Here is a 57,671-nt window from a genome sequence, read left to right as displayed (position 1 = left end):
GCGATCACGATCCCGGCGGCGCCCGCGAGGCCCTGCAGCAGCCGGAAGGCGACGAGGAGTTCGACGGTGGGCGCGAGGGCGCAGACGGCGGTGGCGAGGATGTAGACGAGCAGTCCGGCGATCAGCGGGCGCCGGCGGCCCCACTTGTCGCTCATCGGGCCGACGACCAGCTGCCCGAGCGCCATGCCGGCGAGGCACGCGGTGAGCGTCAGCTGCACGGTGGCGGCGGACGCGTGCAGCGCGTCGGTGACCTCCGGGAGCGCCGGGAGGTACATGTCCATGGACAGCGGCGGTACGGCGGTGAGGCCGCCGAGGACGAGCGTGACCAGCAGCCCGACGGAGCGGCGGGCGGCCGGCGGCGGTACCGGCGGCACCGCCGCGGCGGTCGCGCTCTCCTCGGTCACCGTCGTGCCCGGTACGGGCGCCCTCGTGCCGTCCTGGTCCCGCTCGGGCATGTGCCCCTCCCTGTCCGTGTGATCCGCCACCTATGCTCTCAGCTCGTACGGGTGCTCTCGTACAGGTGGTCGAAGCGGTGGGCGTACGTCCACCGCCGTCGGGGCCGTCGGGGTCGTCGGCGGCACGGAGCGAGGGGTCGGGCATGGCTGTCGGGGTGACGGGGGAACGCGTGCGGTGGGGTGTGCTGGCGACCGGTGGGATCGCCGCGGCGTTCACCGCGGACCTGATCGATCTGCCGGACGCCGAGGTAGTGGCGGTGGCGTCGCGCACCGAGGAGTCGGCGAAGGGGTTCGCGGAGCGGTTCGGGATCCCGCGGGCGTACGGCGACTGGGAGTCCCTGGCGGCGGACGAGGAGGTGGACGTCGTGTACGTGGCGACTCCGCACTCGGCGCACCGGGCGGCGGCCGGGCTGTGCCTGGAGGCGGGGCGCAACGTGCTGTGCGAGAAGGCGTTCACGCTGAACGCGCGCGAGGCCCAGGAGCTGGTCGACCTCGCGAAGGAGCGCGGGAGCTTCCTGATGGAGGCCATGTGGATGTACTGCAACCCGCTGGTCCGGCAGCTGAAGGCGCTGGTCGACGACGGGGCGATCGGCGAGGTCCGCACGGTGCAGGCCGACTTCGGCCTCTCGGGGCCGTTCCCTCCCACCCACCGGCTGCGCGACCCGGCGCAGGGCGGGGGCGCGCTGCTGGACCTGGGGGTGTACCCGGTGTCGTTCGCGCACCTGCTGCTCGGTGAGCCCGCCCAGGTGACGGCGAGAGCGGTGCTCTCCGAGGAGGGCGTGGACCTCCAGACCGGCATGCTGCTCTCGTACGGGAGCGGCGCGCTCGCCTCGCTGCACTGCTCCCTGGTGGGCGGCACGTCGACCTCCGCGTCGGTCACCGGTTCCGAGGGCCGTATCGACATCCCGTACGGCTTCTTCCACTCGGACCGCTTCGTCCTGCACCGCGACGGCCGTGACCCGCAGGAGTACACGGCCGACGCGACCGACGGCACCCGCGCGAGCCTCAAGCACGAGGCGGTGGAGGTGATGCGCTGCCTGCGGTCCGGCGAGACGGAGTCCCCACTGGTCCCCCTGGACGGCACCCTGGCGGTCATGCGCACCCTGGACGCGGTGAGAGCGGAAGTGGGCGTCACCTACCCGAACGAGACCGTCTAGAGGGGCCGGGCCCCTTCAGGGGCGCGGGGAACGGCACAGTCTTTTGCCTTTCGCCCTTCAGCGGCGCGAGGAACGGCGCAGTCTTTATGTCCTTCGCCCTTCAGGGGCGCGGGGAACTGCGCAGTCTTTTGCCTTTCGCCCTTCAGGGGCGCGGGGAACTGCGCGACCAGCCACCACACCCCCGCGGCCGACAACGAACACGCACCCCACCCCCACCCCCACCGCAGACCGGGCGGAGCCCTACGCCGGCTTCAGCCCCTGATCACCCACCTCGGTGACGAACGACGCCGCGGTGGTGATCGGCGCCCCCGGCGTCGTCACCGCCGGCACCGTCTTGAAGTCGGCCCGCGCGATCTCCCGCCCGAGCGACACGGTCGTGTACCCCCGCCGTCCGTTGTAGAACTTCAGGTGCGGATTGGCGGCCATGTACGTCTCCCAGTTGGCCGGCTTCTCCGTCCCGTCCCGCCCGCTGGTGACGGAGGTCGTCACGATCTCCGTCCCCAGTGTCCGGGACGAGGGGTCGTCGAAGTCGTCCTTGATGTCGAAGGCGTACGCGACATGGACGTCCCCGGTGAACACCATCAGGTTCTCGATCCCGGCCGCCTCGGCACCCGCCAGCACCCGCGCCCGCGAGGCCCGGTAGCCGTCCCACGCGTCCATCGACATCCTGGAGGGCGGGTTCAGGTCGAACTTGCGCTGGGAGAAGATGACCTGCTGCGGGACGACGTTCCACAGCGCCTGCGAGTCGTGCCAGCCGTCGATCAGCCACCGCTCCTGCGCCGAGCCGGTGATGGTGCGCGCCGGATCGTCCGACTCGGGACCGGGGACGTCCGCCCCGTCGCCGTACGCCTGGTCCGAGCGGTACTGCCGGGTGTCGAGGATGTCGAACTGCGCGAGCCGGCCCCAGTCGAGCCGGCGGTACAGCCGCATGTCGGCGCCCTCGGGCCGCTGCGGGCGGCGCAGCGGCAGGTTCTCCCAGTAGGCCCGGTACCCGGCGGCGCGGCGCAGCAGGAACTCCTCCGGCGGTACGGAGTTCTCGGGGATGCCGTCCGCGTAGTTGTTCTCGATCTCGTGGTCGTCCCAGGTGACCACGAAGGGGTGGGCGGCGTGCGCGGCCTGCAGGTCGGGGTCCGTCTTGTAGAGGGAGTACCGCAGGCGGTAGTCCTCCAGCGTGATCGTCTCGTGGTTGAAGAGGTCGGGCAGCACGCGGTCGGTGTAGTTGCGGGCGCCGCCCACGGAGTCGACCGCGTACTCGTAGAGGTAGTCGCCGACGTGGAAGACCACGTCGACGTCGTCCTCGGCGAGGTGGCCGTACGCGGTGAAGTACCCGTCGTGGTAGGCCTGGCAGGAGACCGCGGCCAGCCGCAGCTCGTCGACGTGCGCGCGGGACGACGGGGCGGTGCGGGTACGGCCGGTCTCGCTGATCCAGCTGCCGGTCCTGAAGCGGTAGTAGAAGACCCGGTCGGGGTCGAGGTGTCCGACCTCGACGCGCACGGAGTGGTGGAACTCGGGGTGGGCGATGGCCGCCCCGCGTCTGACGACGTGCTTGAACCGTTCGTCGTGGGCCAGTTCCCAACGTACGAAGACGCGTTCCGGCGGCAGCCCCGAGTCGGCCTGGTACGGGGCGGGGGCGAGCTTGGTCCACAGCAGCACGGAGGCGGCCTGCGGGTCACCGGAGGCGACGCCGAGCGTGAACGGGTTCTCGGTGATCTTCGCCGCGTCGAACTCGGCGGCACCGGCCACCCCCGCGGTCGGCAGGTTGGTGGCGAACGCGAGCGCGGCGGCGGCGCCGCTGACGGTGAGGAAGCGGCGGCGGCCGAGGTGACGGGCGGCGGCGCGGAGTTCGGGGGCGTGCTGCGAAGGTTGCTGATGGCCTGCGAGTGACATCTGGCCCTCCCCTGACGGTTGTTGTACGAGGTATTGGAGTGGCCAGGGTCAACGGTGGACTGTCGGGTACACAACACCCAGATGTCGGACGTATGAGTTCCACATCGCGGATACGGCGGATTGCCGACCCCCTCCCGTACGCTGCGGGGCCATGGACGCCAACGCAACGAAGATCGCCGTCGTGACGGGCGCGGGTTCGGGAATCGGTCGTGCCGTGGCCGTGGAACTGCTGCGCACCGGCTGGTCGGTGGTGCTGGCCGGGCGCCGCTCCGAGCGGCTTGAGGAGACGGCGGCGCTCGCGCGGGCGGGTCTCGCCGAAGGCCCGCCCCGGGACGCGGACGGGCCGGCCGGGAAAGACGGCACGTCGTTGTGCGTGCGCGCCGACGTCTCGCGGCCCGAGGAGGTGGCCGCGCTCTTCGCGGCCGCGCGGGAACGGTTCGGGTGGCTGGACCTGCTCTTCAACAACGCGGGCACGTTCGGGCCCGGCGGCGTGCCGTTCGAGGAACTGCCGTACGACGCCTGGCGGCACGTGGTCGGCACGAATCTCGACGGGGCGTTCCTGTGCGCGCAGGCGGCCTACCGGCAGATGAAGGAGCAGGACCCGCAGGGCGGGAGGATCATCAACAATGGCTCGATCTCGGCGCACACGCCCCGGCCGCACTCGGCGGCGTACACGGCGACCAAGCACGCGCTGACCGGCCTCACGAAGTCGCTGTCGCTGGACGGGCGGCCGTACCGGATCGCCTGCGGGCAGATCGACATCGGGAACGCGGCCACCGACATGACGGAGCGGATGCGGTCGGGGGTGCTGCAGGCGAACGGGGAGGTGGCGGTGGAGCCGGTGATGGACGTGGCGGACGTGGCGCGGACCGTGCGGCACATGGCGGAGCTGCCGTTGGAGGCGAACGTGCAGTTCGCGACGGTGCTGGCCAGCGGTATGCCGTTCGTGGGCCGGGGATGACCCCCACCGGCGGGGCGCTGCGACAGCACCGGCGGTACCGACGGCACCGAAAGCACTGGGAACACCGGAAGCACCCGGGACCGCGATCCGCGATCTGCACAAGTGGAAGTAGTTGGTCCGGTTCATTCCGGGCGCTGGGAGGCATATGATCGCCTCTTCTCCACCAGAACTTCACACTTGGAACACTGGTCTTCCGTGCCACATCCAGGGGGAGGGCGGCAGCCGTTCCGGTGCCGGTCGGGAGGGGGTTCCGCGCCACGCGGGATCACGGTCCGGCGCCCGGAACGGCTGCCCATGAACGGCCCGCTCAGAGAATTCCGATGTCCGGGCCCGCATTCTCAGCTCTCGCACATTCCCTGCTCAGGGTTCCTCAAAGGTTCGTCCATAGCTTGTGGCAGCGCCCACAGCGGGCGCCAAGAACCTTAGGGAACGGGATGTTTGGCATCTATCTCAAGCGCGAGCTGAGCCGGCGCAAGAAGTCGGCTCTGGTCATCGCCATGGGTCTGGCGCTCGGAATCGCGCTGGTCATCACCGTCAACTCGGTGTCGGCCGGCATGGCACAGGCGCAGGACAAGGTCCTGCAGTCGTTGTACGGCCTCGGCACCGACATGACGGTCACCAAGGCCAGGGAGGCGCCCTCCGGGAGCGGCAACCAGTCGGGCAGACCGACCTTCGAATTCGACGCCGGTTCCGACGACGACGAGAAGCAGAGCTCGGACCGCGTGACGGCACAGGGCGGTCAGACGCTCGCGTCCTCCCTCGTCCGGAAGGTCACCGCGCAGAAGGACGTGGCGAGCGCGGTGGGCGCGCTGACCCTGAACGTCACGAAGGTCGACGGCAGTTTCACCCAGGGCAAGGCCAGGACCGACACCTCCTCGCAGGGCTCGCAGGACCAGGGCGGCGGCCCCGGCGGTACGGGCGGCGGCGGTTCGACCGGCCAGCCCCAGGTGCAGGGCGGCGGCGCCTCCTTCGACGTGAACTCGTACTCCGTCTCGGGTGTCGACGTCACGGACCAGGAGCTGGGTCCGCTCGCCACCACGAAGATCAGCAAGGGCAGGACGTTCACGGCCGCGCAGACCGACGCGAAGGTCGCGGTGCTCAGCACGTCGTACGCCAAGGAGAACAAGTACACCGTCGGCGAGAGCGTCAAGATCTCCGGTACCGAGTACAAGGTCATCGGGATCGCGACGCCGGACAGCAGCGACTCCACCACCGACGTCTACCTGCCGCTCAAGCAGGCCCAGACACTCGGTGACGCCAAGAACAAGATCTCCACGATCTATGTGAAGGCGTCCGACTCGCAGCGGATCGACGCGGTCAAGTCGGCCATCCAGAAGAACATCCCGGGCACGACGGTGACGACCTCGGCCGATCTCGCGGACACCGTCTCCGGTTCGCTGTCGACGGCCTCCGACCTCGCGACGAGTGTCGGCAAGTGGCTCTCGATCGCGGTGCTGGCCGCCGCGTTCCTCGTCGCCGCGCTGCTCACCTCGTCGGCGGTCAGCCGCCGGGTGCGGGAATTCGGCACGCTGAAGGCGCTCGGCTGGCCGAGCCGCAAGGTCACCCGGCAGGTCGTCGGCGAGTCGGTCGTGAACGGCCTGCTCGGCGGAGCACTCGGCATCGCCCTCGGGCTGACGGCGGCGTACGCGGTCACGGCCGTCAGCCCGACCCTCACGGCCGAGCTCGGCGCCACGGGCGGCCAGGGCGGCGGACCCGGTGGCGGCGGACCGGGCGGGGGCGGCCGCGGCGGGCAGGGCGCGTCGAGCACCCTCGACATCGCCCTGTCCGCGCCGGTCTCCGTCACCACCATCGCGCTCGCCGTGGGCCTCGCGGTCGCGGGCGGCCTGATCGCCGGCGCCATGGGCGGCTGGCGCGCCTCCCGGATGCGCCCGGCCGACGCGCTGCGCAGCGTGTCGTAACCCACCACCCCCGACACCACGGCACGCCAACACCACGGCTCGGTACGGAGAAGACCTATGTACAAGCTCACCGGCGTCACCAAGCACTACACGAGAGGCAAGGAGACCGTGGAGGCGCTGCGCGGCGTCGACCTCACCATCGAGGACGGCGACCAGCTCGTCATCCAGGGCCCCACCGGCGGCGGCAAGTCGACGCTGCTGCAGATGATCGGCGGCCTGGACCGTCCGTCCTCCGGCAGCGTCGAACTGGACGGCGTGGACCTCGCGTCCATCGGCGAGGCCCGGCTGACCCGGCTGCGCGCGGAAAAGATCGGCATCATCTTCCAGTCGTTCAACCTCATCCCGACGCTCACCGCGCAGGAGAACGTCGAGACCGCCCTCGTACCGCTCGGGGTCAGGCCGGCCGAGCGGCGCGCGAAGGCCGCCGGGGCGCTGGGCTCGGTCGGTCTCGGCGACCGCCTCACCCATGCGCCCGGTGAGCTGTCCGGCGGTCAGCAGCAGCGGGTCGCGATCGCCCGCGCGCTGGTCAAGAACCCGAAGGTGCTGCTCGCCGACGAACCCACCGGCAACCTCGACGAGGGCACCCGCGACGACATCATGGCCCTGCTCGAAGGGCTGTGGCGCGAGCACGGGCTGACGTTCGTCATGGTCACGCACGACTCGTCGATCGCCCGGCGCGCACCCCGGGTCGCGACGATCGAGGAGGGCCGCATCTCCCTGACCGCACAGGAACCGGTGCCCGCGGGGTGACGGAGCCGCCCGCCACCCGATTGGCGGCGCGGACGAGGGCTCGGTCGGTCCTTCGGTGCGACGGTGGGCGGGTGCGTACGGGCCGGCAGGGACCGTACGGGTGCGGACAGCGAGGAGCGACGGGACCGTGACAGCTTTCGACCGACGTGATCTGGGACTGCTGCTGCTCCGCCTCGGTACGGGCGGAGTCCTGGCGGCCCACGGGGCGCAGAAGCTCTTCGGCTGGTTCGGCGGCGGCGGGCTCGCCGGGACCGGCGAGTTCATGGAGTCGATCGGGTACGCACCCGGGAGGGCGAGTGCCGCCGCCGCGGGCCTGGCGGAGGCGGGCGGCGGCGCGCTCCTCGCGCTGGGCCTGGCGACCCCGGCGGCGGGGGCGGCGGCGGCCGGGGCGATGGCGGGCGCTTCCGCGGTCCACGCGCCGAACGGCTTCTTCGCGCAGAGCGGCGGGTACGAGCACGCGGCGTACCTGGGACTCGCGGCGGCGGGCCTGGCCGTCACGGGCCCCGGCCGGATCTCCCTCGACCACGTCTTCGGCCACAGGTTCGACCGCGGCTGGATGGTGCCGGCCGCGCTCGCCGGAACGGCCGCGGCGACCGTGGCGGTGGTGGGGGCGCGGTACGCGCGGGTGCGCCGGCAGCAGGAGGACGCGCAGGAGCAGCTGTTCGACGAGGAGGGCGCGAGGTACAACTCGTAGCCGTCGGGCAGTCTGGATCCCATGAGCGCCGACGATCTCGACGATTTCTGGGAGTCCATCGAGCACCTCCAGGACTGGCTGGCACGGTCCCAGCCGGCCCGCCCGCCGCGGGAGACGCTGCTCCTGCGGATGCTGAAGCTCTCGGAGGAGGTCGGTGAGGTCGCCGAGGCCGTCATCGGCGCCACCGGCCAGAACCCGCGCAAGGGCACGTCGCACACCTGGGACGACGTACGGTCCGAGCTCTGCGACGTGATCATCACGGCCGCGGTCGCCCTGCGCACCCTCTCGCCGGACGCCCGCGAGGTCTTCTCCGCGCACCTGGCACGCGTGACGGACCGCTCCACCGGGCCCGGACCCGGACCGGCTCCCGCGAGCGGGACCGGACAGCCGGGATCGCCCAGGTGAACGCACACAGCACGCCGGAGAAGACACCCGATGGGCATCACGTCGTCATCAAGGGGCGGAAGTGGCGGGCCACCGACCCGTCCCTCCCCGAGGACGTCTCGGCCCGGCTGCGGCAGCACCTCATGGCGGCGCGCCGCGCGGTGCGCTCGGCGACCACCGCCGGCGACGAGCGGGCCGAGCGCGCCGCCCGCGCCCGCGTACAGCACGCGAAGGTCGCGCTCGGGGAACGCGGCACACCGTGGTGGGAGCAGTCGCCGGCCCAGCGCCGGGAGCGCTGGGAACACCACCTCGCCGAACTCGACGCCGACCCACCGGCCCGGAGGGCGACCGGAAAGGACGGCTGAGCCGGGACCTAGGCGGGCGTGCGCGTGAACCGGAGCGTCGACGTGACCGTCGTCAGCCCCCGCAGCATGCCCAGCTGGTTCCAGCCCAGGCCGAACTGGTCCCGGTCCACGGTGAACTCCGCGGTCAGCGTGACCCCGTCGGCGCTCGACTCGGTGAGCGTGGCGGTGGCGGACTGCGGCCGGCTGACACCGCGGACGGTCAGCTCACCGCTGATCGCGACGGTGTCGTCCTGGCGGAGCGCGGCGTCGTGGACGGCGAAGACGACGGTCGGGTGCCGCTCGGCATCGAAGAAGTCGGGACCGCGCAGGTGTGTGTCGCGCTTGGTGTTCTTGGTGTCCAGCGACGCGGCGCCCAGGGTGACGGTGCCGCTCGCGCCGCCGTCGGGCCGGACCTCGCCCTGACCCGTGACATCGCCGAAAACGCCCTTCACGGTGACCAGGCCCCACATCGTCCTGTGCTTGATCGCGACGGTGGAGCGGGCGGTGTCGAGCTGCCACAGGCCGGTTTTCACAGCGACGGTCATGGGATTTCTCCTGAAGGTGCGGTCGGACGGATCAGTAATCCAAATTTGGATGACCATGGGACGACCACACGCTAGCGGGTCATCCAAAAATGAACAACCGGTAGACTGGGGCATCATGACCGCCTCTTCCGCCTCCTCTGCGTCATCCGCCGCCTCCGGCTCCCCCACCCCCGCCGAGCAGCCCGAGGACGGTCTGCTGCCGGTGGAACTGCGGTCCTGGATGCGGTTGCTGGCGGCGGCGGGGACGATCGAGCAGCAGCTGCGCTCACGCGTCAAGGACGCCATGGGGGTCTCGCACGACGAGTTCCTGGTGCTGTGCCTGCTGGCCGACCAGCCCGGCGCCAGCCTGCGGATGACCCGGATCGCGGAGCTGCTGGGCCGCCCGAAGACACGGCTGACCTATCAGGTGGCCTGCCTGCAGCACGCGGGCCTGGTCACCAGGAACTCGGCGTGCGGCGACCGGCGCGGCATAGAGGTGGCGCTCACGGAGAAGGCCCGCCGGCTGCTGAGCGAGTCCACGGGCCCGCTGGCCGACGCCGTCTCACAGGCCATCGCCCGGACGGCGTGCGCCCAGCGGTTCACCCAGCTCCACGATCTGCTGCCGGCGGCCCCGGACACCGACGATCACGGCGCCGGCCACCGCGACGGCCACAGCGGCAGCGGTAGCTAGGCCGACGGGCGCGCCGGCAGCCGTACCGACGGCCGGGCCGGTCGGACTCCCGGCCACCGGCCCGGTGACCTAACCAGCGCCGCAGACGGTCCCGTTGAGGGAGAAGGCGGCGGGCGCCGAGCTGTTCCCGGTGTGGTTCGCCTGGTACCCGATGGTGACGCTCGCGTTCGGCGCGATCGTGGCGTTGTACGCGGCACCGGTGGCCGTCACCGCGCCGCTCGCCGGGGCGTACGTGGCGCCCCACCCGTTGGTGACGGTCTGCCCGGACGGCAGGGTGAAGTCCAGCCGCCAGCCCTCGACGCGGGTGGTGCCGGTGTTGGTGATCGTCACGGAGCCGGTCAGACCCGTGTTCCAGGCGCTGGTGGTGGCGGTCACCCTGCAGCCGCCCGGCTGGGGCTGGGGCGCGGGACCGGAGGCGTCCAGACCGAAGAACGTGAGGGCGCGGGCCGCCATGCCGCCGGCGTACAGGTTGTGGCCGACGCCCTGGAGGCTGATCGCCTCGACGGGGGCCCGGTCACCGGTGGCCCCGTAGCGGGTACGGGTCCAGCCGGACTGGGGCGAGTCGGTGGCGGCCGGGGTCCGGCCGACGCCCAGCACGTCGGTCCACTGGTCGATCTCCTCCCCGAAGTTGGGGTAGCGCAGCACGTCGTCCTCGGTGCCGTGCCACACCTGCATGCGTGGCCGCGGTCCGGAGTAGCCGGGGTAGGCGTTGCGCACCAGGGCGCCCCACTCCTGCGGGGTGCGCAGCACGGTTCCGCCGCTGCACGCGCTGTTCCACTCGGAGCCGTCGGTGGTGGCGAAGCAGCCGAACGGCACGCCCGAGAACGCGGCGCCCGCCGCGAACACGTCGGGGTAGTCGCCCAGCAGGACGTTCGTCATCATGGCGCCGGAGGAGATGCCGGTGGCGAAGACGCGGCCGGTGTCGGCCGCGTACGTACGGACCACCCAGTCGACCATCGACCTGATGCCGACCGGATCGCTGCCCCCGCCTCGCGTGAGCGCCTGCGGCGAGGAGACGTCGAAGCACTTGCTGGCGCGGGTGACCGACGGGTAGACGACGAACCCGTAGCGGTCGGCCAGCGAGGCCCACTCGGTGCCGGAGTACATGGCGGGCCCGGACCCCGTGCAGTAGTGGACGGCCACCACGACCGCGGGGTGCGCGGTGACGCTGTCCGGTACGTAGAGGTACATCTGCAGGTCGCTGGGGTTGCTGCCGAAGCCGGTGACCTCGGTGAGCGCGGCGGCCGAAGCCTCCGGCGCCCGCGGGGCCGGCTCGCGGGCGACGGCCCCGGGTGCGCCGAGGAGCAGGGTGGCGAGCAGGGACGCCAGCACCCCGAACACTCCGAGGAACACGGCAGGCCCCGTACGCGACCGCCTCAGCCCTCCCTTCCGCTTCACCCCTCCCCTGCGCCTCACCTGTCGCTCCCGTCCCGTCTGTCCCCTCGCGGTACTGCTGCCGGTGGCGGACATGTCCGTTCCTTCCCTCTCATGGCTGTGGGCGACACCGTGCCGTGCGACGGGACCGGCGGTAGGGCATGGCATGGAATCGAATCGAGTGGCATGCGCATGACTGTGACGCTGTCGTCCTGCCATGGAAGCGCTCCCACGGTCACGGGATGGAGACCGAAACCGGCCAGCGGGAACGAAAGCTTTCGCGCAACGGCGAGCCGCGGCCATTGCACGGCCCGCACACCACACATTAAGTTACCGGCAAGTAGCCTTTCCGACGAGGAGTCACCATGCCGATGCTCGACCGCCAGGACGACCTCTTCGTGCTCGACCTGGGAGACGGCGAGAACCGCTTCCACCCCGACTGGCTCGCGGCCGTCGGTGCCGCGCTGGACGAGGTCGAGAAGGCGGAGGGTCCGCGCGCCCTGGTGACCACCGCCACCGGCAAGTTCTACTCCAACGGACTGGACCTGGACTGGCTGTTCGCCCACGGCGACCAGTACGAGGACTACGTCGTCAGCGTGCACGAGCTGTTCGCGCGCCTGCTCTCCCTGCCCCTGGTCACCGTGGCCGCCCTGCAGGGGCACACCTTCGCGGCCGGCGCGATGTTCTCCCTGGCGCACGACTTCCGGGTGATGCGCGCCGACCGCGGTTTCTGGTGCCTGCCGGAGGCCGACATCGACATCCCGTTCACCCCGGGCATGTCCGCGCTGATCCGGTCCCGGCTGACCCCGCGCACGGCGCACGAGGCGATGGTCACGGCTCGCCGCTACGGAGGCGACGACGCCCTGGCCGCCGGGCTCGTCGACCGCACGGCGGCCGAGGACTCCGTACGCGCGACGGCGGTGGAGCTCGCCCGGGCCCAGGCGGCGAAGGCGGGTCCCACGCTGGGCACCATCAAGTCCCGCATGTACGCGCCGGTGCTGGCCACCCTGCGCGACCGGGACAACCCGATGGGCTGACCCCTGCGGCGGGTCGAGGCGCGGAAGAACCCGAGCCCGCGTCCAGGTCCGGGCTCAGGCCCGGGCCCGGGCCTGAGCCCGCGTTCGAGCCTGAGCCCGCGTTCGAGCCCGGGCCCGCGTTCGAGTCCACGCCCATGGCCGCCGGAAAAACGTTCCTGTCGGTAGCCGCGCGGCTACCCGGCCGCCTCGCCGGGGGCGGGCGGGACTGCTGCTGCGGGCGGTCTGTGCCGCCGCTCACACCTGCACCGGCGACCCTTGCCGCCACCCTTCGGGCTGTCGATTCTGCCGCCAACGGGGTTCTGGGCCTTGGGGGGCTGCCATGACATGTCCGAAGTGCCGGTCGTCGAACGTGCGGCGACTGCGCGGCTACTGGGAGGACCTTCCCGTGAGATCGCCGAACCGGCGCCGGTTCGCACCGCCGCACGAGCCGAGTGTGCAGCCGGTCGTGGCGCTGCTCGCCGTGATCGTCGGCATCGCGGCGACCGTGTCGGGCGAGACACAGGCCGGCCCGGCCATCACGGCGGCCGGGCTGGTGTGGGCCGCGGTGCTGCAACGGCGGGTGGCGACGTACCAGCGGTCGCTGGCCGAGTACGACCTGTCCGAGATCTGCCTGGCGGAGTACTACGTGTTCGTATAGCCGACGGCAGTGGGCGCCCCCGATCCGGACCACGGACCGGGGGCGCCCTTCTGTCGCGGGCACCCGTGCGCCGAGGAGCCATCACCCCGCCGCACAAACCCTTCGAAACATTCGAAGCTCCGATCCCCTCCTTCTGATCTACCCCGGTCGGACGGCGACCGCATGGCAATCCCGATCCCGCAAAGGTGCCCACCACCAGCAAAAAGACCCTCCATCCACACCCCCATCCATGACGAATGTTTCGTAATCATGAACGAAACTATTGACGCTTGTCGGGTCCCGGTCAACACTGTTCGACCAAACCCACCCCGTGGAAGACGGAGGGAACCCGCACATGAACCTCACCCCCGCACAGCCGAACCGCAGGCAGGCCTGCGCCCTGCTGCTGGGTGCAGCGACCGCGCTGGCCCTGCCCGGCACGGCCCATGCCGACACGGTCGTCACCACGAACCAGACCGGCACGAACAACGGTTACTACTACTCGTTCTGGACCGACGCCCAGGGCACGGTCTCCATGAACCTGGGCTCCGGCGGCACCTACGGCACCACCTGGCGGAACACCGGGAACTTCGTCGCCGGCAAGGGCTGGAGCAACGGCAGCCGCAGGACCGTGACCTACTCGGGCGCCTTCAACCCGTCCGGCAACGCCTACCTGACCCTCTACGGGTGGACGGCCGGCCCGCTCGTGGAGTACTACATCGTCGACAACTGGGGCACCTTCCGGCCCACGGGAACGTACAAGGGCACGGTGACCAGCGACGGCGGCACGTACGACATCTACCGGACGACCCGGTACAACGCCCCGTCCGTCGAGGGCACGAAGACCTTCGACCAGTACTGGAGCGTCCGGCAGTCGAGGAGGACCGGCGGCAGCATCACCACCGGCAACCACTTCGACGCCTGGGCCCGGGCGGGAATGCCCCTCGGCACCTTCAAGTACTACATGATCCTCGCGACGGAGGGTTACCAGAGCAGCGGCAACTCCAGCATCACGGTGGCGTCATGAGGGCCCGGGCACGCCTCGCCCCACGCCGTCCGGCGACGCTGCTGGCCGCCGTGGCACTGACCGCCGCGGGCACGCTCGCGGCCGGCGCCGCTCCGGCACAGGCCGCCGCCGGCACCGCCGCCGCCTGCAACGGCTATGTCGGGCTCACCTTCGACGACGGCCCGTCCGGCAGCACACCGGCCCTGCTCGACGCGCTCAAGCGGAACGGGCTGCGGGCCACGATGTTCAACCAGGGCCAGTACGCGGCCGCCAACGCGTCCAAGGTACGGGCCCAGGTCGACGCCGGCATGTGGGTCGGCAACCACAGCTACACCCATCCCCACCTGACCCAGCTCGGCCAGTCGCAGATCGACTCGGAGATCTCCCGGACCCAGCAGGCGATCGCGGCCGGGGGCGGCGGTACGCCGAAACTGTTCCGGCCGCCGTACGGCGAGACCAACGCGACGGTGAAGGCGGTCGCGGCCAAATACGGTCTGACCGAGATCATCTGGGACGTGGACTCGCAGGACTGGAACGGCGTCGGCACGGACGCCATCGTGCAGGCCGCCGGACGGCTCGGCAACGGACAGGTCATCCTCATGCACGACTGGCCCGCCAACACGCTGGCCGCGATCCCGCGCATCGCGCAGAACCTGACCGCCCGGGGCCTGTGCGCCGGCCGGATCTCCCCGCAGACGGGCCGCGCGGTGGCCCCCTGACGCACCGGCCCGACACCACCCGCTCCATCCGCACCACTCGCACCACCCGCACGGCCTGTTCACGACCTGTTCACGGCGACGGCCGACTTCGCCTCGGCCGTCGCCCGGGACACCCGCCGGACCGGTCGACCGGAGGTCAACGGGTCACCGGATCGCCGATTCGCCCGCCCGGCCCCGCCCGCAGCCGCTAATCTCTCCGATCACCTGAAGTGAACGGGGGATTACCGATGGTGAATTCCGACCGGGTGCCGGACTGCTCCGGAGGCCATCGCGGCCTGCCGGTGACCGGCGCCGGGGTCCATCTCCAGGATCAGCTGGAGATCCTCGTCGAGGACTACCGTACGAACGTCGATCCGCCGATGCCGGCCTTCGTCCTGCACGCGCAGGACGGCGCCGACGACGACGCGGTGGCCGGGCTGGTCCGGCAGTTGTACGAGGGTCAGCAGGCGCACGGCACGCGGTGCGCGGTGGCGCAGGACACCTACGACGGCGGCACGGAGGTCCGCCGGGCCGCGGCCATGGTGCGCGCACTGAGCGAGCCGAAGAAGTGGGACGGCCCGAAGGCGCTCTACCGGCGGTACGCGTTCCCGCGGCTGCGGCTGGTGCACGCCATCGACGACGCGGTCGCGGAACTCGGCGACAACTGGCCCGCCACACCCGCTCCCGGCAGCCCCGAAGCCGGGCAGGACCAGCGGCAGCGGCTGCTCGACCAGCTGGCCCGGCAGCGCTGGCGTCCCAGGCGCCGCGGGCGCTGGAGCCCGGGCCTGCACCTGTCCGACATGGCGCACATCCTGCCGGCGAGCATCGTGGCCGGGCTCGCCGCGCTCCTCGCCCGTACCGACTGGTACATGGCGGTGGGCGCGGGCCTCGCCCTGCTCGTCCTGCTGACGGTCTTCAGCTCCGTCCTGCCGGGGCGGGCACCGATCTTCCTGTGGCTGCGCCGGGAGAGCCGCTGGTTCCTGACCACGACCTTCCTGCGGGCGGCGGACCAGGCGGACCCGACCGAGGTCTCCCTGCTGCGCCCGGTGCGGTCCTGGCGGGCCATCGCGGCCCGGGCGTACGACGTGGCCGAGGCGCTCCAGTCGGGCGGCGACTTCCATCTCCAGTTGTGCGTACTGGCGCTGCGGGAGGACCTGCGCGACAACCACCGCCGCTGGAGCTGGGACCTGCGCGGCTTCAAACGGCCCCGCCCGCCCATGCTCTTCCTGCCGCGCGCGGACGTCCACAACGGCGGCATCGAGCTGATCCGGGCGGTCAGCGACGTACGCAGCCGCCGCAGCGAACTCGATCCCCTGGTCGTCGTCGCCTCGGTGCGCGCCGAGGACGTGCCGCTCATCGAGCGCGGCGCGGTCCGTGAGACACCCGCCCAAACACCCCCGCGGCACCGGTTCAGCGACCAGCTGCGCACCCTGTACCGGGAGTGGGCCCGCAACCTGCGCGTCCGGCAGTCGCCCAGCGGCGAACGGGTCGTGCTGCCCTGGGTGATGAAGGTCCCGCTGCCGCACGACCAGCTCGCGCCCGTCGAGGACCGCCACCGGCACCTGCGGGCGTCCACCCGGCCGTCCCCCGCCCGTCTGGTGTGGTCCCTGCACACCCTGGTCCTGGTGCTCGCCGTCCTGGCCGCCGGCACCGTCATGCGGGCCCACACCCTGCACGAGCGGTACTGCTCGGCGACGGTACTGACCGCCAACCGGGACGCCCGGCGCCATACGGAGCCGGACGGCAGCACGGAGTGCATCGGCGTCGCGACGGGCGACATCCGCTTCGCCGACTGGCTGCCCGGGGCCGACCGGAGCGACGATCTCAAACCGCTCGTCGGACGGAGCGAGACCCCGTGGACCGTGGAGCAACTGGAGGACCTCATCGCCGAGCAGAACGCGGACGTCCTCGCCCACCACGCCGACAACCACGTCACCGTGATCTACGCCGGTCCGCTCAGCCACGACCCCGACGGCTCCTCGCTCGTGAAGGGCGCCCAGGAACTCGCGGGCGTGTACCTGGCACAGGCCGTCATCAACAAGGACTCCAGCGTCAGGCTCCGCGTGCTGGTCGCCAACGGCGGCCTCGACCTGGGCCGACAGGCCAAGATGGCGGAAGCCATCGCCTCGTACGCCGCGCACGACCCGACCGTGGTGGGGGTCGTGGGTGTCGGCCGTGACCTGAGGTCGAGTCGGGAGACCGCCCGCATCCTCATGGCGGCCGGCCTGCCGATCGTCTCCGGCACCAACTCCGCCACCTATCTGCCCCGGGAGTACGCCAACTGGTTCAGCCTGGCCGCCCCGGACCAGTGGCAGGTACGACAACTGGGCCTGATCGCCGCCCAGTTGCGCACACCGGGTAAACGGCAGCACGCGCTGGTGCTGGCACGGGACACCACGGAGACCCCGGACATGTACACCCAGGAGCAGGCGCGCTACGGCCAGGACATGCTCAAGGACCACGGTTTCACCGTGCCGCCGAAGCCGCGCCTCTACACACGCGACGGCGGCAGGCCCGAGCTGCGCCGGCATGCCCGTCAGATCTGCCAGGACGGCACCGTCCCGTCCGTGATCTACTTCGCCGGCCGGGTCGAGGACCTCGATCCCCTCATGACCCAGCTGAGCCGCGAGCCCGGTTGCTCGGCGAAGCCCATCGCCATCCTCACCGGCGACGACCTCTCCAAGGCCGACTTCCTCCACGGGCGCAACAGGATCGCGCCCGAGGTCACCCTGTACCACGCGGCACTGGCCGAACTGGAGAAGGCGGCCGTCCAGACGGACTTCTACGCGGACGCCGCCCGGCACCTGCCGGGTGTCACGGGACAGAACCTGGGCCCCGGCACCCCCGCCCTGGCCAGCGGCCAGACCGCGCTGGCACACGACGCGACGCAGACTCTCCACGATGCGGCCAGCCGGGACGACAAGCCCCAGAGCCGCGCCCTGACCTGGGTGAACCTGCGTACCGTCCGGATCCCCGACATGGCCACCGGCACGATCGACCTCACCACGGCCCCGCCCTACGGCGACCGGACCGGCCACAGCATCGTCCTCAAGAAGGTCCGCCGCGACGCCGGCGGCACCGCCGAAACCCACGTACTGTGCAGCCGCCTAGCGGGGGACACGACCCCCCTCACACAGAGGGAGTGCGACATCAAGGACCCCGGGTAAGGGAGATCACGACGCGTACCGCTCCCTCACGAAGCCCCGCCGCGGGCTTTCCGCTCCGCCGTGGACGTCCCGCTCCGCCGTGGACATCCCGCTCCGCCGTGAACATCCGTACGGCCTATCCGGTGTGAGGCGTGCGCACCGCGACCCGGCCGCCCTTGGCGTCCCCACCACGTCCTTCGAGCAGCTCGCGCAGTGTGCCGGCGTCCGTATGGCCGAGGGCGTCGAGTATCCGCAGTGCCTCGTCCCAGGCCTGGCGCGCTTCCCGGGGCGAGGTGGCGGCGAGCGCCTCTCCCCGGTGGATGAGGGTGTCGGCGGTCAGCGAGGCGTCGTTGAGGGCGCGGTAGTGGGCGAGCGCCCGGTCGAAGGCCTCCAGTGCCTCGTCGGGCCGGCCGAGGCGGTGGTGCGCGACGCCCATGGTGTCCCAGGCCGCCGCCTCGATGTTCCTGTTGCCGGACCTCGCGGCGATGCGGACCGCGCGGTGGCAGTCCCCCAGCGCCTCCTCGTACTCGTGCAGGAGGAGGCGGGTCCAGGCGACCTCGTTCGTGACGCTCGCGATGCCGACGTAGGCCCGCGTGCTCGTGTACAGGGCGCAGGCGATCTTGTACTGCGCCAGGGCCTCGCGGTGGTCCTGCCGGGTGTTCGCCAGGAACGCCAGGTAACGGTGTGTCAGCGCGGTGTAGGGGACGTCTCCCATCGCGGTGAACAGTTCCAGCGCCTTCTCCAGGTGCCAGGCACCCCGGACGTGGTCGTTCGTCCGGACGTGGGCGAAGCCGAGGACGCGGTGCATGTGGGCCTCGCCCTGCGTCTCGCCGAGCCGCTGGGCGCCGGCGAGTGCCGCGGTGTGGAGTTCGATCTCCTCGCGGCGTCCGCGCCGGTCGAGGACGAGTTCGAGGGTCGCGGCCATGCGCCAGGCGTGCGCTCCCGTTCCGTGACCGCTGTCCCGGGTGATGACCGCCTCCAGTGCCGGCATCTCCCGGGCCAGCCACTTCGCCGCTCCGTCCGTGCCGGTGAACTCGACGACCTGCGTACCGGCCGCCGCCGGGGGCAGCGTGAGCGGTTCCCGGTGCGTGTACAGACGGGTGGCCGCGCCGCGCGCGCTGTGCAGGTAGTGGTCGAAGAGCCGGCGGCGGGCGTCCTCGCGTGCGTCGGGGGCGTCTTCGGCCAGGGAGAGCTCCTGGGCGAAGGTCCGCAGCAGTTCGTGGGAGCTGTAGAGGCCGGGCGCGGGTTCGCTCCACAGGCTGGCCCGGGTGAGCTCGCACAGCACGGGGCCCGTCTCCCTGGCCGTCCGTCCCGTGAGGCTGGCGACCGCCTGTGGCGAGACGCCGTGGGGCGGGCACATCCACAGCAGCCGGAAGGCCCCGGCCGCCGCCGGGGTCAGTGTGCGGTAGGACCAGGAGAAGACGGAGCGCGGGTCGGTGGCCGGGTCCCCGACGGCGAAGACACCGAGGTCGTCGCGGCTCTCCGCGAGCTCCGCGGCGATGTCGGCGAGCGGTACCGCCGCGCGGCTCTCCGTACGCGCGCACACGATGGCCAGGGCGAGGGGCAGCCGGCCGCACTGCTCGGCGATGCCGAGCGCCGCCTGCCCGTCCGCCTCGACGCGTGCGGCCCCCAGCCGCTTCGACATGAACTCGAGGGATTCGGTGACGGTGAGGAGGTCCAGGCGCAAGGAACGCGCCCCGTGGGAGGCGACGAGTCCGGGCATTTGCTCGCGGCTGGTGATCACGGTGAGGCATGTCGGTGTCCCCGGCAGGAGGGGGCGCACCTGTTCGGCGCTGCGGGCGTTGTCCAGGACCACCAGGATCCGGCGTCGTGCCAGCAGGCTGCGGTACAGGACGGTCTGGCCGTCCAGGGTCGGCGGGATGTTCTCGGCCGGCACGCCGAGCGCTTCGAGGAAGCAGCGGATCGCGGCCGACGGAGCGAGTGCGGCTCCTGCCAGGTCGTAACCGCGCAGGTTGACGTACAGCTGTCCGTCGGGAAAGCGGTGGGCGTTGCGGTGCGCCCAGTGCAGGGCGAGCGTGGTCTTCCCCACGCCGGGCGCGCCGACGATCGCGCTGACCACGGCGGCTTCCGGCGGGCCGCCGTCGGCCGGCAGCAGGCCGCGCAACCACTCCAGCTCCGTCCTTCTGCCGGTGAACGCGTGGAGGTCGGCGGGGAGTTGGGCGGGCCGCACCCCTGGGAAGGCTTCGGCGCCGGTGGTCGCGGCGGCCGGGACCACCGCGGCGCCGGAGCGTGCCCCCGTCGTCGGCGCGACGGTGCCGCGCAGCACGCGGATCTGCGCGTCACGCAGTTCCGCGCCGGGGTCGACGCCCAGTTCGCTCGCCAGCCGCGACCGGACGGCCTGGTAGTGCTCCAGCGCCTGTGCCGACTGGCCCTCGGCGGCGAGGACGAGGACGAGCCGTGCCTGGAGGTGCTCGTTCAGCGGGTCGCTCTCCGCCGCCTGCCTGAGAAGCGGGAGCACCCGGTACGTCCGTCCCGCGGCCAGCGCCGCGTCCGCGGCGTCCCCGGCCGCGTGCAGGTACTCGGCGTCGACCCCGGCGAACACCGGATGCGAACGCGCGGTGCGGGGCAGGTCGGCCGCGGTGCGCCCGCGCCACAGGGAGAGCGCCCTGACGAACAGGCCGGTGGCCTGCGCCGGTCTGCCCGCCGTCGCGGCGGTGTGCGCCGCCTCGCGTAATTTCCGGAACTCCAGAAGATCCAGCGCCTCGTCCGCGACGTTCAGCCGGTAGCCACCGCCGGCGCGTACCAGGACACGGGCCGCGGCCCGCTGCGTCAGCTCCGGTTCGAGCAGTCGCCGGAGGGAACCGACATGGCGGTGGACGACGTTGACCGCGTGGTCGGGCGGATCGTCGTCCCACAGGGCGTCCAGTATCTGCTCCAGCGGCACCGGCCGCCCGGCCTGCACGAGGAGCAGCGCCAGCACCGACCGCTGCTTGGGCGGTCCCGGGCTCAGCTCGGTCGCCCGCCGCCAGGCCCGCAGGGGCCCGAGCACCGAGAAGCGCAGTGCGATGCCCGCCGTGGGCTCGTGTTCGGCGCTCACCTCGGGTCCTCCTGTCGTTCCTGTCATTCCTGCCATTCCTGAAACAGTGATCGGCGGTTCATGTGGGGGTACGGGACGGAGTCCCAAGGTCCTCACCCGGTTGCCTCCGCATGGCACGGCGGTGACAGATCGAGGACACTCCGTACGCGATCCCGACATCCGGCGGCCTTCCCGAGCATCCTGCTCACGCCCGGGCGGACGCCAGGCATTCCCATGTGCGGCCAAGTCGCGATGAAACGGAAGCGGTGCCGGTGTGTATCCGTCCCGCGCATGCTGAAGGGCCCCACCGTGAACGGTGGGGCCCTTCAGCATGCGCGGGAGCGGTGGGTCAGTACCCGAGCACCGCGCGCCGGTTGCGCAGGGCGCGCAGTGCCAGGTGCCGGCGTGAGCTCACCGTGCCCGACGGGACGCCCAGGATGCGGGCGGTCTCGTCCACGGTGCACCCGTAGAGGTAGAGGTAGACGAGCACGTTCCGGTGCTCCGCCGAGACACCCTTCAGCAGGGAGACCGCCTCCATGGACGCGTGGGCCGGTCCGGTGTGGTCCTGCTGCGCCCGCTCCTCGGTGTCGGCGGCCACCGACTCGTACCGCGCATGGGCGCTTCGCGACCGGTCGATGATCAAGTTGCGCGCGACCTTGAGCAGCCAACCGCGTACGGAGCCCTCCTGGTTGAGGAGTCTGTCCGCGTGGCGCCACGCCCTGATGAACGTCTCCTGGACGATGTCCTCGGCGAGGTGGTGGTCCGAGAGCAGCTTGTGCGCGTAGGCGAGGACTGCGTCCCTGTGCTGCTCCACGAGGTCGTCCACGTCGCCGGGAGCCGGGACGGAGACCCGACCGGGAGCCGGGAGGGGGGCCGGGACGGGGGCCGGGAGGGACGTGGCCGGAGCGGTGCCCGCAAGTGGCGTCATGGTGGCTGGTTCCTGGTTCTCTGTCGCACCGGTGCTCCGCGTCCGGGCAGGCGGGGGGCTGCCGGCCGCGGAGGCACTCGGGGAGGGATCACGATGATGAACCGACCGTAGGCAGTGGGCGGTGCCGAAAAAGTGACGGCCGGGCCGCCACGGCCGTCACTCTCCGGCACTCGGCGCCCGGCCCGGCACGTGAGGATCTCCTCGCCCTCCGGTCCTCCCCCTCACCCCTTGGCCGCGGGCACGGTCCTTCCGCGGTCGCCGCGGGGGATGTCCGCCTTGATCGCGAACCAGGTCCCTCCCACGCCCTGTCCGTTCGTGTCACCGGGCTTCTCGTCGCCCTCGAAGGTGTACGCGGGCCAGCAGTTGAAGGACTCCTGCTCGCGCCCGTCCGGCGTGGTGAACGTGAACAGGAGGTCGGGGTCGAGCCCCGCGGCCTTCGCGTCCGCCGCCGTGACGAGCCCGCTGGGCGTCCACTTCTCCCGGCACGTCGCGTCGCAGGCCGTCTTCATCGGCCAGGGCGTGTCCTCGGTGAACAGGTACAGCGTCCGGCCGTTCCGGTCCTGGAGCACCCGGCCGAGACCGGGACTGTCCAGGACACCGAGGGCGGGCCGTGCGGTGCCCGTGTGTGTGCCGTCAGGAACGGCGGCCGGGGAACCCAGTGGCACGGCCGGTTCCTCGACCACCTCCAGCGTGAGCTGCGGCGACGGCCCCGCCCCGGCACGCGTCGCGTCACCCGCGTCACCCGCGTCACCCGCGCCGGGCCGTTCCGCTCCGCAGCCGGTCAGCGCGAGGACGAAGGTCAAGGCGCCCGCGGTCGCGGCGAGAACGGCCCTGCGGTCGTACGTGTTCCTCGTCATCCGGCGCCTCACCGGGTGGCGAGGAAGAGGTAGTCGGCGGTGTACGGCACCCGGGCCATGGGATGAGCGTTGACATCGCAGCTGCCGGCAGGAGCGACGCCGCCCTCGGTGTTGAGCCGCAGGACGACCTTCGTTTTGGCGAAGAGCCCCTTGTCCGCGCCCGTCTGCGTGGCCCGCAGGATGAGTTCGGGGATGTTGCCCTTGCCGTTGTCGAACTTGTTGACGACGCTGCCGGTGACGGAGGATCCGTCGGGCGCGATCCACTGCGGCGGGCCCGTGGGGCCGGGCTCGGCGAAGGTGTGGTCGATGTCGCCCTGGAGGGTGGCGTCGACGTTGTCCTGGGTGAACGCGTAGGTGCCGTCGGGCTGCTTGGTGCAGGCGTAGACCTGGGACCCCTTGACGACACTGCGCAGGACCGAGTCCCGTACGGTGTCCGGCAGGTTGACACTGCCGGGCAGGGCGAACGCCTGGCCGCGGACGGCGCCGCCGGGGAACTCGCCGGTGTGCAGGTTGAAGTAGAAGTTCTCCGGATGGGCCTTGATGTCGCGCAGCAGTGCGGCGTCTCGTACCTTCACGGTGCCGTAGACGTGCGAGCTGCCGTCCTTGAGCTTCTCGGTGAAGAAGGGGATCTTCACGTCGCCGTTGACCCCTCGGCCGCCCTGGTGGAGGTGGGCCAGCGTCGGAGTCGCCGTACCGGTCCAGGCCAGCGCGAAGGACACGTCCTGGCCCTGGATCCGCATGAGCGCCAGGGCCTGGCCGTCCTTGTCCCCGACGGCCGGCTTGCCCTCCACGGGCACCTCGTTGTCGCCGGTGAGGGCCGAGGCGAAGAACATCGCTCCGGCCGCGTCCTTGCCGTACCGCCCGATCGCCCCCGCGGCCTGGGCGGCACCGGCGCCCCCGTGCCCGTCGGCGGACGAATGGCCCCCGCTCCCGGTCTCGGCGAGGTCGTCGCCGTTGCAGGCGGTCAGCATCAGCGCACCGGTCATGGTGGATGCGACGATCAAGGCGAATCGCTTGCTGCTGTTCATGAGGTGGTGCCTCCCCGTAGATGCCACCGCGGCTCTCCGCGGCCCGACACCCGAGACACGGGCTGCTCCTGCGCCGAGAGTCACCCGGTGACAGTCCTGAGACGCTCCTGGAACGGACCGGGACCATTGCCGCGGCCGTTCCGGGTGCCCGAGCGCGGTCCGGACAGGCCCTCCTGGGTGGTACGGACATCGCGGAGCAATGACTCGGCCTCCGCGAACCCGCCCGGCCGGAACAGCGCCCGCCCGGCCCTGGAACGGGCGGCAGGACCCTGCGGTCGTCCGCGCCGGGCAGTCGCTCTGCGAGGTCCGCCGCGGTGTCGAGCAGCCGGACGGCCGCCGTGGCACTGTACGCGGCGCGCCCCGGCAGCGGCTCGGCGGCGAACCGGGCCGGCAGCGTGAGCCGGGCAGCCCGTGCGCCTCGAACGTGTCGAGGGTCAACTTCCAGGTCAGGGCGGCCGGATGCCGCGGATCCGCCAGCGAGGTCGTGCCGCACGAGTGCGGCATCCTCCTGGAAGAGGGTGCGTGCGACCGAAAGTGGGAAAGCACCGACCAACTGGCCCTGGTGCCGGACGGGGCCTCAGCGCCAGGCGTGGCGGATCTTCAACCGTCCGAACCCCATGGTCCCGGAGATCCGGATCTTCGGCCCGCCGGGGCGGGAGCGCCGCCGGGTCTTGTAGAGCGTGTCCTTCCACCCGGTGTGAAGATCCTCGACGTCGACGATCGCGTCGCGAGGGACCGTGATCTTTGCCCTGCCGGTTCCGAGCTGCAACTCGAGGTCGACCACCGGGTGTTCGATGATCGCCCGGGACAGGTCCAGGCGGACCCTTCCGAATGCGGACTCGACCTTGAGAACCCGAGGTACCCGCCATACACCGCGCCGTCGGATCCGCCCGCCGGCGGCGGCGATCGTTGACGTGGCGCCCGGATGCTCCTCCGGGAGTGAGGCCAGAACCGACACCAGTTCGCTGTGTGCCTCGGCGTTGAGGACCTGGTGGAGACCTTCGTCCAACTCCTCGTGCGAGATGCTCCCTTTGGTGTACGCATCCTGCAGGCGCCGCACGGCCGCATTTCGGTCGTCTTCGCCGATCATCCGCGGCAGATCTTCTGGTAAGGGGGTCACCGCTTCACCCTACTGCCGTGCCGACGAGCGAACGAGCCAGGTTCGTAGTGGGCAGGGCATCTCGTCCCCGAGGCACGGCCCTCGCCGTCCTCCGTCCCCTCCGGGCAACGTACCCGCTCGCCCGGACGGGTCCTGCGACCCGGCTGTACGACCCGACGCCGTTGGATCCAGGGGCTGTTGGCCGGACCAGGACCTTCTGATCGCGGTCGACCACATAGCATTGCCCTCGCTCCGCATGCACCTGCCCGCCGATGCCCGGACGCTCGGGCACCGCCGCCCGCACGAACCGCCCGAGGAGTCCCAGTGACGAAGTCAAGCTGCCTGCGCGGGCGGGCAGAACACCCGTCGCAGACGGCGGCTGCGGCGCTCAGGGCGGTGAAGGCGGTCGGCCCGACGGCCCGAGACACGCGGCACCGGCACGGACCCGGCCGCCGGGACAAGGTGGCCGACGTCCGCGTAGGCGGTCGGGTCACCTGCTGCGCCGATGGGCTCGGCGCCGAGCATCGGACCCGTGTCGGGCAGCGACTCGCCGATCTCCGCCTGGGGAGAACTGCGGAACGTCTCGCGGACCTGTGTGCCGTTGCCCTTCAGCCGACCGTCCGGAGCCATGGTCCGCGCGGCCTCCAGCACGGTCGCGGCGACGGTGACGGCCCCGCGGACATCGCGGTTGGCCGGCCAGGTCGGCAGCCGGGGTCCGGTGTCCCGTCGGCAGGACCGGCGCGTCCCTGCCGGCCGAGTGCTCGAAGGCCCTCTCCAGAGCGAGGAGGACGCCGGTCAACACGTCCCGCAGCAGGTAGACCATGCGTACTCGGTCGGCCACCAGGCCCGAGCCGTGAGCGGTCGGCAGGGCGGAGAACCTCCCGGAGACGTCCACCGCCCGGCGGACCCCGTCCACCGGCTCCAAGATCTCGGCGAGCGCGGTCGGGATGGACCGACTCGTCGTTGCCGATCTTCTTCGACCACAGGGTTCACCAGCCACACCCAGCCCTCCCGCCCCCACATACACAACTTACGGAGACACCCGATGACCGCCCCGGACGAGCCGACCCCGCCCACCACGTCGACGCAACCGACCACCGCTCTGCTGGAGCGTCTGACCGCCCAGCTCGGCGGTCGGGCCTCGACGGTCGTCTACGGCGAACCCTTCACCACCGCGGGTGTCACCGTCATCCCGGTCGCCGAGGTCGGCCTCGGTTTCGGTGGTACCGCGGGGCCCGAAGCCGTGGCCGATGAGGGCGCGGCCTGCGGAGGAGTTCGGGCACGACCTCGCGGTTTCATCGAGATCAAGAACGGCACGGCCTCCTACAAGCCACTCCGGAATCCCTGGCTGGACGTCGCCGTACCGCTCGCCGCGGCCCTGGTCGGCGCCGCCCTTCCGCTTCTCGCACGCCGTCTCGCCGCACGGCGTACACCGACCGGCTGACCAGCGCCCTACCCGGGCACCGCCGGAGCGAAGTGCTCGGCGTCCTCCGGGAACGTCTCCGGCCAGCGCGGCAGCATGCCCCTCGCGCGGGCCTCCTCCAGGCTGGGCGCCCGTGCGTCCTTCTCCGAGAGCAAGGGAGGCTCGGTGAACCCCCACGGCAGGTCCAGGTCCGGATCGAGCGGGTCTATCTCGAACTGGGTGCCCGGCACATGGACGGTCGACAGGGCGTAGCTGATGCAGGTGTCGTCCGTCAGCGCGAGGAAACCGTGGCCGAGGCCTTCGGTGATGTGAACGGCGACGCCGTTCTCGGCCGTCAGCAGATTGGACGTGTACCGCCCGAACGTCGGTGAACCGACACGCAGATCGACGGCTATGTCGCGGAACGCCCCCCGCACGCAGGTGACGTACTTGGCCTGGCCCGGAGGGATGAGCACGCCGTGCAGACCACGCAGTGTGTTCCGCTTCGACACGGAGTAGTTGACCTGGCGGACCGTGAACGGACGCCCGACCGCCTCGCTGATCAGGTCGGTGCGGAGCGACTCGAAGAAGTCTCCGCGGGGATCGGGGTATTTGTGCGGGGTGATGACGTAGGCGCCGGGAACGGCGGCTGTCTCCTGGATCTCCATCGGCGTCCTCACGCCTTCCTGCATCTCGGTGACCGGCGGATCACGCCGGCTCTCGACAACGAACCATGGCTGAGCGCGAGTTGCCCGGTGCCGGCGTAACCGGGCGCCGTCCGGGCCCGCCTCAGCGGGCGGGCGGAGGCATGTCGCACCCCATGACCGGACCCTCGGCCCTGTCGGTCGACCGCAGAGGGCGCTGCGGTGAGGACGACGGGATCATTGCTCCGCGCTCCTGTTCATCCGGCGCAGGCGCGGCTGGTGGGCTGCGGGCGCGTTCTTCACCGTGTGCGCCAGTTCGGCGATGTCACGGGCTTCGTACACCGCTCGGATCAGCACGTTCACCCCGAGCGTCTTGCCGATTCTGCTGGTGAGCCGGGTCGCCAGCAGGGAGTCGCCCCCCAGGCCGAAGAAGTTGTCGTCCATGCCCACCCGGTCGACGCGGAGCACCTCTGCGATCAGATCGCACAGCTGCCGCTCCTGCACAGTGCGCGGCGCGGCATGGGCGCGGCCCTTGGACACGGGCTCGGGCAGCGCCTTCTGGTCGAGTTTGCCGTTCAGGGTCAGCGGCAGCTCTTCGAGCAGGACGTGGGCGGTCGGGAGCATGTACTCGGGCAACACCGTACGCAACGACTCCCGTACGTCCGTGAGCAGCGCGGCACGGCCCGCCCAGCGCTGCCGGGACACGGTGTCGGTGAGCCCGGGGAGCGGCCGGCCGCTCCGGTCGTCGGCGCGGCGGGCATAGACGTCATGGAGCACCGTGTCGCCCACCGAGCGGTTGCTCCGTTCGCACACGATGTCGTACCCGAGGGTCTTCAGGAGCGTCATGACCTTCTCCAACTGCCCGTTCACGTCATGGAGTTCGATGACGAGCTGCCGGATCATCGCCCAGTCCCGCGGTCGGACTCCCCTGAGCACCTCGTATCCGGCGTGCTTCACGCCGATCCTCAGCAGGTCGATCCGGTCGATCGACTCCTCCGCGATGATCTCCGAAAGAGTCCGCAGACGGCAGGTGAACTCCTCGCTGTCCGGGCGGGCGTCGACGGGTTCGTCCACAGGCCCGCCCTCGGCGGTCGTGACGCTGGAGGAGATGGCGGTGCGGTGACGGGAGAAGGTGAAGGTCTCCTCCCCCGCTTCCGCCGCCAGACCGCAGTCGAACACCTTGGCGTTCAGGCCGTGGAGGGCGACGTTGCGGCGCAGCGGGTCGAGGACGGGCGGGATCGGCTCGAAGGCGTAGATCCGGGCGCCCGGGGAGCGGGTGCCCGCGAACAGTGTGAACAGGCCGATGCCGGCGCCGGCATCGACGACGGTGTCGCCGTCGTCGATGGTGAGGCCGTTCCGCAGGTACCGCAGCTGCGTAAAGATCTCGTCGTAGCGGAATTCGGTCTCGCTCCTGTTCCGCTGGAACACCGTCAAGCCGTTGGGCAGTTCGAAGGTGCGATCGAAGGCTTCGGGGTCGGTGCGTTCCAGGCGCAGCAGTTCCCGTACGACCGGCGCGCGATCCGCGGCCGGTACGAGGTAGGCGACCAGGCGACGGTCCTGCTCGCCCTCGTACGCGCGCACCAGGACGCGGGCGTCCTGGATGCCGGGATGTTCGGCGAGGCGGGCCTCGATCTCGCCGAGTTCGATCCGGAATCCTCGGATCTTCACCTGGTCGTCGTTGCGGCCCAGGTACTCCAGCGAGCCGCCCGGCAGCAGCCGGACCAGGTCCCCCGAGCGGTACATCCGCGCACCGCTCTCCTCCCTGAACGGGTCCTCCAGGAAGCGTTCCGCGGTCAGCTCCGGTCGGTTGAGATAGCCGCGGGTCACACCGGCGCCACCGATGTACAGCTCCCCGACGACTCCGACCGGCACGGGGCGACCGTGCCGGTCGAGGACGTACGTGCACAGGTCCGCGATGCGCTGTCCGATCGGGCTGACGGGCCGGTCGACGTCGGCTTCGGTCAGCGGGTGGAAGGTGACGAAGACCGTGGTCTCGGTGATCCCGTACCCGTTCACCAGCTGAGTGTTCTTGTTCACCGGACGCCGCAGCCACGGCTTGAGCGAGGCGACGTCGAGGGCCTCGCCGCCGAACACCACCACACGCACCGCGTGCGGCTCCGCGTCCTCGGCCTGGACCGCGACCAGCTGGCGGAACGCCGTGGGTGTCTGGTTCAGAACCGTCACGCCCGACGTGCACAGCAGCCGGTAGAAGTCCTGCGGGTTGCGGGTGATCGCCTGGGGCACCACCACGAGTCGGCCGCCGTGCAGCAGCGCGCCCCAGATCTCCCATACGGAGAAGTCGAACGCGAAGGAGTGGAAGAGCGTCCAGACGTCCCGCTCGTCGAAGCGGAACTGGTCGTCGGTCGATGTGAACAGCCGGACGACGTGGTGGTGTTCGACCATGACCCCCTTGGGCACACCGGTCGAACCCGATGTGTAGATGACATAGGCCAGGTCCGAAGGGCCGACTTCGGTGCCGGTCACGTCGTCCTCGGCGAGCGCGGCCCACCGGTCGGCGTCCGCGCGCACGTCCACCACCGGGACCGACGGCACGGCCAGTCCGTCGGGCAGCGCCCCGTCCGTGACGAGGAGCCGCGGTGCGCTGTCGATCAGGATGTGCCCGACCCGGTCCGCCGGAGACGCCGGGTCCACGGGCACGTACGCTCCGCCTGCCTTCAGTACCGCGAGCACGGCCACGACCAGGTGCTCGCTGCGCGAAAGGCACAGCGCCACCAACACGCCCGGACCCACACCCAGTCCGCGCAGGTGCCGCGCCAGACGGTTCGCCCGTACGTTCAGCTCCCCGTACGACAGACGACGGTCCTCGAACTCCACCGCCACCGCTTCGGGCGCCGCGGCCGCGGTCTCCTGAAACCACTCGTGTACGGTCCGCGCCACCGGCGCGGCCGACGGTGTGCGGTTCCACTCCGTCAGGACCTCACGGCACAGGGCGTCGCTCAGGACGGAGAGTTCCAGCGCGGGGAACTGCTCCGCGCTCTCGTCGGTGAGCACGTCGACCAGGCGCGTCATGGCTGTCTCCAGACAGCCGATGACGAGCCCGGGGTCCTGGGACCGGTCGGTCCGCGCGTCGAGCTCGAAGGAGTGCCGCAGGTCGCCGACCGCCATCGCGACGGGATGGGCGGCGGTGTCGTGGACACGGTCGACGAACTCCGGGTCCCGGTAGTCGAGGACCGCGTTGTACAGCGGGGTCCCCGACGGCACGGCGCTGTGACCGTGGGCGACGGCCGACGGGGTCCGCCGGTGGCGGACCAGGTCACGCAGGGTCCGGTCCGTGGTGCGCAGCAGATCCCGCACACCGGCGCCGGCCAGGTCGACCCGTACGGGAAGGATGTTGCCGACCGCGCGCTCGTTGTCGCGGGGCCCGGAAAGTCCGGACACAACGGTGCCGAAGACCACGTCGTTGCGCCCGCTGCACGCCGACACCACCAGGGACCAGGCCGCGTGGAACAGGACGGCCGGACCGACGTCCAAGTCCGCCGCGACGGCCCGGACGCGTTCACCGAGCTCCGGGTCCAGCGTGCGGCGCAGACTCCGGTGACCGTCGCCGTGGACGTGCTGGATCCCGAACATCACGGTGGGCTCGGACACATCGCCGAGACGGGCCCGGAAGAACTGCGCCGGGTCGAGCTCCTGGGTCTCCCCGGCGGCGGGCACCGTGTCCGCGGCGCGAAGATCGTGGTGAGGGACGGGTCCGAGCCCCTCGGGGGCAGCACCGGCCCCTTCGTCCGCCGCCGCGGTGGTGTCCCTTTCGAGGTCCGCCGCGGAGGGCGCCTGCTCGATGACGTGCCCGCGGGCCACGTCGTGGAGCCGGACCTGCGGGTTCGCGGCGATCTCCTTGAGTACCCGTCCGTACAGTGCGGCCATCTCTTCCGCCTGCTCGCGGCCGAACAGGTGCTGCTGGTACTGAAGGTTCAGACGCAGGTGGTCGCCGTCGGGGTAGACGAACACGGTCACGGGGAAGTGGCTCAGGGTGAACAGGTCGATACCGGTGACGGCGATGCCGGCCGCCTCACTCGCCTCCGCGATGGCCTCGCGGTCCAGCGGGAAGGACTCGAAGCCGATGAGGCTGTCGGTCAGGGTCGGGAGCCCGGCGGCCCGCTGGATTCCGACGAGCCCGTAGTGGTGGTGGCCGAGCAAGGCGCCCTGGCGGTCCTGCAGGTCCGTCATCATCTGGGCGAAGGTGCCGTCGGGAGCATAGGGGACGCGCACCGGGACGGTGTTGACGAACGTGCCGACGACGGCCTCCGCACCCGGCAGTGTGGCGGGCCGGCCGGAAACGGCGGCGGCCAGCACCACGTCCTGACGGCCACTCAGGCGGTTGAGGACGACGGCCCAGGCGCTCTGCACCAGGGTGTTCAGGGTGACCCCCGCCTCGGCGGCACGGTGCGGCAGTTCACGGGCCGCCTCGACCCGCAACGGGACGCCGACCCAGCCGACGTCCGCGCTGTCCGCACCGGGGCCGGTCTCGGGCGCGATCAGTGTCGGCCCCTCGATGCCCGCCAGCTCCGCCGCCCATACGCGGGCCGACTCCTGCGGATCCTGTTCGGCCAGCCAGACCAGGTACTCACGGTAGCTGCGGGCCGGGGGCAGCGCAGAAGCGTCGCCCCGGGCGGCGTACAGCTGCAGCAGGTCCCTGACCAGCAGCGGCAGACACCAGCCGTCGACATTGGCGTGATGGGCCGTCAGGACGAGGTCATGACGGTCCGCGGACAGGGTGATCAGCGACATGCGCAGCATCGGAGGTGCGGCCGGGTCGAAATGCATCTTGAGGTCGCCCGCGAGGAACTGCTGGTACGTCGAGTCCCGCATGGTCTCGGCGAGCCCGCTCAGGTCCAGGAACTGCCAGGGCAACGCGACGTCGTCGATCACCAGTTGGACAAGGTCACCGTCCGGACCCGAGGCGTAGGCGGTGCGCAGCACCGGGTGCCGGTCGAGGAGTGCCTGTGCCGCGGTGCGCAGGCGGGCAGGATCAACCGGCCCGGACAGTCGCAGCGTGTACTGGACCTGGTATGTGTCGAGCTCGGCCCCGGCCTCACGCTCCATCAAGGAGTGCACCAGCATGCCCAGTGGCAGGGGCGGTACCGGCCAGATGTCGGACAGACCCGGGTAGCGCTCCCGCCAGTCGTCGATGTCGTCCTGCGTGACGGTCACCAGCGATACGTCCGACGGGCTCAGACCCCCCGCGCCGGGCTCGGCGGTGTGCCGGGCGAGCCCTTCGAGTGCCTGGCGCCAGAGGTCCGCCAGTTCGCGTACCCCAGTGGCCGGCAGAAGTCCCTCAGGGGCGGTGAACAGGGCTTCCAGAACCGGGCCTTCGGCGGTGCGCGTGACGCTCGCGTCGATGACGACCGCGGCGGGCGCGGCCTGCTCCCCGCGCCCGCGCACCGCGGGCGCGGGGAGCAGGCCGAAGCCGTGCGCCTCGGCCGGCAGAACGGCGGCATCGGTGCGGTCCGTGAAGCGGAAGAAGACCTGCCCGGTGCCGAGGCGCTCCAGGACGGCGGCGGTCTCGGGGTTGAGGTGGCGCAGGAGGCCGTAGCCGATGCCGTGGTCGGGCAGGGCCCGCAGCTGTTCCTTGACGGCCTTGACAAGGGTGCCGGCGGCCGGTCCGCCCGCGAACGCATCCTCCAGGTCGACTCCGTCCATGTCGAGACGGACGGGGGTGACACAGGTGAGCGGACCCACGGTGCGGGACAGATCGGCCCCTGGTACGGCTTCCTCCGCACGACGGGATTCCCTGCTGATCAGCGAGGAGGACGCGTGCACGCCCCGTCCGGCCCGCCAGCGCGTCACGGCCATCGCGAGGGCGGCGAGCATGGCGTCGTCGGCCCCGCAGTGGAAGGCGGACGGCAGAGCGGTCAGGAGGGTTTCTGTGACCTCGGCCGGAAGCCGTACGCGGGTTTCGGCGAGTGTGGAGTCCACGTCCACGTCCACGACCGGGTCGAGGCGGCGGGCGCCGAGGTCCGGGTCGGGGCCCTCGACGACGGAGCGCCACAGGTCGAGTTCGGCGACGCGCCCGGGTCGGTGCGCCTCGTCGACCAGGGCATGGGCCCAGCGGCGCACCGACGTACCCACCGGTGCGAGTTCGGGGGTCCTGCCGTCGCGGATCTGCCGCCAGGCCGAGGCCAGGTCGGACAGGAGGATGTGCCAGGACCCGGCGTCCACGACGAACTGGTGCAGGAGCACCAGGAGCCGTCCGCGCCGTGCGGTGCCCGTATCGAACCAGACGAACTGCGCCGTCACGCCTGCCGCCGGGTCCAGGCGGCTCGTGGCGAGGTCGATCTCCGAGCGAAGGAGTCCGTCCCAGGACTCGGCCCCCTCGCCCGTCGTGCCGGCGTCCCACGGGCGGCCGTCCCGGGCGACCCGTCGGATCAAAGCGTCCACGTTCGTCGACCCGGGTGCACCCACGAGGAGACCGCCGCCGTCCGTCTCCACCACACGGGCGCGCAGCGCGTCGTGGTGGTCGATCACGGCTCTCAGCGTGACGACCAGCCCGGTTCGGTCCATGCCCTCGGGAAGTTCCAGGACCATCGCCTGCGCGGACCGCGTGGAACCCGGTCCGCGGGCCCGGAGGAACCGTGTCGCGGGCAGGTGCGGCAGCCACCCCGCCCCGCCGCCGTCCAGTTCGGCGAGCGCCGTCCCGGGGCCCGCCCGGTACGCGGTGACCGCCTCGGCAAGGGCGGACACCGTACGGAACTCGAAGATCTGCCGGGAGCTGACCGCCAGTCCCCGTGCCCGTGCGCCGGAGGCGATCTGCAGGGACTGGATGCTGTCACCGCCGAGCGTGAAAAAGTCGTCGTCCACGCCGACCTGGCTCACCGAGAGCACCTCGGCGAAGATCGCGGCGAGCATCTTCTCGGTGTCCGAGCCCGGGGCCCGGTAGTGGGCCCCGCGGAACTCGGGCCGGGGCAGTGCCGCCTTGTCCGCCTTGCCGTTCGGCGTCAGCGGCACCTCGTCGATGACCATCATCACCCCGGGCACCATGCCGTTCGGGAGCCGTTTGACGAGGAACGCACGCAGTTCCGCCGCGCCGAGCCCCAGTTCCAGCGCAAGGTGCCCGGCGCCACCGCCGCGTCCGGAGCGGGAGGGCTCCTCCTCGGACACCGGCACCACGTAGCCGACCAGCTGCTTGCCCCGGCCGGTCCCGCCGTCATGGGCGACGACGACCGCCTGACGGACCCTGGGGTGCGTCGCGAGTACGGCCTCCACCTCACCGGTCTCGATCCGCTGACCTCGCACCTTGACCTGGCCGTCGCTGCGGCCGAGGTACACGAGCTGTCCCTCGGCGTCCCTGCGTGCCACGTCCCCGGTGCGGTACATCCGCGAGCCCTTCGGACCGAACGGATCCGCCACGAACCGCGCCGCGGTCAGTGCCCGGCGCCCCAGGTACCCGCGCGCCAGGCTCGGACCCGCCAGATACAGTTCACCGGCCTGTCCGTCGGCGACCGGCGCGAGGTGCTCGTCGAGCAGGTGCACCCGCGTGTCCGTCATCGCCGCACCGATGGGTACGGCACCCTCGCTCAGCGACCCGCTGAACGTGGCCCACACGGTGGCCTCCGTCGGCCCGTACGCGTTGATGAACCGCCGCCCCGGCCCCCACTCGGTGACCAGTCCCGGTGTGCACGCCTCACCGCCGATCACCAGGACGCGCAGCCGCTCGAGCGATCCCGAGGTGCCCGGGGGCAGCGTGGCCAGCACGCTGGGCGGCAGGGTCGCATGCGTCACACCCTTTGCCGCCAGGAGATCGGCCAGGTCCTCCCCCACCAGACGCTCCTGCTCGGGCACCACGAGCACGGCTCCGGTGGTCAGCCCCGACACCAGGTCCCACACCGACATGTCGAAGCTCAGCGACGCGAACTGCAGCACTCGCGCGTCCGTCCCCACGCCGAGGTCGCCGAGCCGCACGGCCTCGGCCCGCAGTGCGGCGAGCCCGGAGTGCGTCACCGTCACACCCTTGGGACGGCCGGTCGAGCCCGAGGTGTAGATGACGTACGCGGTGTGCGCCGTGCTCAGCGGCGCGATGCGCTCGGCGTCCAGCGGGTCCGACTGCGGCGCCTCGTCCCAGGCCGCCAGCGTCGACGGCGCGTCCACCGCCACCACGTCCGTGTCCAAAACGTCGGGCAACCGTGCGGACGCGAGCCGCGTGGTCAACACGGCCGCGGGGGCGGAGTCGGTGGCCATGAAGGCGAGCCGTTCCGACGGGTAGCTCAGGTCCCAGGGCAGGTACGCCGCCCCCGCCTTCATGATGCCGAGCAGCACGGCGATCTGCTCGGCCGAGCGTGGCATGGCCACCGCCACCACCCGCTCCGGGCCGATCCCCCGGCCGATCAGCCAGTGCGCGATCCGGTTCGCCCGCGCGTTCAGCTCCTCGTACGTCCAGGACCGATCGGCCGACTCGACGGCCGGCGCGCCCGGCGCTTCCCGGACTCGTGCCTCGAACAGCTCAGGAAAGGTGGCCAGGGCAAGGGTCGCGCCGACGGACGACTCGGCAGCAGACGATCCTTGTAGGTTCTTCACGAATTCTCCTGAGATTCAAGACGGTGAGCGGATCGAGGGGACATCCGTGCGCCGGGCGGGGGCCGGACAGCCGGGCGAGGCGAAGCGCTACCGGGCCGGGCGCAGGGTGACCGGCAGACTGCTGTAACCGTGCAGGAAGTTGGAGTGAATGGGTTTGGCCGGACCGTTCGGCGAGGCCTCGGCGACATGGGTGCTCAGCGCGGTGAGCATGGCGGAGATCTCGGCCCGGCCGAGATAGGCACCGAGGCAGAAGTGCGGCCCGTACCCGAACGACACGTGCTTGTTGGGCGTGCGGCCCAGGTCGAAGGTGCCCGGGTCGTCGAAGACCGATTCGTCGTAGTTGGCCGAGCTGTTCCAGAGCGTGGCGACATCTCCGGCGCGCAGGGTACGCCCGCCGATCTCGACGTCCTCGAGGGCCCTGCGTCCGAAGTGCATGGCCGGACTGACCCAGCGCAGCACCTCTTCGACAGCGCTGTCCACGGAGACCTCACCGGACTTGAGCCGCCGCCACTGCTCAGGGTGCTCGATCAGTTCGCGCATACCGCAGATCATGGAGAGCCTGCTGGTCTCGTCACCGCCGATGATGACGCTGTAGCAGTTGAAAATGATCTCCTGCTCGGTGAGCGGCTCACCGTCGATCGTGCTGGTGGCGAGGACGCTCACCACGTCGTCGCGCGGGTCCTCGCGTCGCTCGGCGGCCAACTCGGAGAAGTAGAAGAGCAGTTCACTGCGCGCGACCAGCGCCTCGTCCGCGGACTGCCCCTCCTCCTCCGTGCTGAGCGCCTCCTTGGTCAGGGTCAGCAGATAGTCACGGTCGCTCGGCGGCACTCCGAGGAGGTCCGCGATGGTGGCCATCGGAATGTGCTCGGCGACATCCTGGGCGAAGTCACAGTCGCCGCTCTCGACGGCCTGCCGCACCAGTTGGTCCGCGCGCTCCCGCACCCCGGCCACGACGGGCTCCAGCACCCGGGGCGAAAACGCCTTCAGGAGCAGATTGCGCAGTTCGCGATGGCGGCGGCCGTCCGTGACGGCCAGCATCTTGCCAGCAGCCGAGTCGCCACCCTCCAGGAGGGTGGTCAGGACGTTGCCCCGCTCGGAGGTGAACCGCTTGTTGTCCCGGTAGACCTGCATGACGTCGTCGTAGCGCGACAGCACCCAGAATCCGGGGACGGCGCGGTCGGACACCTCATGCCAGTGGACGGGGGCGTCCCTCCTGAACCGCCTCCACATCTCGACCAGTTCGGCACTGGGGGCCAGAAAGGTCTGCGGGTCGGTGAGGTCGGTACCGTTCACGGTCGAAGTGGTCATGGTCAGTGCCTCGCCTTTCGCCAGGTCAGAGTGCCCAGCACTGGAGATCCCCCGACGAAGGCCCCCTGGCCGCGCGGGGTCGGAATGCCGCCGAAACGGAACCCTGCGTTCACCGGTGACGCCGAGAGTGGAAGAGTAAGACAGACCGACGTTTGCCATGTGTGTTCACAGTTCCGTAAGGGCCGGCCGCCCTTCACTGCTCCCATTGTTTTCCGGTCTCGATTGCCTGCGCGGAACCGTAACGCAAGCAAGCCGACCCCGTTCACGTCAAGGTTCCGCAAGTGCAGCGTGCGGAAGCTCTGCCGGAGGCAGGAGTTCACTCTTTCTCACCATGTGGTCGAAGATCCTGTCACCGGGCCTGAAACCAACGGTCACAGCGGTATCGGTCCCGTCACACCGTGCACCGCCCACCCCCTGGATCGCGAGTCGTGGTGTCCTGTCGCCGGGACGCGGGCACCGGCCGCCCTCCGGTTCACCAATTACCGATCGGCGGGTATGTTCGGGCGGAGCCAGAGCGCGGCACGGCAACGCGAACCGATAGGAGCCGCGAGCAATTTCCGCCCGTCGATGCGGGCAGGCGATTGAGCTCGGACGACGCCGACGACAAATTGATCAGATTCCATTTTTCGAATGTCGCACGTTTTACCGGAACGGTATTCTGGCGAATTCCCTGGAGCCGACCACCCGCCCAGCAGCCGACTCAGATGTGAGCAGACCAACCATTAGGAGGAGGGGAGCATGGCGCATTCCAGGACCCATCAGCCATACATCTCGTCGAGAGCCGCGGCACTTGAGGGCAACAGTCTGGGCGAGCTCTTCCTGCTGGCGCGTGAGCGCGGCGCCATCGACCTGGCGCTCGGCACACCCGGATTCCCGGAGCCCGCTTCCGACATCATCGACGCGGCCTACGAAGCCATGCGCGGCGGGCGCAACCAGTACGACCACCCCTCCGGCGACGTGCTGTTGCGGGAGCGGATCGCCGACACCCTCAGCACGCCGACCGACCCGCTGACCGAACTGACCGTCACCGTCGGCGCGACCGAGGCACTCTGCGTGGCTCTGCTCACCGTCGTGGAGCCGGGCGACGAAGTGGTCCTGCTCGACCCGGGCTACGAGCAGTTCAAGGCGGCCATCACGCTGGCCGGCGCCGTGCCGCGGTTCGTTCCGCTGCACGCGCCCGACTGGCGCTTCGACCCGGACGAACTGGCCGCCGCCTTCACCCCTCGCACCCGCGCCGTTCTCCTGAACTCGCCGGGCAACCCCACCGGCCGGGTGCTGGACCGCCAGGAGTTGGACCAGATAGCCGGGTTGTGCGAGCAGTGGGACGTCACCGTCATCTGTGACGAGGTGTACAGCAACTTCGTCTTCGACGGCCGGGTCCAGACATCGATCACCGAGGTGCCCGGGCTCGCCGAGCGCGGCATCGTCGTCGGGTCGCTCTCCAAGAGCTACGCGATCAGCGGCTGGCGGCTCGGCTTCCTGCGCGCGGACCCCGTCCGCACCCAGGCGCTGCGTCGCGTGCACGAGCTCACGACGAACGGCGCCGCGACCCCGCTGCAGGTGGCCGTCGGACTGGCCGCCGTCTCGGCAGACCTGAAGACCGCCGCCCGGGAGATGGGCCGCCGTCGCGACCTGGCCCTGGAGATCTTCACGGGAATGGGCATGAAGATCGCCCCCGCCGAAGGCGGCTGCTTCCTTTTCGCGGACGTGAGCCCACTCACCGGGGGCGAAAAGGACAGCAAGGCCTTCGTCCTCGAACTCCTCGACACGGCAGGGGTCCTGATCGTGCCAGGAGGTCCCTCGTTCGCCGATCCCGCCCGGGGCGAGCAGTACGTACGCATCGCGTTCAACCGACAGGCCGAACTGCTGCGCGAGGTCGAGCGCCGGATCCGCGCCGCCCGGCCCGCCGACAAGTAGAGGGGTTTCCCGGATGAGGCAGTCCACGGCCGACCAGTTGGGTCCGCTTCCCGACTTCATGCAGCCCGGTGCCGAAGACGTCGTCCGCATCGTCACGCCGACCGGCGACGACATGTGGCTGGTGCGCAACTACGCGCTGGGCCGCTCGGTCCTGACCGACAAGAGGTTCAGCCGGGTCGCGGCGCTCGCGCCCAAGGCTCCGAGATTCAACGACGCCCAGCCGGCGGCCGACTCCATGATGAGCATGGACGGAAACCCGCACGCCCGGCTGAGGCGTCTGGTCAGCGGTGCGTTCTCCACGGGCCGCATGGCGAGGATGAGCACCTTCGTGGAGGAGCTCACCGACCGGCACCTCGATACCGTCGTCGAACTCGGCCACGGCGCCGACCTGATCGAGAACCTCGCGAGGCCGCTGCCGCTCTCGGTGCTCTGCTCCATGCTCGGCGTTCCCGAGGAGGACAGCCCCCGCTTCCGCGGGTGGGTCGAGGTGCTCTTCGACATCAACGCGAGCAGCCCCCGTGAGAAGGCCCGCTACCGCATCGAACTCATCGAATACATCAGCGAGTTGCTGGACCACAAGCGACGCGATCCGCAGGAGGACATGCTCAGCGACCTGATCGCCGTGCATGACCGGGGCGACCTGTCCATGAACGAGCTCCTCACCTTGGGGCTCACCCTGCTGATGGCCGGCTACGAGACCACCGGCGGCCAGATCGGCCTGGCGACACTCTCGCTGCTGACCGACCGCAAGGTGTACGAGGAGCTGACCGAGCACCCCGACCGGGTCGGGAACGCGGTGGAGGAACTGATCCGGCTGAGCCCCGCCACGCCGCTGGCCTTTCCCCGCGTCGCGACCGAACCGGTGCAGGTCGGCGACGTCCTGGTACAGACGGGCGAGGGCATCATGGTCGCCCTGGTGCACGGCAACCGTGACGCCGCCGTGTTCGCGGACGCGGAGTCGATGAACATCGTCACCGGACACGACGCCTCCCACCTCACCTTCGGCCACGGTGTGCACCGCTGCCTGGGCGCACCGCTGGCGAGGCTCCAGGTGCGCATCGTCCTCGAACGCCTCCTGCACCGCTTCCCGACGCTGCGGCTCGCCGACGGCGACTCTCCGTTCGTCTGGAAGGACGGACTGGCGACCCGGGGGCTCGCACGGCTCCGCGTCGCCTGGTAGCCCACCCGCACGGAGCGCTCACTCCGCGCCCCGGCCCTCCTCTCCCCCGTTCGCCCCACTTCTCCTTGTCCGGCCTCCGCCGGAAGCGCCTGTCGCTGCCCCACGCCCGCCGCGTGGCAACTCCTAGATCTGGAGCGAGAACACGTGTCTGCCGACCGCATGAGCACCGATGCCGGGTCCCTCGGAGTGTCCCTCGCTGTCATCGGCATGTCCTGCCGTCTTCCGGGCGCACCGAACCCGTGGGAACACGGGGACCTGCCGGCTCGGCGACGGGTGGAGACGTCGCGGCCGCAGGCTGCGCCGGCGGGGCGCGGGCGGCGGGTGCTCCTCGCGCTCGGCCGGGAGGCGCTGAAGGCCGCGGGTATCGCACCGGGTGAGCTCCGGGGCGGTGAGCAGGCGTTGTTCCTCGGTCTCCCGGACAGGGACCGCGCCACGGGCCTGCACGGACTCACCCCGACCGTCACCACCGGCGCCGCCGCCGCGCTGCGGGCCGTGCTCCTGGCCTCGCGGAGCCTGGGCGACGGCCTGACCGACGTGGCGCTCGCGGCCGGGGCCGAGGGCGGCGACGACGCCGTCGGCATCGTCCTGGTGCTCAAGACGCTCGCCCGGGCCCGGGCCGACGGCGACCGCGTACGAGCGGTGCTGCACGTCGGTGGCGCCGACTGCGCGGACGGACCGGAGGGCACGGGCCCGGCGTCCGGCGTGGCGGACCTGCACCAGGCCGTGGTGTCCGCCGAGCGCGGCCGGCCCACGCCGAGCCTGACCGGTGGGGGGTGCCGCATCAGCGTGGAGGGGACGGTCGAGGACGCCGCGGAAGCGGACCGCGCCACCCGCCTCCCCGGCTTCCGCACCTCGACGGTCCCCGTGATCGTCTCCGGGACCGTCCAGGACGACGTACGGGCGCGGGCGCGACGTCTGATCGCCCACCACCGGGAGAACCGGCCCGCCCTGCGGGACATCGCCCTGTCCCTCGCGGCCTCGCACACCTCCTCCGACCCCGCCCTCGTACGGCACCGGACTGTCGTGTGGGCCGACAGCGACCGGCAACTGGTCGATGAACTCGCCGCGTTCGCCCGCGGCGACCGGAGCACCGGCCGGGTCACCGGCAGCGCCACGGCGCGGGACCGGGCCGTCTTCGTCTTCCCCGGCCAGGGCTCCCAGTGGATCGGTATGGCGGCCGGGCTCCTCGACGACTCCGACGTGTTCCGGGAGGCCATCGACGAGAGCGCCCGGGCACTCGCCCCCTACATCGACTGGTCTCTGGAGGATGTGCTGCGCGGTGCACCCGGCGCCGCGTCCCTCGACCGTGACGACGTCGTCCAACCTGCCCTGTTCGCGGTGATGGTCGCCCTGGCCGCGCTGTGGAAGTCCTTCGGGGTACGGCCCGCTGCCGTGCTCGGGCACAGCAACGGCGAGATCTCCGCGGCCGTCGTGGCCGGTGGCCTGTCCCTGGCGGACGGGGCGAGGGTGGTCTCCCTGTGGAGCAAGGCTCAGGCTCGGCTCGCGGGCCGGGGCGGGATGATCTCCGTATCGGCGCCGCTGGAGTCCCTGGAGGCGAAGCTCGCCCCGTGGGGGGACCGGATCGCCGTCGCCGCGGTCAACGGGCCGCGGTCGGTGGTCCTCTCCGGCGACCGTGACGTCATCGACCACCTGCTCGAAGAGCTCCCCGCCGAGGGGGTGACGGCCAAGCGGATCCCTGTGGACCTCGCTGCCCACTCCCCGCACATCGAGGAGCTGCGCGAGGAGATGCTCACCGGGCTCGCGCCGATCCGGCCCCGCAGATCGGGCGTGCCGTTCCACTCGACCGTCACCGGCGACTTCCTCGACACCAGCGCCCTGGACGCCGACTACTGGTTCTCCAACCTGCGCGGCACGGTGCGGTTCGAGGCCTCCGTGCGCGCGCTCGAGGCCGATCACCAGGTCTTCATCGAGGTCAGCCCGCACCCGGTCATGACCATGGCGCTCCAGCAGACCCTGGACGACCTGGAGTCGGACGCGGTCGTCGTGGAGTCGCTGCGCCGCAACAAGCCCGGATCCCCCCGGTTCCTCGCCTCGCTGGCGCGCCTGCACACCAGCGGCGCCACGGTGGACTGGCGGCCCGCGTTCGGTCCGGACGCCTCGCTCACCGAACTGCCGGCGCACGAATCTCCGGCGGGCGACGAGGCACCGGCCGACGTCGCACCGGAGACGGCCGGCGACCGCGGGGCGGCGGACGTGGACTCGCTCCTGGAGCTGGTCCGCGCCGAGACCGCCGTGGTCATGGGGTTCGACGCGGACACCGAGTTCGACGGCACGGGGGCGTTCCGGGATCTCGGCCTCGACTCCGTGCGCGCCGTCGAGCTGCGCAACCGCCTGGTCGATGCCACCGGTCTGCGGCTCCCGTTGACGCTGCTCTTCGACCATCCCTCCCCGGAGCGGCTCGCCCGGCACCTTGCCGCGCAGCTCACCGGCACCGCCACTGCGCCCGCGCCCGCAGCACGGCTGCGCGGCGATGCGGACGAGCCCATCGCCATCGTCTCCATGGCCTGCCGCTTCCCGGGCGATGTGGCCTCCCCTGAGGACCTGTTCCAGCTCGTCCTCGACGAGAAGGACGTCATCTCCGGCTTCCCCGTCAACCGGGGCTGGCCCCTCGACTCGCTCTTCGACAGCGACCCGGACCGCGCCGGCCGCTCGTACACCCGCCAGGGCGGGTTCCTCCACGACGCGGACGAGTTCGACGCCGAGTTCTTCGGCATCAGCCCGCGCGAAGCCCTCGGCATGGACCCGCAGCAGCGCCTGATCCTGGAGTCGGTGTGGGAGGCCCTGGAGCGGGCCGGAGTCGATCCGGCCGCACTGCGCGACAGCAGCACCGGGGTCTACCTCGGCGCGCTCGCACAGGATTACGGGCCGCGGCTGCACGAAGCGGACGACAGAGCCGGCGGATATCTGCTCACCGGCAACTTCACCAGCGTGCTCTCGGGCCGCGTCGCGTACACCTTCGGCCTGCGCGGCCCCGCCGTTACCGTGGACACCGCCTGCTCCTCTTCCCTGGTGTCCGTGCATCTGGCCGCGCAGGCCCTGCGCGCGGGTGACTGCGAACTGGCCGTGGCAGGCGGCGTGACGGTGATGTCGAGTCCCGGCATGTTCGTGGAGTTCAGCCGTCAGCGAGGACTTTCGCCGGACGGCCGCTGCAAGGCGTTCGCCGAGGGCGCCGACGGTACGGGCTGGGCCGAGGGTGTGGGTGTGCTGCTCCTGGAGCGGCTCTCCGACGCGCGCCGCAACGGCCACGAGGTCCTGGCGGTCGTCCGCGGCTCGGCGGTCAACCAGGACGGCGCGAGCAACGGGCTCGCCGCGCCCAGCGGTCCGGCTCAGGAGCGGGTCATCCTCGACGCCCTGGCGCACGCCGGGCTCTCCCCCTCGGACGTCGACGCCGTCGAGGCGCACGGCACCGGCACCCGCCTCGGCGACCCCATCGAGGCACAGGCCCTCCTCGCCACCTACGGACAAGGCCGGGATGCCGAACGACCCCTGTACCTGGGCTCGTTGAAGTCCAACATCGGGCACTCCCAGGCGGCAGCCGGGGTCGGCGGAGTGATCAAGATGGTGCTCGCCATGCGGCACGGGACCCTGCCGCGCAGCCTGCACCTGGACGAGCCGACCTCGCACGTCGACTGGAGCGACGGCGCGGTCCAGCTGCTGACCGAGGCGCGGCCCTGGCCCGAGACCGGCCGTCCGCGCCGCGCGGGAGTGTCCTCGTTCGGTATCAGCGGCACCAACGCCCACGTCGTCCTGGAGCAGGCGTCGCAGGAGTCCGGCGCCGGTCCGGCCCCCGCCGAGGACGGCGCACCGGGGCCGTGGCTGCTCTCCGGCCGCACCGAGGAGGCGCTGCGTGGTCAGGCCGAGCGTCTGCGCGCCTTCGTCGACACGGATCCACGGCTTCCCCTGGCCGATGTCGGCCTGACGCTCGCGAGCGCACCCGCGCGCTTCGCCCGCACCGCCGCCCTCGTCGCCCAGGACCGCGAGGGCTTCCTCGACGGCCTGACCGCGCTCGCCGACGGCGTGCCCTCCGCCGCCGTGACGCGGGGCCCGGAGGCCGCGCCGGGCAAACGCCGTACCGCGTTCCTCTTCACCGGACAGGGCAGTCAGCGGCCCGGCATGGGCCGTGAACTGTACGACAGCGAGCCCGTGTTCGCCGCCGCGTTCGACGAGATCTGCGCCCACTTCGACAAGCACCTGCCGGCGCCCCTCAAGGACATCGTGTTCGCGGCGGACCGGGACGGCCCCGAGGCCGCCGCGCTGCACCGGACGGTCTTCACGCAGCCTGCCCTGTTCGCGGTGGAGGTCGCGCTCTTCCGGCTCCTCGAACACCACGGCGTCACCCCCGACCGACTCCTGGGCCACTCCGTCGGCGAAATCGCCGCCGCCCACGCAGCAGGCGTCCTCGACCTCACCGACGCCTGCACCCTCGTGGCCCACCGAGGCCGCCTCATGCAATCCGCCCCCACCGGCGGCACCATGACAGCAATCGAAGCAACCGAAGAAGAAATCCGCCACTCCCTGACCCCCTACACCGGACGCCTCGACCTCGCCGCCGTCAACGGACCCACCGCCACCGTCATCACCGGCGACACCGACGCCGCCACCGAACTCGCCACCACCTGGAAAAACAAAGGCCGCAGAACCACCGACCTCAAAGTCAGCCACGCCTTCCACTCACCCCACATGGACGGCATCCTCAACGACTTCCGCACCATCGCCACCACCCTCACCTACACACCCCCACGCATCCCCCTCATCTCCAACATCACCGGACACACCGCAACCACCGAAGAACTCACCGACCCCGAATACTGGGTCCGCCAACTCCGCACCACCGTCCGCTTCGCCGACGCACTGCACACCCTTCAGGACGACCGGGTCACCACATACGTGGAACTGGGCCCGGCGCCCGTCCTCTCGGCCATGGTCCGGGACTGCCTCGGCGAGGACGGGCCGCAGCCGATCGCCGTCCTGCGGCCCGACCGGTCCGAGGCGCACACCTTCACCACCGCCATCGCGCAGCTCGCACTGCACGGCTTCGCCCTGGACACGCAACGGCTCTTCCCCGGCGCCCGGCGGACCGTGCTTCCCACCTACGCCTTCCAGCGGCGGCGCTACTGGCTGGACACCCCCGTCCCTTCGGGGAACGCCGCGGACCTCGGTCTCGCACCCGCGGGTCACCCGCTGCTCGGCAGTCTGACGAGCCTCGCCGCAGGCGACGGACTGCTGCTCGCCGGCCGGCTCTCGCCGCACACGCATCCTTGGCTCGCCCAGCACGTGATCGGAGGGGCCGCGCTGCTGCCCGGAGCGGCCGTCGTGGAGCTGACCGTCGCCGCGGGCGACCGGGCCGGGCGCGGCAGCCTACGTGAGCTGGTTCTGGAAGAACCGCTGTTGCTGCCGGACGAGGGCATCCGGGTTCAGATCACCGTGGACCCCCCCGATGCGGCGGGCGAATGCTCCGTCGCCATCCACTCGCGCCGGGAGGCTCCGACGGCCCGAGAAGCCTGGGACGAGGGCGAGTGGATTCGGCACGCCTCGGGCGTCCTCGCCCCGACCGGCGCCCAGGCGGCGGCCGACCGGGGCACCTGGCCCCCGTCGGGTGCCCGCCCCCTCACCCATGAGGGCCTGTACAAGCGTCTGGCCGATCTGGGCTATGCCTACGGCCCGGCCTTCCAAGGGCTGCGCGCCGCCTGGCAGTCGGGCACGGACCTGTACGCGGAGGTCGCGCTGCCCGAGGAGCTGCACGGGGAGGCCGCCGACTACGGCATCCATCCCGCGCTCCTGGACGCGGCCCAGCACGCGCTCCTGATCGGGCTGCTGCCCGCGGGCGGCGAAGACACCGGTGACCTGCGTCTGCCGTTCTCGTACCGCGGCGTCACCCTGCACGCCTCGGGGGCCACCCGGCTGCGGGTACGCCTGGCCCGTGGCGAGGGTGAGAGCGTCGCCCTGACCGCCACCGACCCGGCCGGGCAGCCCGTGCTGTCCGTCGACTCCCTGACACTGCGCCGGGTGCCGGCCGACCGGATCGCCACACGCAGCGCGGCCCTCGACGGGCTGCACCGCCTGGCGTGGCAGCCGGTGTCGGCCTCGATGCCCGCCACCGGCGCCCGCCCCACCGGCCTCTGGGCCGTACTCGGTGCCCGTGTCGCAGGGCTCCCCGCCGTTCCGTATCGGAACCTCGACGCCCTGGACGAGGCCCTCTCCGCCGGTGAACCGGTCCCCGATGTCCTGGTACTGCCCTGCCGCACCCCGGACGAGCGCCTCCATGAGGTGTCGGCGACCCGCACCGTGGTCCGCGAGATGCTCACCGTCGTACGACGGTGCCTCGCCGACGTGCGCCTGCGGTCGACGACCTTCCTGCTCCTCACCCGTGCGGCGGTCGCGGTGGGCGGCGAGGACGTCCACGATCTGCCCGCCGCCGCCGCGCACGGGCTGCTGCGCACGGCGGCGAGCGAGCACCCGGGCCGCTTCGCGCTTCTGGACACGGACGGCGACGACCCCGCCCAGCTGGCCACGGCAGCCGCCTTCGCCACCACGGGCGCCCTCCAGCTGGCCCTGCGTGACGGCACCCTGCTGACTCCCCGGCTCACCCGCACCCCAGGCCCGCAGCACACCGTGGCCGCGCTCGCCCCGGAGGGCACCGTCCTGATCACCGGCGGCACCGGTGGTCTGGGCAGCCTGGTGGCCCGGCACCTGGCCGACCGGCACGGCGTACGGCACCTGCTGCTGTGCAGTCGTAGCGGCCGGGCGCCCGGCCTGGTGGCGGAACTGGCCGAGGCGGGCGCCACGGCCACGATCGTGGCCTGCGACGTCACCGACCGCGAACGCCTCGCCGAGGTGCTGGCCGCCGTACCGCCGGAGCACCCGCTGACCGCGGTGATGCACACCGCGGGCGTCCTGGCCGACGCCACCTTGGACAATCTCGGCCCCGACGCCGTCGACCGGGTGCTCGGCGCCAAGGCCGACGGCGCTCGTCACCTGCACGAACTCACCACGCACATGCCGTTGGCCGCGTTCGTGGTGTTTTCCTCGATCGCGGGGCTCCTCGGCAACCCCGGCCAGGGCGCCTACGCCGCGGCCAACGCCCACGTCGATGCGCTGGCACAGCATCGCAGGGCCCATGGGCTGCCCGCGACGTCGCTCGCCTGGGGGCTGTGGGACCCCGCGGCAGGCGGCATGGCCGCGGAACTCTCCGGTGCGGACATCGCCCGGTGGGGCCGCAACGGCGTCCTGCCGCTGACCGCGGAACGCGGCATGGAGCTGTTCGACGCGGCTCTGGCCACGGGCGAACCGCTGCTCGTCCCGGTCGAACTCGACCCGGCCGCGCTGCGTGCCCCTGCCGCGACCGTGCCCGCACTGCTGCGCTCGCTCGCATCTCCGGTCCGACGCCGGGCCCACACCACGACCGCCGAGGGCGGCACCGACTCCTGGGCAGCGCGGACCTCCGAACTTCCGGAGGCCGAGCGCCGGCGTGCGGTGACGGAACTGATCCGTACGACGGTGTCCACCGTACTCGCGCTGCCGGACGCCTCGGTCCTCGCCGCGGACGCGGCCTTCCGCGACCTCGGTCTCGACTCCCTGACCGGCCTGGAACTGCGCGGCCGTCTCGGCGCGGCCACGGGGGTCGGGCTGTCCGCCACGGTGGTCTTCGACCATCCCACCCCGGCGGCCCTGACCGACCACCTCATGGCGCAGCTCGACCGGACGACCTCCTCCGGGCCGTACACACCCCGGGGAACGACGGCACCCGTCCCCGCGGTGGCGGACGATCCCATCGTGATCGTGGGAATGGCCTGCCGCTACCCGGGCGACGTCCGTTCCCCGGACGACCTGTGGCAGCTCGTCGCCGACGGCACCGACGCCATCGGCCCCTTCCCGGAGAACCGCGGCTGGGACGTCGAGAACCTCTACGACCCGGATCCCGACAAGGCCGGGAAGTCGTACACACGGCACGGCGGCTTCCTCTACGACGCGGACCGCTTCGACGCCGAGTTCTTCGGCATCAGCCCCCGTGAGGCCGCGGGAATGGACCCGCAGCAGCGGCTCCTGCTGGAGACCAGCTGGGAGGCCGTGGAAAGCGCGGGCATCGCGCCCACGGCCCTGCACGGCACCCGCACCGGCGTGTTCTGCGGCGTCATGTACAGCGACTACACCTCGCGGCTTCCGGCCACCCCGCAGGGCCTGGAGGCCTACGGGTTCACGGGCAACTCGCCGAGCGTGGTCTCCGGTCGCGTCTCGTACACGCTGGGTCTCAGGGGCCCCGCGATCACGGTGGACACGGCGTGCTCCTCCTCGCTCGTCGCCACCCACCTGGCCGCGCAGGCGCTGCGCAACGGCGAGTGCGAGCTGGCTCTGGCCGGCGGCGTCACGGTCATGTCCGCGCCCAGCACGTTCATTGAGTTCAGCCGCCAGCGCGGCCTCGCCACGGACGGCCGCTGCAAGGCGTTCTCGGACTCCGCGGACGGCACCGCCTGGAGCGAAGGTGTGGGTGTGCTGCTCCTGGAGCGGCTCTCCGACGCGCGCCGCAACGGCCACGAGGTCCTGGCGGTCGTCCGCGGCTCGGCGGTCAACCAGGACGGCGCGAGCAACGGGCTCACCGCGCCCAACGGCCCCTCGCAGGAGCGGGTCATCCTCGACGCCCTCGCGCACGCCGGGCTCTCCCCCTCGGACGTCGACGCCGTCGAGGCGCACGGCACCGGCACCCGCCTCGGCGACCCCATCGAGGCACAGGCCCTCCTCGCCACCTACGGACAAGGCCGGGATGCCGAACGACCCCTGTACCTGGGCTCGTTGAAGTCCAACATCGGGCACTCCCAGGCGGCAGCCGGGGTCGGCGGCATCGTCAAGATGGTCCAGTCGATGCGGCACGGCATCCTGCCGCGCACTCTGCACATCGGCGAGCCGACCTCCCACGTCGACTGGGACGAGGGTGCGGTGGAACTCCTGACGGAGGCCAGGCCCTGGCCCTCGGGCGGGGGACCGCGGCGCGCGGGAGTGTCGTCGTTCGGTGTCAGCGGCACCAACGCCCATGTCGTCCTGGAGCAGGCGCCGGAGATTCCCACCGCCCCCGGGGAGACCGGTCTCCCCGGCCTGCTGCCCTGGGTGATCTCCGCGCGCGGCCCGCAGGCGCTGCGCGCCCAGGCCGCGCGGTTGCGTCCCCTTGCCGCCGGCTCGGGCGAGTCCGGCGACGCCACCGCCCTCGGCCGGTCGGACCTCGACATCGGCCACTCCCTGGCCGCGTCCCGCTCCACCCTGCCGGACCGGGCCGTGGTCCTCGCGGCGGACCGCCCCGAACTGCTCGCCGGACTGGACGCGCTGCGACGCGGCGAACACGCGCCGCACGTGGTGACCGGCAGCGCGACAGCACCGGCCCGTACCGCGTTCCTCTTCACCGGACAGGGCAGCCAGCGGCCCGGCATGGGCCGTGAACTGTACGGGCGTTTCCCGGTGTTCGCGAAGGTCTTCGACGAGATATGCGACCGCATGGAGTCCGTCGCTGACATCTCCCTCAAGGAGCTGGTCTTCGCCGATGAGGGCAGCCCGGAAGCGGCGCTGCTCGACGAGACCCGGTACACGCAGCCTGCCCTGTTCGCGGTGGAGGTCGCGCTCTTCCGGCTCCTCGAACACCACGGCGTCACCCCCGACCGACTCCTGGGCCACTCCGTCGGCGAAATCGCCGCCGCCCACGCAGCAGGCGTCCTCGACCTCACCGACGCCTGCACCCTCGTGGCCCACCGAGGCCGCCTCATGCAATCCGCCCCCACCGGCGGCACCATGACAGCAATCGAAGCAACCGAAGAAGAAATCCGCCACTCCCTGACCCCCTACACCGGACGCCTCGACCTCGCCGCCGTCAACGGACCCACCGCCACCGTCATCACCGGCGACACCGACGCCGCCACCGAACTCGCCACCACCTGGAAAAACAAAGGCCGCAGAACCACCGACCTCAAAGTCAGCCACGCCTTCCACTCACCCCACATGGACGGCATCCTCAACGACTTCCGCACCATCGCCACCACCCTCACCTACACACCCCCACGCATCCCCCTCATCTCCAACATCACCGGACACACCGCAACCACCGAAGAACTCACCGACCCCGAATACTGGGTCCGCCAACTCCGCACCACCGTCCGCTTCGCCGACGCACTGCACACCCTCACGCAGGACGGCGTCACCGGCTTCGTCGAACTCGGCCCGGACGCCGTCCTCACCGCCCTCGTGCCGGCCGGCGGGGGCGACGGCATCACCGCGACGCCACTGCTGCGCCGGGGCCGCGACGAAGTACGCACCTTCACGACCGCACTGGCGCGGAGCTACGCGGACGGTGCCGAGGTCGACTGGAGCGGATTCTTCCGCGGCGGCCGCACCGTGCCCCTGCCCACCTACCCCTACCAGCGCGAGCGGTACTGGCTGAGCGCGCCGGCCACGCCCGCGGCCCACGTCGCCGAACGCGCCCACCCGGTGCTCGACGAGGGTGTCGAACTGGCCGGCGGACGGGGCCTGCTGTACACCGGGACCCTCGATGTACGGGCACAGCCCTGGCTCTTGGACCACGCGGTCGCCGGTGCCGTGACGCTGCCCGGCGCGGGCGTCGCGGAACTCGCACTGCATGCCGCGCGGCGCACCGGTGCGGGCCACGTGGCCGAGCTCGTCCTGGAACAGCCCCTGACGCTCGAACAGACCTGCGCGGTCCAGCTCATGGTCGACGCCCCGGCCGCCGACGGCAGCCGCTCCCTCACTCTTCACTCCCGCCCCGGCACCGGGCCGGCAGGCGAGTGGACCCGTCACGCGACCGGCACTCTGGGGGCCGCGGGCACCGGGGAGCCGGCGCACCTCTCCTCGTGGCCGCCCCGGGAGGCGTCTGCGGTCCCGCTCGACGGCCTGTACTCCCGCCTGTCGGAGCGGGGCTACCACTACGGGCCCGCCTTCCGGGGACTGCGCGCCCTGTGGCGCCACGGAGCCGATCTGTACGCGGAGGTCGTGCCGCCCGAGGAGGCGGGCGGTGAAGGTTTCCTGCCGCATCCGGCCGCCCTGGACGCCGCCCTGCACGCCTTGCTCGGTGGCGCCGGGGACGACCCCCGGCTCCTCGTGCCCTTCGCGTGGAGCGGCCTGACGCTGCACAGCGGCGCCGACGGCAGCGGACCGCTGCGCGTGCGCCTGCGGCGCGGCGACGGCGACACCTATTCCCTGCTCGTCGCCGACGGGAGCGGGGTGCCGATGCTCGGCTCCGACGAGCTCGCGCTGCGTGAGCTGACTCCCTCCACCGGCGGGCCGGTCGAGGCCACCTCGCTGTTCGCCCTGCACTGGCCCGGCCGGACGCTCGACACCGCCGCTCCGACGGCTCCGTGGGCCGTGGTCGGCCCGGACGGCGACGAGCTCCGCAACGCCGTCCGGGTGGACGGGGTGACCGTGCGTGCCCACGCCCGTCTCGACGAGCTGAGCCACTCCCTCGACGACGGCGGGGAAGCCCCCGCCGTCGTCCTCCTCACACTCGGTGGGTCCGCCGCACACAGCGGACCCACCGCGACCGGCACGCCCGCCGCCTTCGGCGGTACGGGCGGAGCCACTGGGCCTGCGGCACACCGCACAGCCCACTCCCCCGGTGGGCCCACCGAACCCGATGGGCCCACCGGGACGAACACCCAGGACGTCCTCGGCGTCGTGCAGCGCTGGCTGGCCGACGAGCGGTTCTCCGCAAGCCGGCTCGTGGTGCTCACCCGGGACGCGGTCGTCACGGCCGAAGGCGAGCGCCCGGACCCGGCACGTGCCGCGGTGTGGGGCCTGGTCCGTGCCGCCCAGTCGGAGCACCCGGGACGATTCACCCTGATCGACACCGACAGCCGACCGGAGTCCGTCCGCGGCCTCGTAGCCGCCGCCGCATCGGATGAACCACAACTCGCCATCCGCAACGGCACCTTCCTGGTTCCTCGGCTGGGCGCACACACGCCACGTCCCACCGGCGCCACCCCGTTCGACCGGCACAGCCGCGTCCTGATCACCGGCGGTCTCGGCTCCCTGGGGCGCCTGACGGCCCGGCACCTGGCGGAGCGGTACGGCGTTCGGCAACTGGTGCTCACCGGGCGGCGCGGGCTGAGCACCCCGGGCGCCGCAGAGTTCGTCGGTCAGCTCGAGTCGAAGGGTGTCCAGGTGACCGTCACCGCCTGTGACACCGCCGACCGTGCCGCGCTGGCCGCCGTCCTGGACGGGCTCACGCAGCCGCCCACCGCGGTGGTGCACGCGGCGGGCGTCCTCGACGACACCGTCGTCGAGGGACTGACCCCCGGGCGCCTGGACGCCGTCCTGCGGCCCAAGGCCGATGCCGCCGTCCATCTGCACGAACTGACCCGGCATCTGGAGCTGTCCGCGTTCGTTCTGTTCTCCTCCCTCGCGGGCATCCTCGGCACCGCGGGTCAGGGCAACTACGCGGCGGGCAACGCCTTCCTCGACGCCCTGGCCCACCGGCGCCGTGCCGAAGGGCTGCCCGCCGTGTCGTTGGCATGGGGGCTGTGGGCCGACGAGGCCGCGGCGGTCCCCGGGGGCGGTCTGGGCGGTGACCTCGGCGCCGGGGACCTGCGGCGCCTGTCCCGCTCCGGTGTCGCCGCGCTGCCCGTCGACGAGGGCCTCGCCCTGTTCGACGCCGCCATCGCGGACGCCGCCCCCGTCCTGGTGCCCGCCCGGCTCGATGTGAGCGGACTCGACGCAAAGTCGGCTCCGGCCGTCCTGCGGGCCCTCGCCCCGGCTGCGGTCCCGCGCACGGCGGCGAGTGCGCGGCCCGCCGCAGACCGGGCGGCCACGCTGCGCGACCGCCTGGCCGAAGCTGCTCCCAGCGAACGGCGGCACATCGTCCTCGAAGCCGTACAGGCCGAGGCGGCGGCCGTTCTCGGGCACGCCGCCCAGAACCGGGTCGCGGCGGGCAGCCGCTTCCAGGACCTGGGCTTCGACTCCCTGACCTCCCTCGAACTGCGCAACCGCCTCAGCTCGGTGACGGGTGTACGACTGCCGCCCACACTCGTCTTCGACCATCCCAGCCCCGGCGCCCTCGCCGACCGCCTCACCGCCACCCTGGCCGACGAGGTGGACGAGGCCGACGAGACGGACGCCACCGGGGACACCGGTGCCGATGGCCCGGAAGGCGCCGGCGGACCGGGCGAGGACAACCTCCTGGACACGATGACCACCGATGAACTGGTCCGCCTGGCGCTGGGCGCAGGCCGCATCGATCAGACCCGGCACGGAAGCGATGGAGAGACACGATGACGGCCACGTCCCATGAGCAAGTCGTCGACGCACTGCGGACCGCGTTGAAGGACAACGAGCAACTGCGGGCGTCGGCCGAGCGGCAGGCCGAGCGCGAGCACGGGCCGATCGCCATCGTCGGCATGGCCTGCCGCTACCCCGGCGGTGTCTCGTCCCCGCAGGACCTGTGGCACCTGGTCGACGACGAGGTCGACGCCATCGGCCCGTTCCCCACCGACCGGGGCTGGGACCTCTCCTCCCTGTACGACCCGGACCCGGAGCGGCCCGGGACGTCGTACGTCAAGGAGGGGGGATTCCTCCACGACGCCGGCGAGTTCGACGCCGAGTTCTTCGAGGTCTCGCCGCGTGAGGCACACGCGATGGACCCGCAGCAGCGGCTGCTCCTCGAAACCGCGTGGGAGGCCTTCGAGACCGCCGGGCTCGACCCGGCGGCGCTGCGCGGCAGCCGCACCGGCGTCTTCGTGGGCACCATGTACGACGACTACGCCTCTCGTCTCTCCCCCGCGCCGGCCGAGTACGAGGGCTACCTGGGCCTCGGCAGCGCCGGCAGCGTGGCCTCGGGGCGGCTCTCCTACACCTTCGGGTTCGCGGGGCCCGCGCTGACCGTGGACACGGCCTGCTCGTCGTCCCTCGTGGCGCTGCACCTGGCGAGCACCGCGCTGCGCCGGGGCGAGTGCACCCTGGCCCTGGCCGGGGGCGCCACGGTCATGGCGACACCCATGCCGTACGTGGAGTTCAGCCGCCAGCGCGGGCTCTCCTCCGACGGGCGCTGCAGGTCGTTCGCCGCCTCCGCGGACGGCACCGGCTGGTCCGAGGGCGCCGGGCTGCTTCTGCTGGAGCGGCTCGAGGACGCCCGCCGTCTGGGCCACCCCGTGCTGGCCGTGGTCAGGGGCTCCGCGATGAATCAGAGCGGCGACAGCAACGGCCTGACCGCGCCCAGCGGCCACGCCCAGGAACTCGTCATCAAGCAGGCCCTCGCCGCCGCCGGCGTCTCCCCGGCCGAGGTCGACGCCGTCGAGGCGCACGGCACCGGCACCGCGCTCGGCGACCCCATCGAGGCGAGCGCGCTCCTCGCCGCCTACGGCACGGACCGTCCGTCGGACCGCCCCCTGTATCTGGGCTCCCTCAAGTCGAACATCGGCCACACCCAGAGCGCCGCCGGGGTCGGCGGCGTCATCAAGATGACGATGGCACTGCAGAACGGCCTGCTGCCCAGGACGTTGCACGCGGATGAGGCCACGCCCCATGTGGACTGGTCCCAAGGGGTGTTGGAGCTGCTGACCGAGGCGAAGCAGTGGCCCGCGTACGGGCGTCCCCGGCGGGCTGCGGTGTCCTCGTTCGGTATCAGCGGCAGCAACGCCCACGTCATTCTGGAGCAGGCCCCCGAGCCCGCCACCGAAGCGGCGCCGGTGCCGTCCACCGAGGCGGTGCCGGTACCGCTGCCCGTCGTCCCGGTCGCCCTGTCGGCGCACAGCCCAGCCGCACTGCGCGCCCAGGCGGCCCGCGTGCTCGACCTTCTGACCGCGGAGCCCACCACTCCCGTGGGCGTCCTCGACCTGGGCTTCTCCCTTGCCACCACCCGCGGTCACCTCACCCACCGCACGGTCCTGCTCCCGGAGGGGCGCGAGAGCCTGCTCGACGGCCTGCGCAGCATCGCGGAGGACTCCGGCACCAGCACCGCCGTACGGGGGAAGGCCGCCGAGGGACGCAACGCCTTCCTCTTCGCCGGGCAGGGCGCCCAGCGGTCCGGCATGGGTCAGGAGCTGTACCGCACCTTCCCGGCGTTCACAGCCGCTTTCGACGCGGCCTGCCGCGAACTCGACCGGCGTCTCGACCGCCCGTTGCGCGAGGTCGTCTTCGCCGCCGAAGGTTCCGCCGAGGCCGCGCTGCTGCACCGCACCGAGTACACCCAGCCTGCGCTCTTCGCCTACGAAGTCGCCCTTTTCCGTCTCTTCGAGTCCTGGGGGATCACACCCGGCGCCGTGATCGGGCACTCCGTCGGGGCGCTCGCCGCGGTGCACGCCGCGGGCGTGCTCTCCCTCGCGGACGCGGCCGAACTGGCCGTGGTCCGTGGCCGGATCATGCAGCGCCTTCCGGAGGGCGGCGCCATGGTGGCGCTGCGTACGGACGAGGACACGGCCACCGCCCTGATCGCCGGACGCACGGACCGGGTCTCCCTCGCCGCCGTGAACGGTCCGGCCGCCACCGTGCTCTCCGGCGACCGGGACGAACTCGTCTCCCTGACAGCCGAGTTCGAGAGCTCCGGCGGCAAGGCCACATGGCTGAAGGTCAGCCACGCCTTCCACTCCCCCCTCATGAAGCCGGTTCTCGACGAACTGCGCACGGCCGTCGAGGGCCTGACCTTCCGGAAGCCGAAACTGACGGTGATCTCGGATCTCACGGGTCAGCCGGCGCAGCCGGACGCGTTCGCGGATCCGGAGTACTGGGTGCGTCACGCCGCCGAAGCGGTCCGCTTCAAGGACGGCGTCCAGTCCCTCGCGGACCTCGGGTACGACCGGTTCCTGGAGGTGGGCCCGGCGGGCGACCTCACCGCGATGGCCGCGGACTGCCTCACCGACGGGCCCGCCCCGGAGCTGATCCCGGCCCAGCGCCGCCGACAGCCGGAGGCCACCGCCCTGCTGACCGCGGTGGCCCGGCTGCACGCCGTGGGCGCCGACGTCGACTGGGCCGCCGTGTTCGAGGGCCGTGGCGCCCGCAGCGTCGCGCTGCCCACCTACCCCTTCCAGCGCCGCCGCTACTGGCTCGATCTGCCCGAGCGCACCGGTGACGTGCGCGCTGCCGGACTGACCGCGTTCGACCACCCGGTGCTCACCGCCATGGCCGACCTTCCGGAGCCCGAAGGTGTCCTGTTCACCGGACGCCTCTCGCACACGGCGCTGCCCTGGCTGGCCGACCATCAGGTGGCGGGCCAGGTGCTGCTGCCCGGCGCCGCCCTGCTCGACCTGGTGGTGAGCGCCGCCCGTGCGGTGGGCTGCGACCTGGTGGAGCAACTCGTCGCGGAAGCCTCCCTGGCCGTACCGGAGGGCGCGGAGGTCGAACTGCGGGTCTTCCTTGCCGGGCCCGGCACCGACGACAGCCGGGCCGTCACCGTGCACGCCCGCCGCTCTGACGCCACCGGCCCGTCCGCATGGACCCGCCACGCCCACGGCTCCGTCTCCCGGCGGGGGCCGGACGGGGACACCGGCCCGCAGGACGGCCTGCCCGGGGACGCCGTCCCGGTGGACGTACGGCCCGAAGACCTCTACACCGCGCTGGCGGCCGCAGGGCTGCGCTACGGACCGGCGTTCCGCGGCGTCCGGGCGATGTGGCGGCACGGCACGCAGACGTACGCCGATGTGACACTGCCCGACGGGATCGGGTCCGGCCCGCACGCGCTGCATCCCGCGCTCCTGGACGCCGCGCTGCATCCGCTGGCGGCCGAGGGCGTCGACGGCTCTGCTGGCGTGCTCCCCTCCGTCTGGACCGACGTGCGCGTCCATGCCGTCGCCGTCGGCCGGATCCAGGTCCGCCTGACCCCCACAGGGGCGAACACGGTCTCCGTCGCGGTCACCGGCCCCGACGGCGGGCCGGTGGCCTCGATCGGCTCGCTCGCCCTGCGGCCGGTTCCGGTCGCGGACGCCGGTCCCGGCGACGAGGACGCCTCCGACGGCCTGTTCCTGCCGCGCTGGACGCCGCTGTCCGAGCTGCCCGCCGTCGCACCGGCCGAGCGCCGGGTGGAGTTCGGGCCGGACGACAGCCAGTACGGCCGGGTCGCCCTCGCCGCGGCCCTCGCCGCGGGAGATCCCGCCCCCCGGACGATTCTGCTGTCCTGCCCGGCTCCCACGGGCCACACGGCGGCGGCCGTACGGGAATCGCTGAACGACGTCCTGAGCACGGTCCACTTCTTCCTCGAGAGCGAGCAGCTGACGGGCACCCGCCTCGTGATCGCCACGCGCGGAGCCGTCTCCGTCGACGGTGAGAGCTCACCGCCCGCGCAGCCCGCGCACCGTGCCGTGTGGGGCCTGCTGCGCTCCGCCCAGGCCGAGCATCCGGGCCGTTTCGTGCTGCTCGACGAGGACGGCACCACCGCCTCCCGCGAGGCCCTCGGTGCTGCCCTGGCCACCGGCGAGCCGGAGCTCGCGCTGCGCGGCGGCACCGCGTACCGGCTCGTCCTGGACCCCCACGCACCGGCGGCTTCGCTCCAGCCGCCCGCCGGGCAGAACTGGCGACTCGGCCACCTCGCCGAGAAGTCCTTCGCCGACCTCTCGATGGAGCCCTGGCCCGAGGCGGAGCAGCCGCCGGGGCCGGGCCGGATCCGGGTACGGATGCGTGCGGCCGGGCTCGACTTCCGCGAGATGCCCCTCGCGCCGGACGTCGTACAGGGCACAGCAGGACCGGACGCCGCCGGCCCGGGCGCCGAGGGTGCCGGTGTCGTTGTCGATGTGGGTGACGGCGTCACCGACCTGCGACCCGGTGACCGGGTCCTCGGCCTGTTCCCCGGCGTGGGGCCGATCACGGTGACCGACCGCCGCCTGGTGTGCCCGATACCCGACGGCTGGTCCTTCCGCCGGGCAGCCGCGGTTCCCGTGGCCTATCTGACCGCCTACTACGGCCTGGTGGAGCTCGCGAAGCTGCGCGCGGGCGAGACGGTGCTCGTGCACGAGGGGACGGGCGGGGTCGGCACCGCCGCTCTCCAACTCGCCCGCCACCTGGGTGCCGTGGCCCACGCCACCGCGAGTCCCGTCGAGTGGGACGCTCTGCGCGCGGCCGGACTGCCCGACGAGCGCATCGCCTCCTCCCGGACGCCCGCGTTCG

The 57,671-nt window shown here is 71.9% G+C and carries 30 protein-coding genes and 1 pseudogene (2 of these 31 cut by a window edge); 18 read left to right on the top strand and 13 right to left on the bottom strand.

The window, feature by feature from the left end:
- Nucleotides 1-455, bottom strand: partial view of a multidrug effflux MFS transporter gene (locus QFZ75_RS27420; protein WP_307541023.1) — the 5' portion only. It extends 874 nt beyond the left edge of the window; 455 of the gene's 1,329 nt are visible here — the first part of the coding sequence; it begins with the start codon at nucleotides 453-455; its stop codon lies beyond the left edge, outside the window.
- A 143-nt stretch (nucleotides 456-598) separates the two neighbouring features.
- On the opposite strand from QFZ75_RS27420, the gene QFZ75_RS27415 reads away from it, so the two are divergent.
- Nucleotides 599-1,612, top strand: coding sequence for a Gfo/Idh/MocA family protein (locus QFZ75_RS27415; RefSeq protein ID WP_307541021.1), 1,014 nt, complete (start codon nucleotides 599-601; stop codon nucleotides 1,610-1,612).
- Nucleotides 1,613-1,852: 240 nt separating this feature from the next.
- On the opposite strand, the gene QFZ75_RS27410 is transcribed toward QFZ75_RS27415, so the two are convergent.
- The gene (locus tag QFZ75_RS27410) at nucleotides 1,853-3,499 is read right to left on the bottom strand and encodes an alkaline phosphatase (RefSeq protein ID WP_307541019.1); all 1,647 of its coding nucleotides are present in this window, start codon (nucleotides 3,497-3,499) and stop codon (nucleotides 1,853-1,855) included.
- A gap of 151 nt (nucleotides 3,500-3,650) precedes the next feature.
- Here QFZ75_RS27410 and QFZ75_RS27405 point away from each other — a divergent pair, with 151 nt between their 5' ends.
- The 6 genes from QFZ75_RS27405 (at nucleotide 3,651) to QFZ75_RS27380 (ending at nucleotide 8,572) form a co-directional block, all read left to right on the top strand.
- A complete protein-coding gene (locus QFZ75_RS27405; RefSeq protein ID WP_307541017.1) occupies nucleotides 3,651-4,460 on the top strand; it encodes an SDR family oxidoreductase in 810 nt (269 codons plus the stop codon).
- Between the two features lie 434 nt (nucleotides 4,461-4,894).
- Nucleotides 4,895-6,379, top strand: coding sequence for an ABC transporter permease (locus QFZ75_RS27400; protein WP_307541015.1), 1,485 nt, complete (start codon nucleotides 4,895-4,897; stop codon nucleotides 6,377-6,379).
- 57 nt (nucleotides 6,380-6,436) lie between these two features.
- Entirely contained in the window at nucleotides 6,437-7,129 is a 693-nt protein-coding gene (locus QFZ75_RS27395) for an ABC transporter ATP-binding protein (RefSeq protein ID WP_307541014.1), read from the top strand.
- A gap of 127 nt (nucleotides 7,130-7,256) precedes the next feature.
- On the top strand, nucleotides 7,257-7,823 hold the full coding sequence (locus QFZ75_RS27390) for a DoxX family membrane protein (protein ID WP_307541012.1): 567 nt from the start codon (nucleotides 7,257-7,259) through the stop codon (nucleotides 7,821-7,823).
- A gap of 21 nt (nucleotides 7,824-7,844) precedes the next feature.
- Nucleotides 7,845-8,228: a MazG-like family protein gene (locus QFZ75_RS27385; RefSeq protein ID WP_307541011.1), complete on the top strand. Its 384-nt coding sequence runs from the start codon at nucleotides 7,845-7,847 to the stop codon at nucleotides 8,226-8,228.
- Nucleotides 8,225-8,572: a hypothetical protein gene (locus QFZ75_RS27380; protein ID WP_307541010.1), complete on the top strand. Its 348-nt coding sequence runs from the start codon at nucleotides 8,225-8,227 to the stop codon at nucleotides 8,570-8,572. The genes QFZ75_RS27385 and QFZ75_RS27380 overlap by 4 nt, the downstream gene beginning before the upstream one ends.
- Before the next feature lie 8 nt (nucleotides 8,573-8,580).
- Here the strand turns inward: QFZ75_RS27380 and QFZ75_RS27375 are convergent, their stop codons facing one another.
- On the bottom strand, nucleotides 8,581-9,096 hold the full coding sequence (locus QFZ75_RS27375) for a YceI family protein (RefSeq protein ID WP_307541008.1): 516 nt from the start codon (nucleotides 9,094-9,096) through the stop codon (nucleotides 8,581-8,583).
- Between the two features lie 115 nt (nucleotides 9,097-9,211).
- On the opposite strand from QFZ75_RS27375, the gene QFZ75_RS27370 reads away from it, so the two are divergent.
- Nucleotides 9,212-9,766, top strand: a complete 555-nt coding sequence (locus QFZ75_RS27370; protein ID WP_373465952.1) for a MarR family winged helix-turn-helix transcriptional regulator — start codon at nucleotides 9,212-9,214, stop codon at nucleotides 9,764-9,766.
- 69 nt (nucleotides 9,767-9,835) lie between these two features.
- On the opposite strand, the gene QFZ75_RS27365 is transcribed toward QFZ75_RS27370, so the two are convergent.
- Entirely contained in the window at nucleotides 9,836-11,119 is a 1,284-nt protein-coding gene (locus QFZ75_RS27365; protein WP_307541006.1) for a PHB depolymerase family esterase, read from the bottom strand.
- A 386-nt stretch (nucleotides 11,120-11,505) separates the two neighbouring features.
- On the opposite strand from QFZ75_RS27365, the gene QFZ75_RS27360 reads away from it, so the two are divergent.
- From QFZ75_RS27360 to QFZ75_RS27340, 5 genes and pseudogenes are all read left to right on the top strand, one after another.
- The gene (locus tag QFZ75_RS27360; RefSeq protein WP_307541005.1) at nucleotides 11,506-12,177 is read left to right on the top strand and encodes an enoyl-CoA hydratase-related protein; all 672 of its coding nucleotides are present in this window, start codon (nucleotides 11,506-11,508) and stop codon (nucleotides 12,175-12,177) included.
- 385 nt (nucleotides 12,178-12,562) lie between these two features.
- A complete protein-coding gene (locus QFZ75_RS27355; RefSeq protein ID WP_307541003.1) occupies nucleotides 12,563-12,814 on the top strand; it encodes a hypothetical protein in 252 nt (83 codons plus the stop codon).
- Between the two features lie 334 nt (nucleotides 12,815-13,148).
- A complete protein-coding gene (locus QFZ75_RS27350; protein WP_307541001.1) occupies nucleotides 13,149-13,820 on the top strand; it encodes a glycoside hydrolase family 11 protein in 672 nt (223 codons plus the stop codon).
- A pseudogene (locus tag QFZ75_RS27345) lies at nucleotides 13,817-14,515 on the top strand (polysaccharide deacetylase family protein); the annotation flags it as partial. The gene QFZ75_RS27350 and the pseudogene QFZ75_RS27345, both read left to right, overlap by 4 nt.
- 230 nt (nucleotides 14,516-14,745) lie before the next feature.
- Nucleotides 14,746-17,664 carry an ABC transporter substrate-binding protein gene (locus QFZ75_RS27340; RefSeq protein ID WP_307540999.1) on the top strand — a complete coding sequence of 973 codons (2,919 nt, stop codon included), beginning with the start codon at nucleotides 14,746-14,748 and terminating at the stop codon, nucleotides 17,662-17,664.
- A 115-nt stretch (nucleotides 17,665-17,779) separates the two neighbouring features.
- Here the strand turns inward: QFZ75_RS27340 and QFZ75_RS27335 are convergent, their stop codons facing one another.
- The 6 genes from QFZ75_RS27335 to QFZ75_RS27310 all read right to left on the bottom strand — a co-directional run bounded on the left by QFZ75_RS27335 (nucleotide 17,780) and on the right by QFZ75_RS27310 (nucleotide 25,222).
- Complete coding sequence (locus QFZ75_RS27335; RefSeq protein ID WP_307540997.1) at nucleotides 17,780-20,701, bottom strand: BTAD domain-containing putative transcriptional regulator; 2,922 nt, start codon at nucleotides 20,699-20,701, stop codon at nucleotides 17,780-17,782.
- A 328-nt stretch (nucleotides 20,702-21,029) separates the two neighbouring features.
- The gene (locus tag QFZ75_RS27330; RefSeq protein ID WP_307540995.1) at nucleotides 21,030-21,608 is read right to left on the bottom strand and encodes a sigma-70 family RNA polymerase sigma factor; all 579 of its coding nucleotides are present in this window, start codon (nucleotides 21,606-21,608) and stop codon (nucleotides 21,030-21,032) included.
- 221 nt (nucleotides 21,609-21,829) lie between these two features.
- Complete coding sequence (locus QFZ75_RS27325; RefSeq protein WP_307540993.1) at nucleotides 21,830-22,465, bottom strand: hypothetical protein; 636 nt, start codon at nucleotides 22,463-22,465, stop codon at nucleotides 21,830-21,832.
- A gap of 8 nt (nucleotides 22,466-22,473) precedes the next feature.
- Nucleotides 22,474-23,493 carry a CHRD domain-containing protein gene (locus QFZ75_RS27320; protein WP_307540991.1) on the bottom strand — a complete coding sequence of 340 codons (1,020 nt, stop codon included), beginning with the start codon at nucleotides 23,491-23,493 and terminating at the stop codon, nucleotides 22,474-22,476.
- 577 nt (nucleotides 23,494-24,070) lie between these two features.
- On the bottom strand, nucleotides 24,071-24,613 hold the full coding sequence (locus tag QFZ75_RS27315; protein ID WP_307540988.1) for a DUF1707 domain-containing protein: 543 nt from the start codon (nucleotides 24,611-24,613) through the stop codon (nucleotides 24,071-24,073).
- A 312-nt stretch (nucleotides 24,614-24,925) separates the two neighbouring features.
- Complete coding sequence (locus QFZ75_RS27310; protein ID WP_307540986.1) at nucleotides 24,926-25,222, bottom strand: transposase; 297 nt, start codon at nucleotides 25,220-25,222, stop codon at nucleotides 24,926-24,928.
- A 415-nt stretch (nucleotides 25,223-25,637) separates the two neighbouring features.
- On the opposite strand from QFZ75_RS27310, the gene QFZ75_RS27305 reads away from it, so the two are divergent.
- Nucleotides 25,638-26,036: a GerW family sporulation protein gene (locus QFZ75_RS27305; protein ID WP_307540984.1), complete on the top strand. Its 399-nt coding sequence runs from the start codon at nucleotides 25,638-25,640 to the stop codon at nucleotides 26,034-26,036.
- 8 nt (nucleotides 26,037-26,044) lie between these two features.
- Here QFZ75_RS27305 and QFZ75_RS27300 read toward each other — a convergent pair whose 3' ends face one another.
- The 3 genes from QFZ75_RS27300 to QFZ75_RS27290 all read right to left on the bottom strand — a co-directional run bounded on the left by QFZ75_RS27300 (nucleotide 26,045) and on the right by QFZ75_RS27290 (nucleotide 36,484).
- Nucleotides 26,045-26,662, bottom strand: a complete 618-nt coding sequence (locus QFZ75_RS27300; protein ID WP_307540982.1) for a dTDP-4-dehydrorhamnose 3,5-epimerase family protein — start codon at nucleotides 26,660-26,662, stop codon at nucleotides 26,045-26,047.
- Between the two features lie 213 nt (nucleotides 26,663-26,875).
- Nucleotides 26,876-35,170: a non-ribosomal peptide synthetase gene (locus QFZ75_RS27295; RefSeq protein ID WP_307540980.1), complete on the bottom strand. Its 8,295-nt coding sequence runs from the start codon at nucleotides 35,168-35,170 to the stop codon at nucleotides 26,876-26,878.
- A gap of 87 nt (nucleotides 35,171-35,257) precedes the next feature.
- On the bottom strand, nucleotides 35,258-36,484 hold the full coding sequence (locus tag QFZ75_RS27290) for a cytochrome P450 (protein ID WP_307544818.1): 1,227 nt from the start codon (nucleotides 36,482-36,484) through the stop codon (nucleotides 35,258-35,260).
- Nucleotides 36,485-37,216: 732 nt separating this feature from the next.
- Here QFZ75_RS27290 and QFZ75_RS27285 point away from each other — a divergent pair.
- From QFZ75_RS27285 to QFZ75_RS27270, 4 genes are all read left to right on the top strand, one after another.
- Nucleotides 37,217-38,395, top strand: coding sequence for a pyridoxal phosphate-dependent aminotransferase (locus tag QFZ75_RS27285; RefSeq protein ID WP_307540979.1), 1,179 nt, complete (start codon nucleotides 37,217-37,219; stop codon nucleotides 38,393-38,395).
- Between the two features lie 13 nt (nucleotides 38,396-38,408).
- Nucleotides 38,409-39,575, top strand: coding sequence for a cytochrome P450 (locus QFZ75_RS27280; RefSeq protein ID WP_307540977.1), 1,167 nt, complete (start codon nucleotides 38,409-38,411; stop codon nucleotides 39,573-39,575).
- A gap of 144 nt (nucleotides 39,576-39,719) precedes the next feature.
- Nucleotides 39,720-52,856, top strand: a complete 13,137-nt coding sequence (locus QFZ75_RS27275; protein ID WP_307540975.1) for an SDR family NAD(P)-dependent oxidoreductase — start codon at nucleotides 39,720-39,722, stop codon at nucleotides 52,854-52,856.
- Nucleotides 52,853-57,671, top strand: partial view of a type I polyketide synthase gene (locus tag QFZ75_RS27270; RefSeq protein WP_307540974.1) — the 5' portion only. The gene runs 1,649 nt beyond the window's last position; the window shows 4,819 of its 6,468 coding nt (coding positions 1-4,819); it begins with the start codon at nucleotides 52,853-52,855; its stop codon lies off the right edge, out of view. The genes QFZ75_RS27275 and QFZ75_RS27270 overlap by 4 nt, the downstream gene beginning before the upstream one ends.

The organism is Streptomyces sp. V3I8 (assembly GCF_030817535.1).
Classification (GTDB): domain Bacteria; phylum Actinomycetota; class Actinomycetes; order Streptomycetales; family Streptomycetaceae; genus Streptomyces.
This window is presented reverse-complemented; position numbering and strand designations above follow the sequence as displayed.

What these genes read in the sequence shown, in the direction of transcription:
- QFZ75_RS27415 (WP_307541021.1), top strand. Translation starts at nt 599, where the DNA reads ATGGCTGTCGGGGTGACGGGGGAACGCGTGCGGTGGGGTGTGCTGGCG.
- QFZ75_RS27410 (WP_307541019.1), bottom strand. Translation starts at nt 3,499, where the DNA reads ATGTCACTCGCAGGCCATCAGCAACCTTCGCAGCACGCCCCCGAACTC.
- QFZ75_RS27405 (WP_307541017.1), top strand. Translation starts at nt 3,651, where the DNA reads ATGGACGCCAACGCAACGAAGATCGCCGTCGTGACGGGCGCGGGTTCG.
- QFZ75_RS27400 (WP_307541015.1), top strand. Translation starts at nt 4,895, where the DNA reads ATGTTTGGCATCTATCTCAAGCGCGAGCTGAGCCGGCGCAAGAAGTCG.
- QFZ75_RS27395 (WP_307541014.1), top strand. Translation starts at nt 6,437, where the DNA reads ATGTACAAGCTCACCGGCGTCACCAAGCACTACACGAGAGGCAAGGAG.
- QFZ75_RS27385 (WP_307541011.1), top strand. Translation starts at nt 7,845, where the DNA reads ATGAGCGCCGACGATCTCGACGATTTCTGGGAGTCCATCGAGCACCTC.
- QFZ75_RS27375 (WP_307541008.1), bottom strand. Translation starts at nt 9,096, where the DNA reads ATGACCGTCGCTGTGAAAACCGGCCTGTGGCAGCTCGACACCGCCCGC.
- QFZ75_RS27370 (WP_373465952.1), top strand. Translation starts at nt 9,212, where the DNA reads ATGACCGCCTCTTCCGCCTCCTCTGCGTCATCCGCCGCCTCCGGCTCC.
- QFZ75_RS27360 (WP_307541005.1), top strand. Translation starts at nt 11,506, where the DNA reads ATGCCGATGCTCGACCGCCAGGACGACCTCTTCGTGCTCGACCTGGGA.
- QFZ75_RS27350 (WP_307541001.1), top strand. Translation starts at nt 13,149, where the DNA reads ATGAACCTCACCCCCGCACAGCCGAACCGCAGGCAGGCCTGCGCCCTG.
- QFZ75_RS27340 (WP_307540999.1), top strand. Translation starts at nt 14,746, where the DNA reads ATGGTGAATTCCGACCGGGTGCCGGACTGCTCCGGAGGCCATCGCGGC.
- QFZ75_RS27330 (WP_307540995.1), bottom strand. Translation starts at nt 21,608, where the DNA reads ATGACGCCACTTGCGGGCACCGCTCCGGCCACGTCCCTCCCGGCCCCC.
- QFZ75_RS27325 (WP_307540993.1), bottom strand. Translation starts at nt 22,465, where the DNA reads ATGACGAGGAACACGTACGACCGCAGGGCCGTTCTCGCCGCGACCGCG.
- QFZ75_RS27320 (WP_307540991.1), bottom strand. Translation starts at nt 23,493, where the DNA reads ATGAACAGCAGCAAGCGATTCGCCTTGATCGTCGCATCCACCATGACC.
- QFZ75_RS27310 (WP_307540986.1), bottom strand. Translation starts at nt 25,222, where the DNA reads ATGGCTCCGGACGGTCGGCTGAAGGGCAACGGCACACAGGTCCGCGAG.
- QFZ75_RS27305 (WP_307540984.1), top strand. Translation starts at nt 25,638, where the DNA reads ATGACCGCCCCGGACGAGCCGACCCCGCCCACCACGTCGACGCAACCG.
- QFZ75_RS27300 (WP_307540982.1), bottom strand. Translation starts at nt 26,662, where the DNA reads ATGGAGATCCAGGAGACAGCCGCCGTTCCCGGCGCCTACGTCATCACC.
- QFZ75_RS27285 (WP_307540979.1), top strand. Translation starts at nt 37,217, where the DNA reads ATGGCGCATTCCAGGACCCATCAGCCATACATCTCGTCGAGAGCCGCG.
- QFZ75_RS27280 (WP_307540977.1), top strand. Translation starts at nt 38,409, where the DNA reads ATGAGGCAGTCCACGGCCGACCAGTTGGGTCCGCTTCCCGACTTCATG.